This window comes from Mycobacterium sp. 20KCMC460 (assembly GCF_022179425.1).
Classification (GTDB): Bacteria; Actinomycetota; Actinomycetes; order Mycobacteriales; family Mycobacteriaceae; genus Mycobacterium; species Mycobacterium kiyosense.
On the sequence record NZ_AP025524.1, the window covers coordinates 5,433,413 to 5,491,083 of the forward strand.

Here is a 57,671-nt window from a genome sequence, read left to right on the forward strand (position 1 = left end):
CGATGGCCCCGCCGGCCTGCCCACCGCTTCATCGCGGTTTAGCACGGCCGTTCCGCCCGGAAGTGCGCCGGGGCCGTTCCGCCTTGCCCCTCCCCCCGCGCCGCCAACACCCCGCCTCTGGCGCGCGGATGGCCGAAGCCCCACAAGCACAACGACTTTGGCCACACCTGGCCGCTCGTCACACGATGCCCAGCAAATTCCGCCGTATTTGCGGCAAGCGACCCCCGCCGGCGTCCGGCAGCCGAACATTTGAGAAATATATGAACACCGTGACAAGCGCATTTGTGGTTGAAAGAATGCGGGAATATGACGTCAATGACGAGTTACGCGCGCAGTCAACGTCCACGCCAGGCGATTTTGGTGCAACTGCCCCGGATCAACCGTGCCGACGGCTCGCCCATCCGAGTGTTGCTGGTCGACGACGAACCGGCCCTGACCAACCTGGTCAAGATGGCGTTGCACTACGAGGGATGGGACGTCGAGATCGCCCACAACGGGCGCGAGGCGATCGCCAAATTCGACCGGATCAATCCCGACGTGCTGGTCCTGGACATCATGCTGCCCGACGTCGACGGTCTGCAGATCCTGCAACGGGTCCGCGAATCCGACTCCTACACCCCCACCCTGTTCCTCACCGCGCGCGACTCGGTGATGGACCGGGTCACCGGCCTGACCGCCGGCGCCGACGACTACATGACCAAGCCGTTCAGCCTCGAGGAGCTGGTCGCCCGGCTGCGCGGGTTGCTGCGCCGCTCCAGCCATCTGGCCCCGCCGGCCGACGAGTCGCTGAAGGTCGGTGACCTGAAGCTGGACGCCGCCAGTCGAGAGGTCACCCGGGGCGGCACCCCGATATCGCTGTCGTCGACCGAATTCGAACTGCTCCGGTTCCTGATGCGCAACCCGCGTCGCGCCCTGAGCCGCACCGAGATCCTCGACCGGGTGTGGAACTACGACTTCGCCGGTCGCACCAGCATCGTTGATCTGTACATTTCGTATCTGAGGAAGAAGATCGACGCCGACCGGGAACCGATGATCCACACGGTCCGCGGAATTGGGTACATGCTCCGACCACCGGAATGAGTTTCTAATGACGGGGGAACGCTACACCCCGCGCTGGTTTCCCCGTTCCCTTCGCCGTCAGCTGCTGTTGGGCGTCCTCGCCGTCGTGTCCGTCGTCCTGGTGGCGGTCGGCGTCGTCTCGGTGCTGACCCTGCGCGGTTACGTCACGTCGATGAACGACGCCGAAGTCGCCGAGTCGATGCACGCGTTCAGCCACGCCTATGCCCGGTACCGCAACGGCGAACACACCTCGGTGCACCGCGGGATTCCGCCGGTATCCCAAGCGGTGCTGGAGTTCACCGGACAAACCCCGGGCAACCTCATCGCGGTGCTTCGCGACGGCAAGGTGATCGCATCGGCCGTGTTCTCCGAGGACGAACCCCGTCCCGCCCCACCCGACGTCGTCCGCGCCATCGAGGCGCAATCGTGGACCGACGGCCCGTCCCGGGTCGAGACGCTGGGCAGCCTGGGCCCCCACCAGGTCGACAGCCGCGCAGCGGGAACCGACCGCCTGGTGGTCGGGGTGTCGCTGAGCATGGCCGAGGCGATCATCGCCCGCAAACAGCTCACCACCACCGCGCTGGTTGCGACGGCGCTGCTGGTCACGGCCGCCCTGACGGCGTGGGTGGTGGGCTATGCGCTGCGGCCGCTGAGCCGGGTCGCCGCGACCGCCGCCGAGGTGGCAGCGATGCCGCTGGCCGACGAAGACCACCAGATCCGGGTGCGGGTCCGGCCCGAAGACACCGACCCCGACAACGAGGTCGGCATCGTCGGACACACCCTGAACAAGTTGCTCGACAACGTGGAGAGCGCACTGGCCCACCGCGTCGAATCCGACATGCGGATGCGGCAGTTCATCACCGACGCCAGCCACGAGCTGCGCACCCCGCTGGCGGCCATCCAGGGCTACGCCGAGCTGACCCGTCAGGACAGTTCGAATCTGCCCCCGACCACCGAGTACGCGCTGGCCCGCATCGAGTCCGAAGCGCGCCGAATGGCGTCGCTGGTCGACGAGCTGCTGCTGCTGTCGCGCCTGGGTGAAGGCCAGGACCTGCAGACCGAAGAACTCGACTTCGCCGACCTGGTGATCAACGCGGTCAACGACGCCGCGGTGGCGGCGCCGACGCACAATTGGGCCACGAATCTGCCCGACGAGCCGGTGTGGGTCAACGGCGACCACGCCCGGCTGCACCAACTGCTCGCCAACCTACTCACCAACGCCTGGGTGCATACTCCGCCGGACGTCACGGTGACCACCGCGATCACCCGCCATCCGGCGTCGGCGCAGGGGCTCGACGTCCCCTACGCCGAGTTGACCGTCACCGACAACGGACCGGACATCGATCCTGAAGTCCTTCCCCATCTTTTCGAACGGTTCGTCCGCGCAGACAAGTCACGCTCCAACGGATCCGGTCACGGGCTGGGGCTGGCCATCGTCAACTCGATCGTCAAGGCGCACGGCGGCACGGTGGCCGCCGAGTCGGCCAACGGCATCACCGTCTTTCGGGTGCGGCTGCCGATGATCGACACTCCCGGTCCGCGAAATGAGTTGGGGGCGGATCATTCTGGTGAGCGCGCTGCCAGCTTGGGTGACAGCGGGCCCTGAACTCAGCTTCAGACGCAGATGCTGCCCAGCCGCGCATAGGCATCCGACCAGGTGGCCCGGTGCTCGGCCGCCGTCAACGCACCGGACGCCAGGAGTGGCGCCGTTTTTCAGGTTTTTAAAGCACTGTGTCATGCGTCACCGGGGCCGTTAAGGAACCGTAAATGTGCCGGGTGGGGGCGTTAGGAAAGCGTCAATCGAACTTCGGGCTCACCCCGCCGGATCTAGCTTTCAAGCTGGCCTTTGAGGTGTGCGCAACCTCGACGAGAATGCTTGCTGAAGCGGACTACGCACGGAACGGAGATGAGATGGGCGTGTTGGCATACATCGCGCTGACAGTGGCGGTGTTCGCGCTGCTCGGCCTGACCCAGAAGTTGGTCGAGCGGCTGTGAGCTACCAGAACATAATCGGCTTGGCGCTGTCGGTCGTCATCGCGCTGTATCTCGCTGGCGCCCTTCTGTTTCCGGAGAAATTCTAGTGAGCACCACTACCGCGGGGATCATCTACCTCGTCGTTCTGGTCGTTGCGCTGGCCGTGGTGCATGTGCCCCTCGGCGACTACATGTACCGGGTCTACTCCTCGAAGAAGGATCTGCGCGTCGAGTCGTGGGTGTACCGGCTCATCGGGGTCGATTCCCGGGCGGAACAGACGTGGGGCGCCTACGCCCGCAGCGTGCTGGCGTTCTCGTCGGTCAGCATCCTGTTCCTGTTCGGCTTGCAGCTCGTCCAGGGCAAGCTCCCGCTGCACCTGCACGATCCCGCCACCCCGATGAGCCCCGCGCTGGCGTGGAACACCGCGATCAGCTTCGTCACCAACACCAACTGGCAGGCCTACTCCGGCGAATCAACGCAGGGTCACCTGGTGCAGATGGCCGGCCTGGCGGTGCAGAACTTCGTCTCGGCCGCCGTGGGCATGGCGGTAGCGGTGGCGCTGGTACGTGGATTCGTGCGCAAGCGCACCGGCGATCTGGGCAACTTCTGGGTAGATCTGGTGCGCGGCACGCTTCGCATCCTGCTGCCGCTATCGGTGCTGGCGGCCGTTCTGCTGGTAGCAGGAGGCGCGATCCAGAACTTCCACCTGCACGATCAGGTGGTCACCGCCCTCAACGGCACCCAGCAGACGGTCACCGGCGGCCCGGTGGCCAGCCAGGAGGCCATCAAGGAACTCGGCACCAACGGCGGCGGGTTCTACAACGCCAACTCCGCCCACCCGTTCGAGAACCCGGTTGCGTGGACCAACTGGCTGGAGACGTTCCTGCTGCTGGTGATCAGCTTCTCGCTGCCCCGCACGTTCGGTCGGATGGTGGGCAACAACAAGCAGGGCTACGCCATCGCGTCCGTCATGGCGTCGCTGTACGCCATCAGCGTGTCGCTCACGTTGTGGTTCCAGTTGCAGCACCACGGCACGGTGCCCGCCGCAATCGGCGGTGCGATGGAAGGCGTCGAGCAGCGGTTCGGTGTGCCGAATTCCGCGGTGTTCGCCGCCTCGACGACCCTCACGTCCACCGGTGCCGTCGACTCGTTCCACGACTCCTACACCAGCCTCGGCGGGATGATGACGATGTTCAACATGCAACTCGGTGAAGTCGCGCCCGGCGGCACCGGCTCGGGTCTGTACGGCATGCTGATCCTGGCGGTCATCACCGTCTTCGTCGCCGGTTTGATGGTCGGCCGCACGCCCGAATACCTCGGCAAGAAGATCACCCCGCGCGAAATCAAGTTGGCCGCAGGGTATTTCCTCGTCACTCCGCTGATCGTGCTGACCGGTACCGCGGTCGCGATGGCGCTGCCGGGTGAGCGCGCCGGCATGCTCAACACCGGGCCGCACGGGCTCTCGGAGGTGCTCTACGCATTCACCTCCGCGGCCAACAACAACGGCTCGGCGTTCGCCGGCATCACCGTCAACACCACCTGGTACAACACCGCCCTGGGTCTGGCCATGGTGTTCGGCAGGTTCCTGCCGATCGTGCTCGTGCTGGCCCTGGCCGGCTCGCTGGCCAAACAGGGCTCCACCCCGGCGTCGGTGGGAACGCTGCCCACTCACCGCCCGCAATTCGTCGGGATGGTTGCCGGCGTCACGTTGATTCTCGTTGCCCTGACCTTCCTGCCCATGCTCGCGCTCGGGCCCCTCGCTGAAGGAATACATTGATGACAGCCACCACCAAACCCAAAGCCAACTCGGTGGTTTCGGCGCACCAGGAGACCGCGCATGCCGCCAACACCAAACGCGTGCAAGGCGGCTTGCTGGACCCGCGGATACTGTGGAAGTCGGTGCCCAGTGCGCTGCACAAACTGAATCCCCAGACGCTGTGGCGCAATCCGGTGATGTTCATCGTCGAACTCGGCGCCGTGTGGGCCACCGTGCTGGCGATCATCGACCCCACCTGGTTCGCGTGGCTCATCGTGGTCTGGCTCTGGCTGACCGTGCTGTTCGCCAATCTGGCCGAGGCGGTAGCCGAGGGTCGCGGCAAGGCGCAGGCCGAAACGCTGCGCCGGGCCAAAACCCAGACCTTGGCCCGGCGACTCAAGAACTGGGAACCCGGCAGTGCGGCGGTGGAGGAACAGGTTGCGGCGCCCCTGCTGCAGCAGGGCGACATCGTCGTGGTCGAGGCCGGCGAGGTGATCCCGGGCGACGGCGACGTGGTGGAGGGCATCGCCTCGGTGGACGAGTCAGCGATCACCGGTGAGTCGGCGCCGGTGATCCGCGAATCCGGCGGTGACCGTTCGGCGGTCACCGGCGGCACCACGGTGCTCAGCGACCGGATCGTGGTGAAAGTGACCCAGAAGCCCGGCGAAAGCTTCATCGACCGGATGATCGCGCTCGTCGAGGGCGCCAACCGGCAGAAAACACCGAACGAGATCGCGCTGAACATTCTGCTGGCCGCGTTGACGATCATTTTCGTCTTCGCCGTGGCGACGCTGCAGCCGTTGGCGGTCTACTCCAAGGTGAACAATCCCGGTGTGGCAGACACCCAGGCGCTCAACGTAAACGGCGTATCCGGCATCGTCATGGTGTCGCTGCTGGTGTGCCTGATCCCCACCACGATCGGTGCGCTGCTGTCGGCCATCGGCATCGCCGGCATGGACCGGCTGGTGCAGCGCAACGTGCTTGCGATGTCGGGGCGCGCGGTCGAGGCCGCGGGCGACGTGAACACCCTGCTGCTCGACAAGACGGGCACGATCACCCTGGGCAACCGGCAGGCCGGTGCCTTCATCCCGCTGGACGGCGTCTCCCCGGACGAACTGGCCGACGCCGCGCAGTTGTCCAGCCTGTCCGACGAGACCCCGGAAGGGCGCTCGATCGTCGTCTTCGCCAAACGCAACTTCGGGCTGCGTGCCCGCACGCCCGGCGAACTCGCGCAGGCCCAGTGGGTGGCGTTCTCCGCCTCGACCCGGATGTCCGGCGTCGATCTGGAGGGGCACCTGCTGCGCAAGGGGGCGGCCAACTCGGTCGCGGAATGGGTACGCGCACAAGGTGGTACGGTGCCCCACCAGCTCGGCGATGTCGTCGACGGCATCGCGGCCGGCGGCGGCACCCCCCTGGTGGTCGGCGAGAGCCGCGACGGCAAGGCCGCGGTGCTGGGCGTCATCCATCTCAAAGACGTTGTCAAGCAAGGCATGCGGGAGCGTTTCGACGAGATGCGCCGGATGGGCATCCGCACGGTGATGATCACCGGCGACAACCCGTTGACCGCCAAGGCAATTGCCGACGAGGCCGGTGTCGACGACTTCCTCGCCGAGGCCACACCCGAAGACAAGCTCGCCCTGATCAAGCGCGAACAACAAGGCGGCAAGCTGGTGGCGATGACCGGCGACGGCACCAACGACGCGCCCGCACTGGCCCAGGCCGACGTCGGGGTCGCGATGAACACCGGCACCTCGGCGGCCAAAGAGGCCGGCAACATGGTGGATCTGGACTCCGACCCCACCAAACTCATCGAGATCGTCGAGATCGGCAAGCAGCTGCTGATCACCCGCGGAGCCCTGACGACCTTCTCCATCGCCAACGACATCGCGAAGTATTTCGCGATCATCCCGGCGATGTTCGTCATCCTGTTTCCGGGCCTGGACGTGCTCAACGTGATGCGGTTGCACAGCCCGCAATCCGCGATCCTGTCGGCGGTGATCTTCAACGCGCTCGTCATCATCCTGCTGATCCCGCTGTCGCTGCGCGGTGTGCGCTACACGCCGAGCAGCGCCTCAAAGCTGTTGAGCCGCAACCTTTACGTGTACGGCCTCGGCGGCATCGTCGCGCCGTTCATCGGGATCAAGCTGATCGACCTGATTATCCAATTCGTCCCCGGGATGTCCTGACATGAAACTCGCCAATTTCGTCCGCCTGCACTGGGCCGCGTTACGCGCGCTGCTGGTGCTGACCGTGATCACCGGCCTGGGCTACCCGCTGTTCGTCTGGCTGGTCGCTCTGCTGCCGGGACTGCACGACAACGCCGAGGGTTCGATCCTGCGCGCCCACGGCACACCGGTCGGCAGCGAGCTGATCGGCCAGCAGTTCACCGACAAGGACGGCAACCCGCTGCCGCAGTACCTGCAGAGCCGCCCCTCTGCCGCGGGCGCCGGATATGATCCGCTCTCCTCGGGTGCAAGCAACCTGGGACCGGAGAGCATCGTCGACACACCCGCGGACCCCGCGCTGCTGGCGGCCGGAAAATCCGCATCCGACGCCGGGTTCAAACCCAGCCTGCTGACCCAGGTGTGCACGCGCAGTGCCGCGATAGGCCGGCTGGAAGGCGTGGACGGCTCCCGTCCGTTCTGCACCGGTGGCGGGGTGGGCGCGGTGCTGTCGGTGCTCGGTCCCCGCGACCAACGTGGCAACGTCGTGCATCCCACTCACGTCGTCAGCATCAACGAACCGTGCCAGACCACGACGGCGCCGTTTCAAACCATGTTCGAAGGTGTGCGGGTCGAGTGCGCCAAATACGGCGAGGACTACTCCACCGGCCAGATCGTTCCGATCCGCGGCGCCGCAGCCGCCAACCCGGCGGTACCCGCAGACGCGGTGACTGCCAGCGGCAGCGGCCTGGACCCGCACATCTCTCTGGCCTACGCAGACCTGCAGGCCGCACGGGTCGCCAAGGCACGCGGTATCAGCGCCGAACAGGTGCGTGCCGTGATCCGCGACAACCAGGAGGGCCGGGAACTCGGATTCCTGGGCGAGCCGGCGGTAAACGTCCTGCGAGTCAACCTCGAGCTGGACCGCAAGTACCCGGTAAGCCACTAGCCCGCCGACTCGGGCAATGACACCGTTGGTGAAGGTCTTGGTGGTCGACGTCGAACCACACCTGCTGCGGTCCCTGCGCAACGCGTTGGCCGGGCAGGGCTACCAGGTGGTCACCGCCGATTCCGGCGCCGCCGGTCTGCGTGCCGCGGTCACACACGACCCGGCCGTCGCGGTGCTGGATTTCGCGCTACCGGATATGCCCGGCGTGCAGATGCTGCGAAAGCTGCGGCGACGCACCACCGCACCGGTGCTGGTGTTGTCGGACCGCTCCAGACCAAGCGACAAAGTGCAGGCATTGGATGCCGGCGCAGACGATTACGTGACCAAACCCTTTGACATGGAAGAGTTTCTGGCCAGGTTGCGGGCCGCCATCCGACGCGCCAAGGTGGCCGATGCCGCCGAGCAGGTGGTCGAGACGGCCTCGTTCACCGTCGACCTGCGGGCCAAGAAGGTGTCCAGGGACGGAGCCGACATACACCTGACGCCCACCGAGTGGAACATCCTTGAGCTGTTGGCGCGCAACCGCGGCAGGCTTGTGCAGCGCGAGATGCTGCTGGACGCGGTTCGCGGACCTACCCACCCGACCGGAACCACCTACCTGCGGGTCTACCTCGCCCAGCTGCGGCGCAAGCTCGAACCCGACCCATCCCACCCCATCCACCTGGTCACCGAGGCGGGCATGGGATACCGCTTCGAGCAGCGATGACCCCGTCGCCGGTGCGAACCCGACGGCGGTTTCGCGGTCCGAACCAGCCCCGCGGGAGGGATGATGGTTGACGTGAGCGCCAGCGACCCCCGGGCCAAACGCGGCGAGCTGCGCATCTATCTCGGCGCGGCACCGGGGGTCGGCAAGACCTTCGCGATGCTCGGCGAGGCGCACCGGCGCCTGGAACGCGGCACCGACGTGGTGGCCGCCGTGGTCGAGACACACGGCCGGGCGAAAACCGCCGAAATGCTGCGCGGTATCGAGGTCATCCCGCCGCGCTACATCGAATACCGCGGTACCAGCTTCCCGGAACTGGATGTTCCCGCGGTGCTCGCCCGCCGTCCGCAGGTGGTCCTGGTCGACGAACTCGCGCACACCAACACCCCCGGTAGCAAGAACCCCAAGCGCTGGCAGGACGTCGAAGAGTTGCTCGACGCCGGCATCGCCGTGATCTCCACGGTCAACATTCAGCACCTGGAAAGCCTGAACGACGTTGTCGCCGAGATCACCGGCATCGAGCAGAAGGAAACCATCCCGGACTCCATCGTGCGCCAGGCCGCGCAGGTCGAGCTGATCGATATCACGCCGGAAGCCCTGCGGCGCAGGTTGTCCCACGGAAATGTGTACACGTCCGAACGCATCGACGCCGCGCTGTCCAACTATTTCCGCCGCGGAAACCTCACCGCCCTAAGGGAATTGGCGTTGCTATGGCTGGCCGACCAGGTCGACACCGCGTTGGCGAAATACCGGGCGGAGAACAAGATCACCGACATCTGGGAGGCGCGCGAGCGCGTCGTGGTGGCGGTTACGGGCGGTCCCGAGTCCGAGACGTTGGTGCGGCGCGCGTCGCGGATCGCCTCCAAGTCCAGCGCCGAATTGATGGTGGTGCATGTGCTGCGCGGCGACGGTCTGGTCGGCCTCTCCGAAGGCCGGATGGGCAAACTGCGCGAGCTGGCCAACAGTCTGGACGCCTCGCTGCATACCGTGCTCGGTGACGACGTGCCCTCGGCGCTGCTCGATTTCGCCCGACAGATCAACGCAACTCAGTTGGTGATCGGAACCTCGAGACGTCCCCGCTGGGCACGCATCTTCGACGAGGGCATCGGCCCATCCATCGTGGAGCACTCCGGCAAGATCGATGTGCATCTCGTCACGCACGAGGAGTCCCGGCGCGGGGTGCGCACCGCACCGATCGCACCGCCGACCCGGCGCGTCGCGTCCTGGCTGGCCGCCGTTGTCATCCCGTCGATGATCTGTGTGGTCACCGTCAGCGAACTGGACCGGTTCCTGAACAACGGCGGCGAGAGCGCCCTGTTCTTCATCGGGGTGCTGCTGGTAGGTCTGCTGGGAGGTGTTGCGCCGGCGATACTTTCGGCGGTCCTGTCCGGGTTGCTGCTGAATTACTTTCTCATCGCACCCCGGCACAGCTTCACCATCTCCGAACCCAACAGCGCGATCACCGAACTGGTGCTGCTGATGATCGCGGTGGCGGTGGCCGTTCTGGTCGACGGCGCGGCCAAACGCGCCCGCGAGGCCCGGCTGGCCTCGCAGGAAGCCGAGTTGTTGACGCTGTTCGCCGGTTCGGTGCTGCGCGGTGCGGATCCTCAGACGTTATTGGAGCGGGTGCGTGAGACATATGCGCAGCGCGCGGTCGCCATGTTGCGCGAGCAGGGCGGCCAGAGCCGGGTCGTCGCGGCGGTCGGTGAGAATCCCTGTACCACAGTCGATTCCGCCGACACCGCGATCGAGGTGGGCGACGACGAATTCTGGATGCTGCTGGCCGGCCGCAAACTCTCGGTGCGAGATCGGCGGGTGCTCGGTGCGGTCGCCAAACAGGCCGCCGGCCTGGTCCGGCAGCGCGAACTCACCGAAGAGGCCAGCCGCGCCGAGGCCATCGTGCGCGCCGACGACCTCAGGCGATCCCTGCTGTCGGCCGTGAGCCACGATCTGCGCACCCCCCTGGCGGCGGCCAAGGTCGCGGTGTCCAGCCTGCGCGCCGGTGATGTCGCCTTCTCCCCCGAGGACACCGCCGAATTGCTGGCCACCATCGAGGAATCCATCGACCAGCTCACCGCCCTGGTGGGCAACCTGCTCGACTCGTCGCGACTGGCCGCCGGCGTGGTGCGCCCCGACCTGAACCGCGTGTATCTGGAAGAGGTGGTACAGCGTGCGCTGGTCAGCATCAGCAGGGGCGCAACCGGATTCGTCCGATCCGCGATCGACCGCGTCAAGGTCGACGTCGGCGACGCGGTGGTGCTGGCCGACGCCGGGTTGCTGGAGCGCGTGCTGGCCAACCTGATCGACAACGCGCTGCGCTACGCGCCGGGCTCCGTGGTCCGGGTCAACGCCGGTCGGGTCGGGGATCGAGTGCTCATCAACGTCATCGACGAGGGCCCGGGCATCCCGCCGGGCACCGAAGAGGAGATCTTCGGCGCCTTTCAGCGCCTCGGCGATCACGACAACAGCACCGGGGTGGGCCTGGGCATGTCGGTGGCACGCGGCTTCGTCGAGGCCATGGGCGGCGTGATCGCTGCCGGCGACACCCCGGGCGGCGGGCTGACGGTGACGGTGGATCTACCTGCGCCGCCGAAGGACGTCCGTTGACTCGCGTACTGGTGATCGACGACGAACCGCACATCCTGCGTGCGCTGCGGATCAACCTGTCGGTGCGCGGCTACGAGGTGGTGACCGCGTCGACCGGCGCCGGAGCGTTGCGCGCCGCCGCCGAACATCCCCCGGACGTGGTGATCCTGGACCTCGGCTTGCCCGACATCTCAGGCATCGAAGTGCTGGGCGGGTTGCGCGGCTGGCTCAGCGCACCTGTCATCGTGCTGTCGGCGCGCACCGACGCGTCGGACAAGGTGCAGGCTCTGGACGCCGGAGCCGACGACTACGTCACCAAACCCTTCGGGATGGACGAATTCCTGGCCCGGCTTCGGGCGGCGGTGCGCCGCAGCACCACCGCGTTGGAGGTGGAGCAGCCGGTCGTCGAAACGGATTCGTTCACAGTGGATCTGGCCGCCAAGAAGGTGACCAAGAACGGCGCCGAGGTGCATCTCACGCCCACCGAGTGGGGCATGCTCGACGTGCTGGTGCGCAATCGGGGCAAGCTGGTGGGCCGCGAGGAGTTGCTCAAGGAGGTGTGGGGTCCGGCGTATGCGACCGAAACCCATTATCTGCGTGTGTATTTGGCGCAGCTGCGGCGCAAGCTCGAGGACGATCCGTCCCATCCCAAGCATCTGCTGACCGAGTCCGGGATGGGCTACCGGTTCGAGGCGTGAGCCGCCCGCATCGTCACACGCCGGAAAGGCTGAGCGGATCCCTGCGATCAGCCGCCGTGCGACGCCCGAGTTCGACGCCGCCATGGTCCGGCAAACTCCTGCCGCAAAATGCTGGCCGCAAGCTGGCCCGACTGCTATGGTCTGCACGCAAGTTAATCCTGGTTCCACCTGGTCGGGGGGAGGTGACTTGACCGCTGCCGTCGATCCGCCCGCGCGAGCTGTCGAGCGTTCGGCCATCGGCGAAGTCATCGACTGGTTTCGCCGCTATGTGCGCAATCACCCGCTCTTATCGCTGAACACAGTCGGTAAGCAGTTCGTGCTGGGGGTGCGGGCCATCCAGTACCTGTTCGTCGGCCTGGTGACCCGTAAGTTCATGTTCGGGGAGTTCATCGAGCAGACCTGGTTCATGACCAGCACGGCGTTCACCCCCACCGTTTTGGTGACCATCCCGATCGGCGTCACCTTGTCCATCCAGTTCAGTTTGCTGGCCGGACAGGTCGGCGCCGCCTCGCTGTCCGGCGCCGCCGATGGGCTGGTGATCATCCGGCAGGGGGCGCCGCTGGTGGCGGCGCTGATCATGGCGGCGGCGGTGGGCTCGGCGGTCTGCGCGGACCTGGGCGCCCGGACAATGCGCGAGGAAATCGCGGCGATGGAGGTGATGGGAGTCTCCCCGCTGCAGCGCATGGTGGTTCCCCGACTGGCGGCGGTCATCCTGATCGGGATTGCGTTGACGGGTACGACGATGTTTGTCGGCTACCTCGCGGGCTACGTGTTCAACGTTTATATGCAGAACGGCGCTCCGGGATCGTTCATCGCCACGTTCTCCTCGTTCGCCACCGTCGACGACCTGGTGTTGGCAATGTTGAAAGCGGTGGTCTACGGCGTGATCGTGGCGATCGTGGCCTGTGAGAAGGGCCTCGATACGCGCGGCGGCCCCGCCGGCGTGGCGAACTCGGTGAACGCAGCGGTGGTCGAATCCGTGCTGCTGCTGATGATCGTCAACGTGCTGATGAGCCAAATGTGGCTGCTCATCTTCCCGCGGCAGACCATCTAACATGGCTGCCCCCGCGGCGTTCAAAAATCCGAGCCGTGTTCAGCTGATCAAGGCTGCCGGCGCCATGGGCCATGGGGTGGGCCGGGCCGGCCACATGGTTTATTTCTTCGGCAAGATCGTCGCCTCGATCCCGGGCATGCTGCGCGACTTCCGGCGGGAAATGCTGCGACTGCTGGCCGACATCTCCTGGGGGAACGGATCGATCGTCGTCGGCGGCGGCACCGTCAACGTCGCAGCGGTACTGGGGATCACGGCCGGCGCGCTGGTGGCCGTCGAGGGCTACAACGCGCTGAATCTGCTGGGCCTCGGCCCGGCGACGGGCCTGATCTCGTCGTTCGCCACGACGCGCGAACTGGCGCCGGTGATGATCGCGATGGCGTTCATCGCCCAGGCGGGATGCCGGTTCACCGCGCAACTGGGCGCGATGCGAATCAACGACGAAATCGACGCACTCGAGGTGCTCGGCATCAATTCCGTGGCCTACCTGGTGGTCACCCGGGTCACGGCGTCCGTCATCGCGGTCATCCCGTTATTCCTGACCGCCCTGGGTTTGACCTACTTGACCAGCCAGCTGGTCAGCATGGCCAACGGTCAGGCCCCCGGGTCGTATCTGCATTATTTCTCCGTGGGCCTCAGCGGCCGCGATGTGGTGTACGCGACCATCAAGGCCGTAATTTTCGTCTTCATCTCCTCGACGATGCAGTGCTATTACGGCTTTTTCGCCAGCGGCGGTCCCGCCGGGGTCGGGATAGCCGCGGGGCGGGCCATGCGATCGAGTCTGACCGTCGTGATCATCGCGAACATGCTGCTGACCATGGCGCTGTGGGGTGTTGAGTCCGGGGCGAGGTTCGGCGGGTAGCGATGCCGAATTCATACGATTTCGACCCCCGCAGCCCGTCCAACCGGAGCCTTGTCTTCGTGGGCGTGTGTTTGACGATTGTCACGCTCCTGATCGCGGCGGCCATGGTCGCCAAATCGAAAGGCACATTCGACAAACTGGTGCGCGTCAACATCGAGTTGGTCAATATCGGCGACGGTCTGCCGGAGCGTTCGGATGTGAAGTTCCGCGGGGTGCTGGTCGGGATGGTGTCCAGCATTTCCCCGTCCCGCAACGGACAGCCCAATATCGTCCATGTCGACCTGAAGCCCGGATACGCCGCCGGGATCCCCAACACCGTCACCGCACGGGTGGTGCCGGCCAACCTGTTCGCGGTGTCGGCGGTGCAATTGATCGACAACGGGAAGGGCTCGGCATCGCTGCGCAACGGCTCGGTGGTGCGCGAGGACAAGTCACTGCCCACGGTGTTGTTCCAGAACGTCTTGGCAAAACTCCACGACCTGCTGTTCGACGTCGCGCGCGATCGCAACGACCACACCATCGGGGTTCTGGAAGCACTCAGTGAGGCGACCCGCGGCCGCGGCCAGCAGCTGACCGACGCCGGACGCGACCTGAACCAGATTCTGGCGGAGCTGAACACGGTGGTCAGCGCCGATGCCAGCGGGCCGTCCACGCTGTCGGCGCTGACCGCGGCCGCGGCAGGCCTGCGCCGTGCCTCGCCCGAACTCTTCGACGCGCTGGACAGCTCGATTCGGCCGATGCGGACCTTCGCCGAGAAGCGGGTGCAATTGACCGATTTCCTGTCCGGGGGTCTGGGCACCGTCGGCACACTGGGCGATTCCTTCGATCATCAGACCGACCGGCTGATCACCATCAGCACCGAGCTGACACCTGCCCTCGGTGTGCTCGGCGAGCACGCCCGCGACTTCCACGGCATAGCCACCCGGATGAAGGTGTTCGCGAACAAGCTGTACGACGAAGGCTGGGATCCGGACGGCAACCGGCTGACCATCAAGGCCGTCGTCGCGCTCACCCCGAGCCGGCGCTACGTCCGCGCCGACTGCCCCCGTTACGGGGCGCTGGCCGGCCCCAGCTGCCAGACCGCGCCGGAAGTCCCGACGGCTCCGGACCTGTCTCCGGCGTTGGGGTCGCAGGGCGTTACTCTCCCGCCCGGGGTGACCGAGAACCGCCCCAACGTGACCCCGCCGCGACACTCCATGCCGGACGATCCGCAAGGGCCGGTGCCACCTGCACCGGGACCCCGTCAGTTACCGCCCTTCCCACCCGGTTCCGCACAGTTGGGCGGCGGTCCCGGGTCGCCGGCCACCGAAGCCCCGGCCGCCCCAGCCGCCCCCGGCGTCCCGGCCGCCCCGGCGCCGGGATTTCCCGCGGAAGGGGCGATGCTGCCGGGCGCGGTCATCGGCGGCAATGTCGGTCCGGTCGGCAGCCACGAAGAGAAGGATCAACTCGGCCGCATCGTGGGCGGCGGACCGGCGAATTCGACCGTCGTGCTGTTGTTGGGCCCGGTGGCGCGCGACTCGACCGTCCACATCACGTCGGATCTGCGAGGCGGCCAATGAGTTACCGCAAGCCATTCATCGGAACCGTGATCTTCCTGATCTTCGCCGTGACCGTCACCTGGATGGTGTTCGGCACCATGCGGCGCGAGGTCTCCGGTGAAACGAACACCTACTCGGCGATTTTCACCGATGTCTCCGGACTGAAAGTCGGCGATGACGTCCGGGTGGCCGGGGTCCGGGTCGGCCGAGTGGACAAGCTCGACCTGCTGGACGGCAACCTGGCCAAGGTCACCTTCCGGGTGCAGCGCAACCAGGTCCTGTATTCCGACACGATCGCGTCGGTGACTTACCAGAACATCATCGGACAGCGCTACCTGGGGCTGTCGCCCGGTCCGGGCAGTAACCACCTGCCGCTGAAGGACGGCGGCCAGATACCCCGGGAGCGCACCAACCCGTCGCTCAACATCACCTACGTGCTCAACGGGTTCGAGCCGCTGTTCACCCAGTTGGATCCTCAGCAGGTGGACAACCTGACCAACGCCATCATCCAAGCGTTCCAGGGGGATTCCAGCTCGATTCTGGTGTTGACCACCCAGACCTCGACGCTGGCCGAAACACTGGCCGGACCCGATGAGGTCCTCGGTGATCTGATCGGCAACCTCAACACTCTCACGGACAGTCTGGCCGCACAGAACACCAACCTGCAGACGATGATCCGCGAATCCCGCGGTGTGATGGCGGAATTGGCGGCCCGCCGCCAGGAACTGGTCGTATCAGTGGGATCGGTCAATTTCACGGTTGGCCGGCTGGCGACGATCGTCAACAACATCACCCCCGACTTGCAGCAATTCGTCAGCCGCGAACCCGGTCTACTCGATTACGGCCTGCACGAAGGGCATCAGCGGTTGTCCTACATGGCAGCCAACATCCCTGCCATGCTCAAGGCGCTCGCCCGCGGCACCCAGGCGGGCAGCTACATCAACGGCTACGCGTGCGACATCGACTTCAGCCTGTGGCGCGGCCTGTTCCACTGGTTCCGCGCGTTCGTAGCGTCGGCCACCCCGGGCGATGGCGTCACCCCGGGTTACCTCAACAAGATCAAGCACTCACCGGTATGCAGGTAACCGCGATGTTCAACCGACCTCAGCTGCGCAAGCTACTCAAACGACTCAAGCGACCCATCGAGTCCTACAACAAGACCTGGCTGGGAATGATCGGGCTAACCGTCATCGCTCTGCTGCTGGGCGGGGTGGTGTTGTTCGGCAGCCTCAATGTGGGCACGACCCGCTACCAAGGTGAGTTCGCCCAGTCCGCTCAGATCAACAAGGGCAACCAGGTCACCATCGCAGGTATCCAGGTCGGCACCGTCGAGGGCGTCAAACTCGCCGGCGACCACGTGGTGGTCACGTTCAACGTCAAAAACGGCACACATCTGGGTGCCGACACGCAGGCCAGCATCAATATGACCACCATCCTGGGGTCGCGCTACCTCGCCCTGACCCCGGCCGGCAGCGGCGAGCTGAAGGACCGAACCATCAGGTTGGCCAACACCGAAGTTCCCTTCGATCTGCAACGGACCCTCGCCGGCGCCACCAGCACCTTCGAAGCCGTGGACGCCGACCGCGTCGTCGAATCGGTGCGATCGCTCACCCAGAACCTGCAGGGACTGCCCGACGCCCTACCGGAGGCGCTGGAAAACCTGCAGTCGCTGGCCACCGTCATCTCCGATCGGCGCGATCAACTGGGCACCCTGCTGTCCAACACCGAGACGCTGACGACGATGCTGCGAAACCAAAAGGCCGATCTCGGGGTGCTGGTGCTGCAGGGCCGTGACCTGCTGGCCGAAATCGCCACGCGGCGTGCGGCCGTGCAGCGACTGTTCGCCAGCGCCACCACACTCGTCGACCGGGCAAAGACGATCCTGGCCGACGAACCGGAACTCAACAAGCTGCTCGCCAATGCGCGGGAGTTCACCGCGATGATCAACAGCCACGACGCCCTGGTCCGCAACATCTTGCAGTCGATGCCGATCACCGTCCGCAACCTGGCCAACACCACCGGCAACGGCAACTACCTCGACCTCAATCTCCCAGCCGGTGTGCTCGTCGACTCCTGGATGTGCGCGATCAGCGGGCGGGCGAGACAGTTCAACCTGGTCGAGTACTTCAAGGACTGCCAATGAGCCGCCGGGTCAAGATCATCGTCGCCGCCACGGTGGCTGCCGTGGTGCTCGTCGGCGCCCTGGCGATCGCTGTGATTCCGCGCCTGACGCACCCGAAGATGAAGGTGACCGCACACTTCGAAGACACCGTCGGGTTATACGTCGGCAACGACGTCTCGGTCTTGGGTATGGCGGTGGGCAAGGTGACCGGCATCGCGGCCAAGGACAGCTACGTGCAGGTCGAGCTGGAGATCGATCCGAGCATTGACATTCCGGCCGACGTGCAGGCTGTGACGCTGTCGAACTCGCTGCTGACCGACCGCCATGTCGAGCTCACGCCGCCCTACCGGGGCGGGCCGAAGCTGAAGAACGGCGACGTGCTGGGTCTGGGGCGCACCCGAACCCCGGTCGAAATCGACCGGACACTCGCGATGATCGACAAACTGGGCAAGGCGCTGCGCGCTGATGACAACGGTCAGGGTGCGCTCGGGGACCTGGTCAACCTCGGATCCCAGATCACCTCCGGCAACGGGGCCAACATCAAAGCCACCCTCGCGAAGTTGTCACAGGCGCTGCGGGTGGGCAGCGACAAGGGTGCGCACAGCAAGAAAGACATTCAGGCGATCGTCAACAGCATTTCCGACTTGGCTCAAGCGGCGGCCAAGAACGATGCCGCAATTCGCGAATTCGGATCCAACCTGCACCAACTCAGCTCGATTCTGGCCGACGAGAGCCTCGGCTCGGGCACCACCGGGGCGAAGCTCAACGAGATCCTCGCCGAAGCCGCCCGACTGCTCGAGGGACACCGCGAAGAGCTCACGCACACGTTCGCCGACCTGCGGGCCATCACCGGGACGATCGACGATAACCAGCGGGAGCTGGCGGAAACCCTCGATGTCGCGCCGCTGACCGTCGACAACCTCTACAACATCCTCGACCCCGTCGCCGGCAGCGCCCGCGTGCACGTGCTGGCCGACAAGCTGGTACTCAACGGTCAGTTCGGTAAAGAGCTCTGCAACCTGCTGGGGCTCAAACAGCTGGGCTGCGCCACCGGAACGCTGCGAGATTACGCACCGGATTTCGGCCTGGGCAAAATGCTCGACCTGATGGGCGACGGGATCAGTGGTACGCCATGAAATACGCACTGGGAGTTCGCCGCGGCTGCCGATTTGGCCTACTTTTCGTGCTGGTCACGCTGTTGGCCGGGTGCGGCCTCGATCTGTCTGCACTGCCATTGCCCGCCCCGACGGGTCGCGGCAGCAGCTATCGACTGACGGTGGTCTTCTCCAACGCGCTGAACTTGCCGGCCAAGGCGAAGGTGCGGCTGTTGGGGGCCGATGTCGGCGAAGTCGAATCAATCGACGCCCAGGACTTCACCGCGCGGGTGCGCGCGCGAATCCACGCCGACGTCCCCCTGTATGTCGGCGCCACCGCCGAACTGCGCCAGGCCACCCCGCTCGGCGACGTGTTCCTGCAGATCAGGCCCGGCCCGGACCAGGGGGCAACCGCCGCCCGGCTACGCGACGGCGACACCATCGGACTGACGTCCACCAGCGCCGCCCCGACGGTGGAAGACCTGCTCACTTCGATGGCGCTGCTGGTCAACGGGGGCTCGGCCCGGCACCTGATGGCGATCGCCAACGGCGCGGGCAGGGCCGTGGGCGGCCGCGGCGAGAAGGTCCGCCTGCTGCTGGACGAGAGCAAGACGCTGCTGTCCCGGCTGACGGCACGCTCGGCTCAGCTGGATACCGCGCTACGCCGGACATCCGAGCTGGCGGCCACCGTGTCAGCGCGCCGGCCGACCATCGACGCGTCGCTGGTCGCCGGTGCGCCGGCGCTGGCCGTCATCGCCGACAACACCACGCGGATAGCCGACCTGGCCGACGGCATGGCACGCATCACCCGCCAGCTGTCCCGGTTCCCGTCCATCCAGGGCACTGACACGCGCAGCACGGTCGCCGACCTGAACGCCCTGGCAGGCTCCTTCAACGACATCGCCATCGACCCGAATCTGTCGTTGTATCCATTCAACCGGCTGATCGGGGTGTTGATGCACTCCTTCAACTCGCCTGCGCTACACGTCGACGCCCAGATCGCGAAGCTGGCGTTGGCGCCTTGGCCCGATCTGAACTATCCCGGTGATCCCGGCTTCCATTGGTCCGACGGCACCGACTGGCACCTGATGATCGGCAGCATTCGGTACGAGTGGAACCTGTTGTTGGACAAGATCTATGGGTCGCAGCGATGACCGCGTCGCCCAACCCGGTGGAATGGTCCGCTCGACACGGGGTCGACCTGATCAAAGCGGTGGCCAACCGCCGCATCGTGATGTCCGTCATCGGTCTCGCGGTGATCACCGTGATCGCCCTTGCCTACATCACGCTAGGCAGCTTGGGGGTCAACCCGGTCAGCAGGAAGATGTCTGTGCGGGTGTCGCTGCGGGAGTCCGGCGGTCTGCTCGTCAACCAGGACGTCACCCTGCGCGGCATCCCGATCGGCCGCGTAACCGCGATCAACCTCACCGAACACGGGGTGGAGGCGGTGGTGTCCCTCGACCGCGCCACCCGAATCCCGCGGGATACCCGGGTGCGGGTATCGGGCCTGTCGGCCGCAGGTGAGCAATACCTGGACTTCCGCCCCGAACACGGTGGCGGACCGTATCTGACCGACGGCACGTTGATCGGCGAAGGGCAGACCACGATCCCGGTGTCGCTGCCGCACATCATCGACGACAGCCGCGGCGCGCTGGCCCAACTGAACACCACGCAGCTCCGGGCTCTCTTCGGCGAACTGCGGGTCAGCCCCGACGGGCCGAAGAAGCTGGCGGCGATCTTCGACGGCTCCATCTTCTTGTCGTCCACCCTCGGCGGCGTGCTCCCGCAGACCGTCAGCCTGTTACGCAACACCCAGACGGTGTTCGGCACCTTCGGCGACGTTTCGCCGGGTCTGCGGGGAACGTCGGTCGACCTGCAAAACGTCCTGGGCGGCGTGAACAAGATGGATGGCGGGTTCCGGACGCTCGTCGACCGGGGAGCATCCCAACTGGCCGACGTCGACAACCTGATCGGCGACAACCGCCAGAACGTAGTTCAGTTGCTGGGCAACCTGACCACTCTTTCGCAGTTGCTCTACGTCCGAGTCCCCGCGCTGCAGGATCTGTGGCGCCCCGACCACGAGTCCCTGCTCGAGCGGCTCACCAGCGTTGCGCACGACAACGGGCTCTGGCTGATCGGGGACATCTACCCCAAGTACAGCTGCGACTACAACCTGCCCGCCGGGGTGCTGTCGCTACCCGACTTCCCCGAACCGTACCGCTACACGTACTGCAACAACCCCGACCCGTCGGTGCTGGTCCGGGGCGCCCGCAACGCGCCCCGCCCGCCCGGTGACGACACCGCCGGGCCGCCGCCGGGATACGACCCGAACGCAACGACCGACGCCACACCCGTGTACCCGCCGTACACCTTGCCCACCACATTCGGGGGGCCGGCCATGCCGCCCTGGATACCGAACTAGAGCCCACCTGGAGCCGCGGTGCGTAAGCAAACCTCAACCAAAAGCGTTTTCCACCAGCTCGCCGAGCTGGACGATCCGGCCGGGCCGGTCGATCTCGCTGAGCCGGACGATCGGGACGATCCGGACAGCACATCACCCGCCGTAGCGGCCGCCGCGGACGCTGACGCCGCTGACGACGCTGAGGCCACCGAGGACGTTGCCGACGCCGACGACGCCCAGGCGTGCGAAGCCGACGGCGCCGAGGAAACCGAGGAAACCGACGGCGCCGACAAAGCCGAGGAAGCCGATCAGACCGGCGAAACCGCCGGCACCAAGCCGCCCGGACGTCGGCGCCGGCGCGTCGTCGCCGTCATGGTCGGCGCCCTGCTGGTCGCGGCCCTGGGGTGCGCGGGATATCTGGGCTGGCGGGTCAAGCAGATCGACGAGACCACCGCGGCCGGTCAGGCGGCGATGGAGGCCGCGCGCAACTACGCCGTCATCTTGACCACTCTCGACTCGAAAGACATCGACAAGAACTACCGACAGGCACTCGACGGGGCCACCGGGGAATTCAAGGACCAATACAGCCAGGGGTCCGCGCAGCTGCGTCAGATCCTGATCGACAACGGCGCGGCGGGCAAAGGCATCGTCGTCGACTCGGCGATCAAGTCGGCGACCAAGACCAAAGTCGAGGTGCTGCTTTTCGTCGACCAATCGGTCACCAACGCCGTGCGTCCCAGCCCGCGCATCGACCGCAACCGGGTCATGATGACCATGCAGCTCGTTGACGGTCGCTGGCTGGCCAGCAAAGTCGAAATCATCTAGCAAACAGCGAAGGTATGAGATCTGTGGAAATTACGGTGCAGACCGGCGTTGCCGAACTGGGCGACGAAGAATCGGCCCAGGAACCCTCGTCCGGACCCTCGGCCGACGCCGACGCCGACGACGACGAAGAGCAGGACGACGAGAACGACCAGTCCCAAGGTCCCGGCGGTGAGCAGGAAAAGGCAAGTAAGCGCCGCCCATGGCGGCGCGCCGCCGCGGCCCTGGCCACTCCGCGGCGCTGGATCAGATCAGCGATTCGATGGGTTGCCGCGGTGCTGTTGGGGGCCGTCCTGGCCGCGGCCGGCTACGCGGGCTGGCTGCTGTATCAGCAACACCAAACCGACATCGACGCCAGGCAGGCCCTCGACGCGGCAAAGCAGTACGCCGTCACACTCACCAGCACCGACCCCAACGCGGTCGACACGAATTTCAACGACATCCTCAACGGCGCAACCGGAGAGTTCAAAGATCAATACACCAAGGCCGGTTCGCTGCTGCGCAAGGCGATGATCGACAACAAGGTTGCTACGCACGGCACCGTGTTGGACTCGGCGGTCAAATCCGCGAGTCCGCACCGGGTTGAGGTGCTGCTATTCGTCGAGCAGTCGGTCACCAACTCCTCGACCCCCCAACCGGGAGTCGAGGTGAACGCCATCGCGATCACCATGGAGAAGGTGGGCGGCCGCTGGCTGGCCAGCAAGGTCGTCTTACCGGGACAACGCCGGTGAGCGGCATGAAGCTGGTGATGGCGGGCCTGGGAGCCCTGGCGGCGGTGGCGTCGGTGGCGACCCTGGTGACCGCGCCTGCGGCAACGGCGGCCGCCGACCAGTTCTGCTCCGAGCTAGCTGCGACCTGGGACGGGGCACGGTGTACGACCGTGGTCACCTCGCAACTCAAAGCCGAGCGGTTGATCTCCTTCGACTTGCCGGAGCCGATGCTGGACAACCCCACCTCAGGTCCGGCCGTCCGGGGCTTCTACCACAAACTCATGGACGGTTGGCGTCACAGCGGTGCGGAAGCACCGCGGGACAGCCGCGCGAGCGCCGATTACCAGCTTTACGCCGGGCCGGGGGCGGTGCAGTCGTTGATCGTTCACGAGGTGTTGGAGCCGTTCGGACTTCAGGCCAACAACGCCTACCGGTCGTTCGTGTTCGATATGGCCCAGGGACGCCGGCTCATGATTGCCGACCTGTTCAAGCCGGGCGTCGACCCGTTGAGCGCGATACCGCCGGCCACCGAAGCGATCCTGCCGGGGGCGCTGGACGCCGCCGCGCCCCCGCACCCGCCCAATAACTATCCGTTCACCGTTGCCGAATGGACACCGGGGCCCAACGGCCTCGGGTTCACCGGTGGGTATCAGGCCTTTGCGCTCACGCCGGACAGTCTGATTCTGTACATGCCCGACGCGCCGATGCAGCAGGGAAACCCCCGCCCCGGCCGATCGTCAACGCTGAACCCGGCGTGGTCGATGGACGGCGGAACCGTCACGATCCAGGTGCCGCTGTCCGCGCTCGCCGGCTCGCTGCGCCCGGAATTCGGTGGCGCGTAGGCGAATTCGGACCGAAGCCGGCAAGCGTGCGCGTCGGCTCGGCGCTCACCCGGTTGTGTAGACGGACCATGTGCAGTACCGGCGCGCCGCCAGCAAATGACTCCTCGCCGCATTGAGGTCAGCCGTCAACCAGAGTTCGTCCGAGCCTTCCTGCAGGTAGCGCCGATCGTGATCGAGCTTGGCGGCCAAGATGTCCGACCAGTTCCGCAGGTCCACCGCGGTCACGCCGGACACCTGGTACAAGGGCTGCGCGGCCTGGCGGATCTGACTTCCTACGCCCGGCGGCGTATACCCTTGCGGTTCAACCTGATCGAAGGCCGCTTCGAGCTGATCGCCCGCCGCCATGATGGTGTCGCATTCCGGATCGTGCGCGGTGGCCACCGGCGCGGTCAGCAAGCAGACCACCATTGCGGCGATGGCCTGAGTCAAGAGCAGAATTCGTCCAGTCCTGCTGAACATGACCATGACTCTAGGGCAGCCCGCTTAGTTGGTGAAGAGGTTTGGGATCACCGACCGCGCAGCGGGTCCGGCGCCTACCCATCGCCCGCCATGGACAGCACAATGCCGTCCAGGATGTCGTGTTCGCTGACCACCAACTCGCCGATACCGGCCCGCTGGTGCAGTTCGCGGGCCAGCTCCTGCACCACGATCGCCCCGCCGCCGATCACGTCCACGCGGCCTTCGTGCATGGGCCCCAGCGCGGCACGCTGCGCACGGGTCATGCCGAGCAGCCCGTCGCACACGTCCAGCAACGAATCGAGCGGCACCCGCGAAAGATGAATGACCGCAGGGTCATAGGAGGTCATGTGGTGCGCCAACGCCGACAGCGTGGTCATGGTCCCGGCCAACCCCACCCAGGTTCGGGCGGCTTCGACCGGCACCGCGCGCAGCGCAACGTCGAGCCGTTCCCGCACCACTTTCCGCGCTGCGGACACCTCGGCGGCGGTCGGCGGGTCGGCGTGCAGGCAGCGTTCGGTCAGCCTGACGCAGCCGATGTCTGCGGAGTAACTGGCGGCGACCTCGCCGCTGCGGTCCCCGGCCTGGCCGAGCACGATCTCGGTCGACCCGCCACCCAGGTCGACAACCACGAAAGGTGCTCCGGCGCCGTCTAACTCACCAACCGCGCCGCGGAACGAGAGTTCGGCCTCCTGCGCGCCGCTGATCACCTCGGCTCGCGACCCGACGATCACCGAGCCCAGCACTTCGGCGGTCATCGCAAAGAAGACGTCGCGGTTGGCGGCATCGCGGGTGGCCGAGGTGGCCACCATCCGTACCCGCTGCACGTGGTGTTCCGCGAGCAGCGCGGCGTAGTCGGTCAGCGCCGCCCGGGTGCGCGCGATCGCCTCCGGCGCGAACTCGCCCGTCGCATCCACCCCTTGACCCAGCCGCACGATCCGCATCTCGCGATGGACATCGCGCAGCCGCCCGTCTCTGAAGTCCGCGATCAACAGGCGAATCGAATTGGTACCGCAGTCGATTCCGGCGAGCCGAGTCAAAGCCACTGTCCCCCAACCAAAGCCGCCGTGGCCGGCTCGGCGACCAACAGCACCAGCGCTTCGTCCCCGAACGGATTGACACCCGGGCCTTTGGCCAGCGAGTGCGCGATCAACACGTGCAGGCATTTGACCCGATCGGGCATGCCGCCGCCGGAAAACGTGGTGCCCAGCTCTTCGATCGCGTCCCGCTCGGCCAGGTACGACTCGTGGGCCCGCCGGTAGGCGGCGGCCAGATCGGGGTCGTGGTGCAGTCGTTCGGTCATCTCGCGCATCAGTCCGGTGGTCTCCAGTCTGCTCGCCGCCGCCGTCAGCACCGGGTGCGTCAAGTAGTACAGCGTCGGAAACGGAGTTCCGTCAGGCAGTTTCGGGGCGGTCTTCACCACGCCGGGGGAACCGTCGCGGCATCGGAAGGCGACCTCCAGCACCCCGCGCGGCTCACGGCCGAGTTGGCGGGCCACCGCGTCCAGGTCGGCAGGCTCAACCACCGGGCGTCGTCGGGTTCGGCGGCACCGGAGCGGGTTCGGGGGCCGGGTTGGCGCCGGGCGGTAGGTGCGGGGCGTCGGCGATGGTGTGCCACAACGCCGTGTACCAGGGCTCGTTTTTGGCGTGACCGCTCGCCTCGGTGCCGGGCTGCTGCGGGGTCGCCGCGCCCGGCGGCAGCTGCACCTGGAACGGGATGTCGCCGGGCTTGACGAACCCGAGGCGCTCGCGCGCCTGCGCCGCAATGTACGCCGGATCGGCCAACTGGCCCTTGCGCTGTTCGAGTTCGGCGATCTGGCGGCGCAGCGCGGCCTCGGACGCCGACAACTGCTCCATCTCGGTGCGCTGCGCGAAATAGGTGCGCACCGGTCCGGCGATGGTCAGGGTCAGCACGCACATCACCGCGGCCAGGATCGCCGCGCGGCGTGCGGTGAAACCCAGCCGCTGATCCGAACGCTGGTCCACCGATTCGGTGAACGACCGTTTGATCGGCTCGACGACGTGCTCCTGCAGCGAGCGGGTCGCGGCGCGGCTCTCGTCGGGCGCGGTCTGGGTGGGCTTTGACGACGGCCGCGCGACCGGCTTGGCCGCGGGTTTGGAGTAGGAGTTCGCCGAGCGCCGGCCCCGACCCGAATCGCCGGCCTTCCCCGGGCGCGATGCCGGGGAACGACGTCTCGGATCGGACTTGGCGGCCAAGCTGCGTTACTTCGCGTCCATCGCGAAGCGCGGGAACGCCAGATCACCGGCGTACCGGGCGGCATCGCCCAGCGCCTCCTCGATCCGCAGCAACTGGTTGTACTTGGCCACCCGCTCACTGCGCGCCGGCGCACCGGTCTTGATCTGACCGCTACCCACGGCCACCGCCAGGTCGGCGATGGTGGTGTCCTCCGTCTCGCCGCTGCGATGGCTCATCATCGTGCGGTATCCGCTGTGGTGCGCCAGCGCCACCGCATCAAGGGTCTCGGTCAGCGTCCCGATCTGATTCACCTTGACCAGCAACGCATTTGCCACACCCCGCTCGATACCTTCTTCGAGGCGTTCGGGATTGGTGACGAACAGGTCGTCACCGACGATCTGCACCCGGTCGCCGATACCGGCCGTCAACGCGGCCCAGCCGTCCCAATCGTCTTCGGACAGCGGGTCTTCGATGGACACCAGCGGATAGGAGCCGAGCAGCCCGGCATAGAACTCCGTCATCTGCTCGGCGGTGCGGGTCGACCCCTCGAAGCTGTAGCCGGTGCCTTCGGTGTGAAACTCGGTGGCGGCCACGTCGAGGGCCAGTGCGACGTCCACGCCGAGTTGGAAGCCGGCGGACTCGATGGCCCGGCTGATCAGGTCCAGGGCCGCGGTGGTGCCGGACACGTCCGGCGCGAAGCCACCCTCGTCGCCCAGCCCGGTGGACAGCCCCTCTTTCTTCAGAACCGACTTGAGTGAGTGGTAGACCTCCGCGCCCCAGCGCAAAGCCTCGCTGAAACTCGGCGCGCCGATGGGCGCCACCATGAACTCCTGGACGTCGACGCCGGTGTCGGCGTGCGCGCCGCCGTTAACGATGTTCATCATCGGCACCGGCAGGATGTGCGCGTTGGGACCGCCCAGGTACCGAAACAACGGCAGGGCGGCGCTGTCGGCGGCCGCCTTGGCCACCGCCAGCGACACGCCCAGGATGGCGTTGGCGCCCAGCCGGGATTTGTCCGGGGTGCCGTCGAGGTCCACCAACGCCTGGTCGACCAGCCGCTGGTCGTCGGCGTTGAGCCCGATCACCGCGGGCCCGATCTCGTCCAGCACGGCCTGGACGGCGTTTTTCACGCCCTTGCCGCCGTAGCGGTCGCCACCGTCACGCAATTCGACGGCCTCGTGCTCGCCGGTCGAAGCGCCCGAAGGCACCGCAGCCCGTGCGAAGGTCCCGTCGATCAGCGCGACTTCGACCTCCACGGTCGGGTTGCCGCGGGAGTCGAGAATCTCACGCGCTCCGACCTGCTCGATAATCGGCACTGGGCTCTCCTTTGCGTGCGGGTGCGTCAAACGTCAGCGATCATCTTTCTACAGCGGATGGCCGGCCGCATAGGCGGTCGCCCAGTCGCGAACCGCCCGCGCGTACACACCGGAGTTGTTGTAGGCGCGCAGCGCGGTGATCCATCCCCGAGGTGTCCCGAGATCCTTTCCGCGCCAGCACAAGTAACCTGCGGCCGACAACGCGGCGTCGTCGATGTTGTCGACGTTGGGCTTGGCGTGTTCTTTCGCCGAAACCCCGTAGAGTCGCCAGGTTTCGGCGATGAACTGCATGGGACCCATGGCGCGCTGCACCCCGTCGTCGTCAGACGCGCCGCTCGAGGCGGCCGTGTCGTCGTCGACGATCCGCAGATTGCCGCCGGTGCCGTCCAGGCGGACACCGCGAATGGGCGGCGTCACATCCCCGTTGGGCGCGATCGTCGCACCCCGATAGGTGCCGTTGTGGCTTTCCACCTGCCCGATGCCGGCCAGCGTCGTCCAGGCGATATGACACTTGGGGTTTTCCACCTCGGCCACCCGGGCGGCGTACGCATAGGCCTCCAAGGCGGTGACGGGCATCTCCAGGGCCGGCGCGCGTTGCTGCGCCCAGTCCCGCAACTGGTCGGCCGGCCTGCCGGGGGCGTGGGTGTCCACCGGCGGCACCGGGTCCCCCGCCGGCGGCGGCACGCCCTCGGGGATGAACAGGCTCAGTTGCCAGGTACAACTTGACGCCAACAGCATCGCGGTCGCCCCTATCACGGCGACCGCGCGCAACCAACGTCTCGGCGACACAACTTCCCCTGTCGGTCTCCTTGCCGGAGCCATTCACCCGTTTTCGTCCCGCTCATCGTCCCACGGCTTGGGGGTGGGCCCCGGCTGGTGCACCACCCAGCAAACAGAATTGGTGCGCCACTTTCGTCACTATGGGATGCCGCCGCGCAAGACAGCAATCGTAGAAGACGGTCAATCAGCTGTTATTGCCAATGTTGGCAAACTTCGCTATGTCCGTTGATGTGCGAAACGCCTGAGTCCGCGCAAAGCTCGACGCTCGGCGCTTAACGGCGGCCTTTGCGCTTTTTGGCGCCACCGCGAGATTCCTTGGCGGCACTCGCTTCGGTCGCCGCCTGCTCGGGATCCAAGACGTCGACCAGGGAGTCTTCCGGGGCCTCGTCGGGCCCCGTTTGGTAGCCCGCCGCGCCCCCGCCCGTCGGCCAATGGGCTCGCCACTCCTCCTCGGTGACGAAGCCGAGCGGAGCCATGTCGAGTTCCTCGGCGATGCTGTCCCCGCGCCGGGCCGCAGCGATGGCCCGCTCGGCAGTGCGGACCGTCTCGACGAAGTCCAAAACAGCGGCCCGAAGATCGTTCTCCGCATCGACCTCGGGAGTCAGCGTGATGGTGGTGAGTTCAGCGGGGATGAACTCACCGGGCACCCCGGCCTGGGTCACCCGCTGAATCACCTTCTGCGCCAACGCCAATGCCGGCTGTCCCGTGTGCACGTCGTCCAGCACCGAGTTACGCGACTTGCGCGACCGCTCCGACGCCTTGGCCTCTTCCCACTGGGCGAGCTGGTCCTGCAACGAAATCTCTTCGCCCGCAAGCACTCCCGGCACGCGGTTGCCGAGTTTACGCATCAGTGTGTCGGCGACGTCGTCGATGCTGAACGGTAGCAGCGCCTCGTCCTCGGCGATGCGGGCGTGAAAGAGGACCTGCAGCAGCAGGTCACCGAGCTCGTCGCGGAGTGCGTCGATGTTGCCGCTCTGCACGGCGTCGAGCAGCTCGTAGGTCTCTTCCAGCAGGTACCGGCGCAGCGAATCGTGGGTCTGCTCGCTTTCCCACGGGCCGGCGGTACGCAGCTTGTCCATCATCGCGACGGCGTCGACGAGCCGTTCGCCGCGCTGCCGCTCGGGTGCCGCGATCAGCCGTGCACCGGCGGCCAGCCGGGCGGTGACGGCGGGATGCTTGGGGTCCGACGACAGCAGCACCGGCGCCTCCTCGCCGGTGTACGCCGGGTGCGCATCCGGCAGCGACCACGGCACCGCGATCGGCATCTCCTCGGTGTACTGCACCTGACCGCACAGCAGCTCGATCGCCTCCACCGGCACCAGCGCCGGGCGGCGGGGGTCGACCAGGACGACAATCATCAGCCTTGCCGCTCCTCACTCGGCGTACTCGACTGGCCGACATCCTGTTGCGGCTTGCCCGCCAGCGCGGTCACCAAGTCAGCCACCATCTGCACCAATTCGACATCACGGATGTGTCCCGCGCCAATACCGCCCGCCCGCGGAATCGGAACCTGCACCGTAGCCGTGGTGGCCCGGTACCGTCCGCCCGGGTACATCCGCGCCAGCCGCACCTGGGCGGAGTCCGGCAGCGTCAGCGGGGAGAGCCGCACCGTCGCCGCCGACACGGCGCTGACCTCGGTGATGCCGGACGCCCGGCACAGCAGCCGCAGCCGGGCCACCGCCACCAGGCGGTCGGCCGGCTCGGGCAACGGCCCGTACCGGTCTTTGAGTTCCTCGACCACCGACTCCACGGCCGCGTCGTCCTGAGCCGAGGCCAACCGCCGGTAGGCCTCCAGCCGGAGCCGGTCGCTGGCGATGTAGTCCGGCGGCAGGTGTGCGTCGACCGGCAGGTCGATCCGCACGTCCTTGGGCTCTTCCGCGGTGGTGACGGTCTCGCCGTCGGCCGCGGCCTTGTACGCCTCCACCGCCTCGCCGACCAGCCGCACATAAAGGTCGAAGCCGACGCCGGCGACGTGTCCGGACTGCTCGACCCCCAACACGTTGCCGGCGCCGCGGATCTCCAGGTCCTTCAACGCCACCGCCATGCCCGCGCCCAGCTCGTTGTTCTGCGCGATGGTGGCCAACCGGTCGTAGGCGGTCTCGGTCAGCGGCGCGTTCGGCGGATACAGGAAGTAGGCGTAGCCCCGTTCCCGGCTGCGCCCCACCCGGCCGCGCAACTGGTGTAGCTGGGACAGGCCGAAGGTGTCGGCGCGCTCCACGATCAGGGTGTTGGCGTTGGAGATGTCCAGCCCGGTCTCGATGATCGTGGTGCACACCAGGATGTCGTAGTCGCGGTTCCAGAAGCCCTGCACGGTGCGTTCCAGCAGCTCCTCGGGCATCTGACCGTGCGCGACCACCACCCGCGCCTCGGGCACCAGCTCGCGCAGCCGCGCGGCGGCCGAGTCGATCGAGCTGACCCGGTTGTGCACGTAGAACGCCTGTCCGTCGCGCAGCAGCTCGCGCCGCAGTGCCGCGGCGATCTGCTTGTCGTCGTGCGGGCCAACGTAGGTCAGCACCGGGTAGCGCTCCTCGGGCGGGGTGAGGATCGTCGACATCTCGCGGATGCCGGCCAGGCTCATTTCCAGCGTGCGCGGGATCGGGGTGGCGCTCATGGTCAGCACGTCGACGTGGCTGCGCAGCGCCTTGATGTGCTCCTTATGCTCGACGCCGAACCGTTGCTCCTCGTCGACCACGACCAGGCCGAGATCCTTCCAGCGCACCCCGGTCTGCAGCAGCCGGTGCGTGCCGATCACCACGTCCACCGACCCGTCGGCCAGGCCGTCGATCACCGCGCGGGATTCGGCGGGATCGGTGAACCGGGAGAGGCCCTTGACGGTGACCGGGAAGCCGGCCATCCGGTCGGTGAAGGTCTGCAGATGCTGGTCGGCCAGCAGCGTGGTGGGCACCAGCACCGCGACCTGCTTGCCGTCCTGCACCGCCTTGAACGCCGCCCGCACCGCGATCTCGGTCTTGCCGTAGCCGACGTCGCCGCAGATCACCCGGTCCATCGGGATCGGCTTTTCCATGTCGGACTTGACTTCGGTGATCGCGGTGAGCTGGTCGACGGTCTCGGTGAAGCCGAACGCGTCCTCCATCTCGGCCTGCCAGGGCGTGTCCGGGGCGAACGCGTGCCCCGGGCTGGCCTGCCGCTTGGCGTACAGCGCCACCAGCTCGCCGGCGATCTCCCGCACCGCTTTGCGGGCCTTGGTTTTGGTGTTGGTCCAGTCGCTGCCGCCGAGACGGCTCAGCGCGGGCGCCTGGCCGCCGACGTAGCGGGACAGCTGATCCAGCGAGTCCATCGGGACATACAGCTTGTCCGAGCCGCCGCCCCGCTTCGCCGAGGCGTACTCCAGCACCAGGTATTCGCGACGGGCCCCGCCGACGGTGCGTTCGACCATCTCCACGAACCGGCCGATGCCGTGCTGGTCGTGCACCACCAGGTCGCCGGCGTTCAGCGCCAGCGGGTCGACGGTGTTGCGCCGCTTGGCCGCCAGCCGTTTGCCCTCGACGGCGGTGGCGCGGCTGCCGGTGAGGTCGGCTTCGGTGATCACGACGAGGTTGGCGCCCTCGACGATGACCCCGTCGTGCAGCGGGCCCTTGAGGACGCCGACCACCCCCGGTTTGGGTGTGGCGCCCGGGTCCAGCATGGCCGCGGCGATGTCGGACTCGGCCAGCCGCTCGACCATGCGGTGGGCGGTGCCGGTGCCGGGTGCGACCATCGCGGCGTACCCGCCGGTCGCCACGTGCGCGCGCAGCATGGCGAAAATTCCGTCGATATCGTGCTGGTGTCCGCGCGCCGACGGCGCCGGGCGGATCCCGAGCTCGACGGCCGCCTCGTCGGAGAGCTGGCTCAACGTCCACCAGGGATGGCCCGCGGCGGCCGCCGCCGTCTGGACCTCGTCCAGCTCGGCGAACCCGGAGCCGCCCAGCGCTTCGACGTCGACCGGCGCGTCAGTGCCCAGGGCCGCCACCGACCACGACGCCTCTAGGAACTCCCGGCCGGTCTTGATCAGGTCGCCCGCGCGGGTACGCACCTTTTCCGGGTCGCACACCAGCACCGGAGTGCCGTCGGCCAGCTGATCGGTGAGCAACGCATGATCGTCGGGGCGCAGCACCGGCAGCAGCGCCTCCATCCCGTCGGTCGGGATGCCCTCGGCCAGCTTGGCCAGCATGTCGATGATGCTGCCGGTGACGGTGTTCTCGGTGGCGGGATGTTCTTTGGCGAGTTCGCCCGCACGCGCTTTCACCTCAGGGGTGAGCAGCAATTCCCGGCAGGCGACCGCGATCAGCGTCTGCACCTCGATCTCCGGGATCGAGCGCTGGTCGGCGACCGAGAACATCCGCATCTCGGTGATCTCGTCACCCCAGAACTCGACCCGCACCGGATGTTCGGCGGTGGGCGCGAAAATGTCCAGAATCCCGCCGCGGACGGCGAATTCACCGCGGCGGCCAACCATGTCCACCCGGGTGTAGGCCAACTCGACCAACCGCTGCGCGACGTCCTCGAACGGGATCTCGTCACCGACCGTCAGCGTCAGCGGTTCCTGGCGGCCCAGCTGCGGCGCCATCGGCTGCAGCAGTGATCTGACCGCCGTCACCACCACGCGCAGCGGGGGACCCAGCCGCTCGTCGTCCGGGTGAGCCAGCCTGCGCAGCACCATCATCCGGCTGCCGACGGTGTCGATGCCGGGCGACAGTCGCTCGTGCGGCAGCGTCTCCCAGGACGGGAAGACGGCCACTGCGTCGCCGAACACCCCACGCAACTCCGCGGTCAGGTCGTCGGCCTCCCGGCCGGTGGCGGTGACCACCAGCAGCGGGCCGAGTTGGGCCAGCGCGCTGGCCACGAAAAGGCGCGCGCTGGCCGGCCCGACCAGCGGCAGTTCGGTGGGGCGATCGGAGGCACGCTCGATGAGCTGTTGGAAAGTCGGTGCGGTCAACGCCAATTCGACGAGCCCCGCGATCGGGGTGTCTGGGCTAGCAGCCCCCGGTGCGGTCATGATGTCGCCATTCTAGGGGCGTTCGAGGTCGTCAATTTTCGGCCCTGCGCCGTCAAGGATCCGTAAGCAAAGCGGAATCCGCCCGGATCGAGGCGCACGTTTAGTTCATGACACTGCTGGATTTGCTGCCCACCATGGGCAAAGCCGCACCTCGTCGGCTGGACCCGGCGCTCTGGCCGACGACGGCGTCGTGTGACGAAGGAGGCCGGATCTGTGTCGGTGGGGTACCGCTCACAGACGTCGCCGACGAATTCGACACCCCCGCCTATGTGATCGACGAAGCCGACTTCCGGCAGCGGGCCCGCCGCTGCCGCAAGGTGCTGCGGGACGTCGAGCTGGTCTACCCGGGAAAGGCGCTGCCGGCCACCGCGGCGGCGTGCTGGGCACGCGAGGAGGGGCTCGGCATCGACGTCAGCTCACCGGGTGAACTGGCGGTGGCCCTGGCCGGTGGCGTGGACCCGGCGCGGATCGTCATGCACGGCAACGCCAAGTCCCCCGCCGAGCTGCGCCAGGCCGTCGCGGTGAGCGTCGGGCGCATCGTGCTGGACTCCGACATCGAGATCGCCTACCTGGCCGGCCTGGCCCGGCGACGCCAAAAGGTGCTCATCCGGGTCACACCGGACCTCGACGTGCACGGACAACGCAGCTGGGCCGCAATCAGCGCCGAGTTCGGGTTCGCCCTGGACCGGGGCCAGGCCGTCGACGCAGTGGGCCGGGTGCTGGCGCATCCCATCCTCGACCTGGTCGGGCTGCATTGCCACTTGCCCAGCCGGGGCTCGCACGCCGCCGACGCCGCGTGGTTCGGCGAGGCGATCCACCGGATGATCGCGGCGATGGCCGACATCCGCGCCCGTCACGGCGTCATCCTCACCGAGCTGCACATCGGCGGCGGGCTGCCGCAGCGCCGTGGTTTCGATCTCGGCGAGTTGGCTGCCGTCGTTGAGGACGCGCTGGACGAAGGCTGCGCGGCCGAGCACTTTCCGCGGCCCACCGTGGTGGTGGAGCCCGGCCCGGCGATCATCGCGCAAGCCGGTGTGGCGCTCTACCGGGTGTGCTCGGTGCAGAACCGACCCAGCGGGCGCGTCGTCGTCACGGTCGACGGCAGCATCGGCGATCCGGTTTCGGTCGCGTTGGCAAACCGGCATCCCCTGGTGAACCGCCAAGTCGTCACCGTGGCTGATCGGCACTGCGTGGCCGGCGAGGAGATCGTCCGCGACGTCGAGCTACCGGCCGACGTGCGGCCGGGCGACCTGCTGGCGGTCGCGGGCATTCCGGCTCACCATGGCGTGGCATCCAACTTGGTCGGCCGTCCGCCGCTGCTGGCGCTGAACCGTGGGCGGGTGCGCGAGCTGGTGCGCCGCGAGACGGTCAACGACCTGCTGTCCCGCGACTGTCTCGCCGTCGAGCGTGGAGCCTGATCTCTATTCGTCCTGCAGATGCGGGTCGGCCTCCAGGTGAGTCAGGCCGTTCCACATCAGGTTGACCAGGTGCGCGGCCACCACTTCCTTCTTGGGTTCGCGGGTGTCCAGCCACCACTGCGCGGTCATCGACACCGAGCCCACCAGCGCCTGGGCGTACAGGGGCGCCAAGTCGGGGTCCAGGCCGCGACGGGCGAAGTCGCCGGCCAGAATCGAGCTGACCTGGCTGACGGCATCGTTGAGCAAACTCGAATAAGTGCCCGAGCTGATCGCGGCGGGCGAGTCGCGGATCATGATCCGGAAACCGTCAGTGCGTTCTTCGACGTAAGTGAGCAGCGCCAGTGCCACCCGCTCGACGCGTACCCGGGACCGGTTGTTGGTCAGCGACGAGGTGATGCCGTCCAGCAGCGCCGACATCTCCCGGTCCACCACCACGGCGTAGAGGCCCTCCTTGCCGCCGAAGTGCTCGTAGACGACGGGTTTGGACACATTGGCGCGCTGGGCGATCTCCTCGATCGAGGTTCCTTCGTAGCCGCGTTCGGCGAACAGCGAACGCGCGATGCCGATCAACTGATGTCGGCGCTCGCTGCCGGTCATCCGGGCGCGCGGCGTGCGGGCTGGGGCCGAGGGTGCCGGGGATTCCCGATTGGGATTGGGCGCTTTGTCCGGTTCCGCCACGGGGATCAGCGTATCGGGCGGTCAAGCGTGCTGGTGGCCGCTTGGCGGGTGAACTGGTGGCGTTGAGTGTGCAGTGGCGGCGTCGAGTGTGTATTGAAGGCGTTGAGTGTGCATTGGAGGCGTCGAGTGTGCAGCCAGGGCGGGAAAATCGCGAAAATCCCGCCCTCAGTTCACACTCGACGCCGCCAGCTCACACTGGACGCACCAGCTCGCCCTGGATGCGAGCTCCGGGCGCAAGCGCCCGGCATCGTCGGCAGACTCAAGCCGGACTGTCGGCCTCCTCCTCCGGCCGCAAGCGCCCGGCATCGTCGGCAGACTCAAGCCGGACTGTCGGCCTCCTCCTCCGGCCGCAAGCGCCCGGCATCGTCGGCAGACTCAAACCGGATTGTCGGCCTCCTCCTCCGGCCGCAAGCGCCCGGCATCGTCGGCAGACTAAAGTCTCTGGGGCGGCGGCACGCACACCGCCAACACCCAATCCGTCGTGGTGTAATCGGCAGCACCTCTGATTTTGGTTCAGATAGTTCAGGTTCGAGTCCTGGCGACGGAGCTTCCGGCGGAGCGCCTTTTGCCCCGAGCGTCCCCAAAATGTCACCCTTAGCGGCGTATCCGCGTGCATTTGCGGACGCTCGGCCGAAACGTGAGGAGAGTTGATGACGTTTCGTGGTGACACCGACACCGCGGTCCTGGTGCTGGCCGCCGGGCCCGGCACCCGGATGCGCTCGGACACCCCCAAGGTGCTGCACACGCTCGGCGGCCGCAGCATGCTGTCGCACTCGCTGCACACAATGACCAAGCTGGCGCCTCAGCATCTGGTCGTGGTCCTAGGCCACGACCACCAGCGGATCTCCCCGCTGGTGGCCGAGCTGGCCGACACCCTCGGCCGCACCATCGACGTCGCGCTGCAGGACAAACCACAGGGCACCGGACACGCGGTGTTGTGCGGGCTGTCCGCACTGCCCGACGACTACGCGGGCACCGTGGTCGTCACCGCGGGCGACACCCCACTGCTGGACGCCGACACGCTGGCCGACCTGATCGCCGCCCACAACGCCGCCCAACCAACCGGCAAGGCCGCGGTCACCGTGCTGACCACCACGCTCGACGACCCGCACGGCTACGGCCGCATCCTGCGCACCCAGGACAATGAGGTGATGGCGATCGTCGAGCAGACCGACGCCACCCCGTCGCAGCGCGGCATCCGCGAGGTCAACACCGGCGTCTACGCCTTCGACATCGCCGCGCTGCGCTCGGCGCTGACCCGGCTGAGCTCCAACAACGCCCAGCAGGAGCTCTACCTCACCGACGTCGTCGCCATCCTGCGCCGCGATGGTTACACCGTCAGCGCCCGCCACATCGACGACAGCGCCGTGGTGGCCGGCGTCAACAACCGTGTGCAGCTCGCCGAACTGGGCGCCGAACTCAACCGCCGGATCGTGGCCGCCCACCAGCTGGCCGGCGTCACCGTCATCGACCCTGCGAGCACCTGGATCGACGTCGACGTGACGATCGGGCGCGACACCGTCATCCACCCGGGCACCCAACTGCACGGACGCACCCAGATCGCCGACCACGCCGTCATCGGCCCGGACACCACGTTGACCGACGTCTGCGTGGGCGCCGGCGCCTCGGTGATCCGCACCCACGGCTCGGAGTCGACCATCGGCGACGGCGCCACCGTCGGCCCGTTCACCTTCCTGCGGCCCGGATCGGTGCTCGGCGCCGACGGGAAGCTGGGCGCTTTCGTCGAGGTGAAAAACGCCACCATCGGCACCGGGACCAAGGTGCCGCACCTCACCTACGTCGGTGACGCCGACATCGGCGAGCACAGCAACATCGGCGCGTCCAGCGTGTTCGTCAACTACGACGGCACCACCAAGAGCCGCACCACGATCGGCTCCCACGTGCGCACCGGCTCGGACACCATGTTCGTCGCGCCGGTCACCGTCGGCGACGGCGCGTACACGGGCGCCGGGACGGTGATCCGCGAGGATGTGCCGCCGGGTGCGCTGGCGGTGTCGGCGGGTCCGCAACGCATCATCGAGAACTGGGTGCAGCGCAAACGGCCCGGGACCGCCGCCGCTAAAGCCGCCGAAGAAGCCAACCGCAAACCCGACGCCGGCCCGACATCGTGATTTCAATTTCCGGCAACCCGGCTACGATGGGGCGTTCTTGTTTTGATTCTGTTCCGATCCCGACATAAGGCAGCCCGGTGAGCCACGACTGGACCGATAACCGCAAAAATCTGATGCTGTTCAGCGGCCGCGCCCACCCGGAGCTGGCCGAACAGGTGGCCAAGGAACTCGACGTCCACGTCACCGCGCAGACGGCGCGCGACTTCGCCAACGGCGAGATCTTCGTGCGCTTCAACGAGTCGGTGCGCGGGTGCGACGCCTTCGTGCTGCAGTCCAACCCGGTGCCGGTCAACACCTGGCTGATGGAACAGCTGATCATGATCGACGCGTTGAAGCGGGGCAGCGCCAAACGGATCACCGCGGTGTTGCCGTTCTACCCCTACGCCCGGCAGGACAAGAAGCACCGCGGCCGCGAGCCGATCTCGGCGCGACTGGTGGCCGATCTGCTCAAGACCGCGGGCGCCGACCGGATCGTGACCGTGGACCTGCACACCGACCAGATCCAGGGCTTTTTCGACGGCCCGGTGGACCACATGCGCGGGCAGAACCTGCTGACCGGCTACATCCGCGACAACTACCCCGACAGCAACATGGTCGTGGTCTCCCCGGACTCCGGCCGGGTGCGCATCGCCGAGAAATGGGCCGACGCATTAGGTGGCGTTCCACTTGCCTTTATCCACAAGACCCGCGACCCCCGGGTGCCCAACCAGGTGGTGTCCAACCGCGTGGTCGGTGAGGTGGCCGGACGCACCTGCGTGCTGATCGACGACATGATCGACACCGGCGGCACCATCGCCGGCGCGGTCAAGTTGTTGCGCGACGACGGCGCCAAGGATGTGATCATCGCGGCCACCCACGGGGTGCTGTCCGACCCGGCCGCCGAGCGCCTGGCCGGCTGCGGAGCCCGCGAGGTGATCGTGACAAATACGCTGCCGATCAACGAGGAGAAGCGTTTCCCCCAACTCACCGTGCTGTCCATCGCACCGCTGTTGGCCAGCACCATCCGCGCGGTCTTCGAAAATGGCTCGGTAACAGGACTTTTCGACGGAGACGCATAGATGGGCTCGGGTCACACCGTCATCTACCACAACCCCAAGTGCAGCACCTCCCGCAAGACACTGGATTTGTTGCGCGACAACGGATTCGAGCCGGAAATCGTGCATTATCTGAAGACGCCCCCGTCCCGGGACGAATTGGTGCGGATGATCCGCGATGCCGGCATCGAGGTGCGTGCCGCGGTGCGCAAGCGGGAGGCGCTGTATACCGAACTCGGGCTGGCCGACGCCGATGACGAGAAATTGCTCGACGCGATGGCCGAGCACCCGATCCTGATCGAACGACCGTTCGTCGTCACACCGAAAGGCACCCGGCTGGCCCGTCCTATCGACGCGGTACGCGAGATTCTGTGACGTTTCGGGCAATTCAGGCACGCGCGGCAGTAATCCTCTGCCTGGCCATGACACTGGTGGCGTGTGGACCGAAAAGCCCCGACTACCAGTCGATCTGGACGACCAGTTCGACCACCAGCAGCGTCTCGGCCGCCCCGACGACACCGATCGTGCCGCTGTCGAAGTACCTCGACAGCGAGGGCGTCACCGGCATTCCGGTCTCACCGGGTGAGCTGACCGACCTGACGGTCTCGATGCCCACCCCACCGGCCTGGGGACCACGGGAGCCCGACGCGAAGACCGCGCCCAAGGCCGTGGTGATCTCCAAGGGGAACAACTATCCGGCTGCCATTCTGATCGTGCTTCGGCTGCGCGGCGACTTCAACCCAACCGAGGCGATCAAGCACGCCAATGCCGATCTGCCGCAAGGCTTTCGCCGGCTCGACGGCTCCGAGGCCGACTTCAACGGCTTTCCCTCGTCGATGGTGCAGGGCACTTATGAACTCAAGGGTGCGCGGATGCGCAGCTGGCAACGGGTGGTGCTGGCCACCGGTTCCGGCCCGGACAACCAGCGGTATCTGGTTCAGCTGAACATCACCAGCTTCGACGGGCAGGCGGTGGCGGAGTCCAACGACGTCGAGGCGATCATCCGCGGGTTCGTGGTCGCCAAGAAATAGCGCCCTAGTGGCGACCCGCTTCTTGGACCAGCTGCACCCGGGAGGCCAGGCCCAGTTTGGCGTAGACGTGGGTGAGGTGGGTCTGCACGGTGCGGGGTGAGACGAACAGCCGCGCGCCGATCTCCTTGTTGCCCAAGCCTTCTGCCACCAGCCGCACCACATCGAGTTCCATCGGCGTCAGCGACCCCCAGCCGGTGGCAGGGCGCTTGCGTTGACCGCGGCCGCGCTGCGCATAGGCGATGGCCTCCTCCGTGGACAGCGCGGCGCCCTCGGCCCAGGCGGAGTCAAAAACATCCTGCCCCAATGACTCTCGCACCGACGCTACCGTCACCTCATAATCGGGCTGATGCATGGGAAGGCGGGGATGTTCCATGCGTCGCCGGATGGCATCGGCGGCGCCGAGCAGACGCGCCGCGTACCCGGTGCTCTCCTCGCCGGCCGCAAGGCGAGCAAGGCATTCCAGTGTGTCGTCGACCCGCAGATAGGCTTGAGCGCTGGTGGCGACAGCGAGGGCTTCATGGGCGTCGCGCTCCGCCTGCCCCGGATCACCTTGGGCCAACGCGATATACGCTCGAGACAGGAGCGCCTCCGCCCGGTACCAGCCCGGTACTAGCGCGACCGCTTCGTCCGCCCAGCGACGCGCGGCGACCAGGTCACCACGAGCCAACGCCGCTTCGGGCGCCATAGTGATACTCCTCGTTAACAATTCGCGCATCGGATTCGTATTGCGAAACGCCATCTCGACTGCGGTCATCGCCGCCGTGGCATCGCCTTCGGCAAGAGCGGCATAGACGAGCACCCCGTAGACCGCGTCGGCGAGGTAGCCACCTATCGCGTTCGCGGTGTTCAGGGCCGACTGCGCTGCGGCCCGCGCAGCAGCTGATTGACCCTGCGCCGAAAGCGATACGCTGAGGCTCACGTAACCGAACACCGTCAGGATGTGGTTGCCGGCCTCCCCGGCTTCCTCGGCCGCGGACCGGGCAACTTTAGCGCCGGCGGCCGGATTGCCATGCAGTGTCAACGAAATTCCCAGCCAGGCGCGGCAGTTTCTTGAGAAGAACCGGTCACCGATCGCGTCGGCGAGGTCAAGTCCTTGTTCGGCGGCGGCTATCGCCGCGAACGGCTCTCCGGCCATAGCCGCTGCAACCGCCTGGTAACTGAAGATTTGGCACAGGTTCCACCGATCACCGGTCGCGACGGCCAGCTCGACTGCCTCGGCGAAGTAGGGCTCGGAGAGTCCGGGCGCGTAGACGCACACCATTCCGCAGGCGATGAGCGCCTGGGTAATCAGCACAGGGTCACCGATTTCACGCGCGGTCGCCAGCGCATCCTGCGGTCGGGCCCACCCCAAAGGAATGCCGACCCACGACGCGAGGATGCTGTAATAAGCCACCGCGCCCGCCCACACCGCCGGTGTTATTCCCGAATGATCATCGTCGGCCAGGATGTAGGAAAGACCGGTCAGCGCCTCCTCGGCTCGGCCCGTGTGTAACCACAGCGGCCGCAACGACGATATGAGCTGAAGTGCTGTCTCCAGTTCGGATTTCTCGCAGCTCCACGCGAAGGCCGCCCGCAGATTGTCGATCTCGGTCTGTGCCCAACGGACCAATTCGTCATCGGCGGAGTGGCCGCGCGAGGCGAACTCGGCGGCCGCGGCGGTGTAGTAGTCGCGGTGACGCGTTCGCACCTGGTCGGCCTCGCCGGATTCACCGAGCTTCTCCTGCGCGTACTGGCGCACGGTCTCAAGTAGCCGGTAACGCATCCCGGTGTCCGATTCATCAGCCACCACAAGAGATTTGTCGACCAGCAGGCCAAGCTGGTCCATCAGCTGATAGCCCTCGACCTCGCTGCCGGCACCCACCGGCTGGGCGGCGTCGAGATCGAACCCGCCGGCGAACACCGCCAACCGGCGCAACAGCACCCGCTCAGGTTCGGTGAGCAACGCATGCGACCAATCCACCGAGGCCCGCAGCGTCTGCTGACGGCGCACCGCGGTGCGCGCACCGCCGGTCAACAATCGAAACCGGTCGTGCAGGCTGTCGACGATCTGCTGGAGCGACAGCGCCCGAATACGTGCCGCGGCAAGCTCGATGGCCAACGGCATGCCGTCCAGACGTTCGCAAATCTCACCCACCAACGCGCGGTTGTTCTCGCCGACAACGAAATCCGCGCGAGCCCGGCGGGCGCGGTCGGCGAACAACTCGACGGCCTCGTCGTCAAGCGCTAGCGACGGCACCCGCCAGGCGATTTCACCGGGCACCGCCAGTGGCTCGCGGCTGGTAGTCAGAATCGCCAAGTACGGGCAACTTCCAAGCAATTCAACGACAATCGATCCACACACGTCAAGCAGGTGCTCGCAGTTGTCGAGCACCAGCAGCACTGTCTTCTCGCCGATGAACCGCTTCACCGTGTCCATGGTGGACAGCCCCGGCTGATCGGGTAACCCGAAGGTGCGCGCGACGGTAATCACAGCCATAGCGGGATTGGTCAGCGGCGCCAGGTCGACATACCAGATCCCGTCGCCGAAGTCGGCGGTCAGTTGGGCACTGACCTCGACCGCCAACCGCGTCTTGCCCACTCCGCCGGCACCGGTCAACGTCACCAACCGATTGCCGGTGATGATCGAGCCCAGCTCGGCGATCTGTGCCTGGCGACCAACGAAACTCGTAAGTTGCGCCGGAAGGTTGTGTGACGCTGTAGCGCTACGCACCCGCAGCAGCGGGAACTCGTTACGCAAAGCCGGATGACACAACTGCACCACCCGCTCCGGACGCGGCACACCTTTCAGCGGATAGCTACCCAGATCGGTCAGCCACACCCCGTCGGGCAGACGGTCGGCCACCAACTCCGCGGTAACCCCCGACAACACCGTCTGCCCACCATGCGCCAGATCCCTTACCCGCGCCGCCCGGTTGATCGTCGGCCCAGCGTAGTTGCCCTCGTCACGCAACTGAATCTCACCGGCGTGCAACCCAATCCGGATCCGGATCGGCGCCAGCGGGGCACGCTGCAACGCCAGCGCGCAGGCTACGGCGTCAGATGCGCAGGCAAAAGCAGCCACGAAACTGTCGCCCTCGCCCTGCTCCACCGGTCGCACCCCGCCATGCCCGGCGACGGCCTCGTCGACGGCGCGATTCAGCAAGCCCAACGCGGCCGTCATCTGCTCGGGCTGGGTCTCCCACAGCCGCGTCGAGCCCTCGACGTCGGCCAGCAGCAACGTCACCGTCCCGGTCGGCAGCAACTCACTCAAGCTCCAGCTCAGCGTTGGTATCTCCGTGTGTTGGCTCATGGTAGCCAGCATCACGCCCGCAACGCGGGCAATACATCCGCCTAAGCGCGCATATACGCGCACCGGCGCCGGCAAACTACGCGCTGCGGCGGATATTTTCGGCTCTCAAACGCCGGATAGTCGCTGCCATGACTACCACCACCGCACTCGACTGCCCCACCATCGCCTACCACCACCTCACCGATCCAGCGGACGCACACCGGGTCATCGCCGCGGCCCGCGCCCAGTCCCCGATCGCCATCGGGCCGTACGGGCCCGAGGTGCTGACCTATGAACTGGTCCGCACCGTATTGCGGGACGACCGGTTCGTCACCGCCGACGGCCTGGGATTGGGCACCTTCGGCATCACCTCCGGCCCGTTGTGGGAGCGGGCGGTGCGCAACATCCTGGGCATGGACGGGGTGGAGCACCACCGGTTGCGCCGCTTGGTGTCCAAAGCGTTCTCTCCCCGCGCCGCCGAGCGGCTGCGCTCCCTGTCCGTCGAGATCGTCACCGGGCTAATCGACGACATCGAGGACGGGCATTGCGACGTCGTCGCCGATATCGCCCGGCCCTACCCCACCCCGATCATCAGCGCGCTACTGGGCGCCCCGCCCGAAGACTGGCAGCTGTTCTCCGCCTGGACCGAAGACATCAAGAAGGTGTTCGAGCCCACCGTCGCCGAGGACGCGCCGCGGATCCTCGCCGCGTGGAACGCGTTGGACGCCTACCTCAAGGACCTGATCGCAACGCGGCGCAATTCGCTGACCGACGACCTGGTCTCCGATCTGATCCGCGCCGAAGACGACGGCGACCGCCTCACCCGCGACGAACTGCTGATGCTGTGCGGCACACTGCTCGGTGCGGGCACCGACACCACCCGCAACCAGCTCGCCGCGGCGGTACAAACGCTGGCCGCCCATCCGGATCAGTGGGCGATGGTGGCCCGCCAACCCGAATCCGCTGCCGACGCCGTCCATGAGCTGATTCGTTACAGCCCAATCATTTTCGGGGTCATCCGGCAAGCCGCCGAGGACATCGAGCTGGGCGGCTTGCCGATTCCGGCCGGCACGCTGGTGGTGGCCAACACCGCCTCCGCCAACCGCGACCCCGCAGCCCACCACGATCCCGACGAACTCGACATCACTCGCCGCAACCCGGCGGCCATCCTCAGTTTCGGCGGTGGCGTGCACTACTGCCTGGGCGCGCACCTGGCCCGACTGGAGCTGACCGAGGCGCTGCGAGTGATCACCGCACGCATGCCCAACCCGCGCCTGGCCGGTTCGGGCCGGTGGCCGGGGATGGCCGGGATCACCGGACCCCTGAGCCTGCCGCTCGAGTTCGACCGCTGCATACAGTGGGGACATGACTTGGACCGCAGCTGATCTTCCCTCCTTCGCCGGACGCACCGTCATCATCACCGGAGCCAACAGTGGCCTGGGCGCGATCACGGCCCGCGAGCTGGCCCGGGTCGGCGCAACGATCGTGATGGCCGTCCGCAACACCGAGAAGGGCGAGAAGGCGGCAGCAGGAATCGCCGGCGACGTGCAAGTGCGTGCGCTGGACCTGCAGGACCTGTCGTCGGTGCGGGCGTTCGCCGAGGGCGTCGACGCCGCCGACATCCTGATCAACAACGCCGGCATCATGGCCGCGCCGTTCACGCTGACCAAGGACGGTTTCGAAAGCCAGATCGGCACCAACCACCTGGGCCATTTCGCGCTGACCAACCTGCTGTTGCCCAAGCTGACCGACCGGGTCGTCACGGTGTCGTCGATGGCGCACTACCCCGGCCGGATCAACCTCGACGACCTCAACTGGCAGCACCGCCGGTATTCGCCGTGGCTGGCCTACAGCCAGTCCAAGCTGGCCAACCTGCTGTTCACCAGCGAACTGCAGCGCCGGCTCGACGCGGCCGGCTCCAAACTGCGCGCGCTGGCGGCCCATCCCGGTTACTCGCACACCAACCTGCAGGGCGCCTCCGGACGCAAGCTCGGGGACGCCGTCGTCTCGGCGGCGACGAGACTGATCGCCACCGAAGCGGACTTCGGCGCCCGGCAGACCCTGTATGCGGCCTCCCAGGACTTGCCCGGCGACACCTTCATCGGTCCCCGATTCGGCCAGTGGGGCCGCACCCAAGCGGTCGGCCGCAGCCGGGCGGCGAAAGATGGCCAGACCGCCACCGCGCTGTGGGAGCTGTCCGAGCAACTCACCGACACGAAATTCCCGCTCTGAGCCCGTGCCGAGCAAACCCAAAGGTGCCTCGAATCGCCTGCTCGAAGGGGCTTTTGCGTCTGCTCGCGCTGCTGGGGTAACCTGACCGGGCGTCACGGCGAGGGTGCACCGGCTAGACCAGCACCGTTATCGACGGAGACCGACAGATTCGTCGCGATCCTGGCCGTGCCCTACACACAGGAGCGACTTTTATGGCTAAAGCCACCGTCAACCAGCTTCCCGCCACGGTGCGTACCGAGACCGGCAAGGGCGCCTCGCGCCGCGCCCGTCGCGAAGGCAAGATTCCCGCCGTGCTGTACGGCCACGGCGCCGACCCCCAGCACCTCGAGCTGCCTGGCCACGACTTCGCGGCCGTGCTGCGGCACTCCGGCACCAACGCCGTGCTGACCCTGAGCATCGACGGCAAGGAGCAGCTGGCGCTGACCAAGGCCCTCGACATCCACCCGATCAAGCGCAGCATCCAGCACGCCGACCTGCTGGTGGTGCGGCGCGGCGAGAAGGTCAACGTCGAGGTGAACGTCATCGTCGAAGGTGAGGCCGGGCCGGACACCCTGGTCACCCAGGACGCCAACGCCATCGAGATCGAGGCCGAGGCGCTGTCGATTCCCGAGCAGTTGACCATCTCGGTCGAGGGTGCCGCGGCCGGCACCCAGTTCACCGCCGGCCAGATCCAGCTGCCCGACGGCGTCTCGCTGGTCTCCGACCCCGAGCTGCTGGTGGTCAACGTGGTGCAGGCGCCGACGGCCGAGGATCTGGCCGAAGAGGGCGCCGGCGAGGAAGGCGCGGCGGCCGGGGCAGCGGCCGGCGAAGAGGCCGAAGGCGAGCCTGCTGCCGAGGCCGAAGCCGAGTCCGAGTAGCGCGACGTGGCCGAACCGCTGCTGGTGGTCGGCCTGGGCAACCCGGGCGAGAACTACGCCCGAACCCGGCACAACGTCGGGTTCATGGTCGCCGATGTGCTCGCGGCCCGGCTGGGCGCAAAGTTCAAGGCGCACAAGCGCTCTGGTGCCGAGGTGAGCACCGGCCGGCTGGGCGGACGCGCGGTGGTGCTGGCCAAGCCACGCTGCTACATGAACGAATCCGGGCGACAGGTGGGGCCGCTGGCGAAGTTCTATTCGGTGCCGCCCGCCGACGTCGTCGTCATTCATGACGACCTCGACCTGGATTTCGGCCGCATCCGGCTGAAGCTGGGCGGCGGTGAAGGCGGCCACAATGGGCTGCGTTCGCTGGCTGCCGCGTTGGGCAGCAAGAACTTTCAGCGGGTGCGTATCGGAATCGGCCGTCCGCCCGGACGCAAGGATCCGGCGGCGTTCGTGCTGGAGCCGTTCAACGCCACCGAGCGCCCGGAGATCCCGACCATCTGCGAGCAGGCTGCCGATGCCACCGAGCTGCTGATCGAACTGGGCCTCGAACCCGCGCAGAACCGCGTGCACGCCTGGGGTTGAATCGACGCCACAACAGCCGGCTACGCGTTCAGACGCGTGAATCCTGGGCGAAACCAGGCGTCAGAACCGCCCTGTGTTCACGCGACGCGAGCGCCCAGCCGCCGGGGCCCGCTGCAGCCTAGGTGACCAGCGTGACCGAGTTCGCCCGGCGCAGCTTGCCCGACGGCGTCTTCGGGATGGTCCCGGGCCCGAGCACCACGACGTTGCGGGGCCGCACGTCGACCTCCTTGACGACCTCGTGGGCCACATCGTGCTCGATGCGCCGCACCTCGGCCGGGTCCTCGAACGCATTCGATTCGACCGCGACGGCGAACGACTCCCGCGAATGCCCGGCGTCCAGACGTACCGCCACCGCACAACCCGGACGGACACCGTCAACGCGGCCGGCGGCCCGCTCGATGTCGGTCGGATAGATGTTGCGGCCGGCCATGATGATGACGTCCTTCACCCGGCCGCACACCACCACATGCCCTTCGTCGGTGAGGTAGCCCAGGTCGCCGGTGTCGTACCAGCCGTGTTCGTCCTGGGCCGGCATGAAGCCGCCCATCGTGATGTAGCCGGGGGTGACGCACTCGCCGCGCAACTCGATGACACCGACGCCCCGCGCCGGCACCACGTTGCCGTCCTCGTCGACGATCCGTGCTTCCAGATCCTGCAGCAGCGGCCCCAGCGTGGCCAGCCGGCGGGTGTTGCCCTTGGTGGCGGGCACGGCCCGGCGCAGCGCGACCAGCAGGTCGTTGTCGACCTCGTCGACCACCAGCCCGGAATTGCACTTCGAGAACGACACCGCCAGCGTCGTCTCGGCCATGCCGTAGGCCGGCAGAATCGCCGAGGGCCGCAGACCGAACGGCTTGCCCGCGTCCAGCAGGTCTTCGACGTCGGCCGGCTCGACAGGCTCGGCGCCGGACAGCGCGAACCGCAGCGTGGACAGGTCGAACTGGCCCGGCTTGGCCTGCCGGCGCAGCCGCTTGGCCAGCAGTGCGTAGGCGAAGTTGGGCGCCGCGGTCATGGTGCCCTTGTACTTGTCGATCAGCTTGGCCCACAGCAGGGTGTCCCGCAGGAAGTCCATCGGGGTGACCTTGACCAGCTCGGCGCCGAAGAACATCGGGATAGTCAGGAACCCGACCATGCCCATGTCGTGGAAGCAGGGCAGCCAGCTGACCATCACGTCTTTGTCGACGTCGTACTCGGCCCCGATGAACATCGCCTCGGCGTTGGAGTAGATGTTGCGGTGGGTGATCTGGACCGCTTTGGGAGAACCGGTGGAACCGGACGTCAGCTGCATCAGCGCCAGGTCGTCCTCGCCGACCTCGATCGGGTCGATCGGCTGCCACGCCAGCAGGTCGGCGACGGTGAGGACCTTGATGCCCTTCTGCTCGAGCACCGGGATCGCGACGGTGAAAGGCTCCGAGACCACCACGGCTTTGGCCTCGATCATGCCGATGACGGTCATCGTGTCTTCGGCCCACACGGCCAGGTCGGTCCGCGGCGTGGGCTGGTGCAGCATGGTCAGGCTGGCCCCGCGCATCCACAGGCCCTGCGCGGTCGGGGCGATTTCGACCGGGAAGCCGGCGAGCACGCCGACGGCGTCGCCGAGGCCGATACCGGCGGCGGCCAGCCCACCGGCGATGCGGCGTGCGCGCTCGTGCACCTCGCCCCAGGTGTGCCGGACGGGTTCGTGGGGTTCACCGGTCACCATGCCCGTCGTCGCCGTGCGGGCATTGTGGAACATCTTCTCGGTAAACCTGCTCACGCAAACCTCCTCGGTCCAACGCTTCCCCAAGGTCCGGGTTTTCATGTTCCACCTGCCACATCTCGCTTCGAGGCAGGCACGCATACATATTGGGAAGCGTTTAGGTCTCGATTTGGTGATGAGCTCTCAGTCGTGGCTACTCGTCACCGCGGCTCATCTTAAGCAACTCTTAAGTAACTGCCAAACGTAGACACGATTTGAGTGACATGTCACAGCTAGGTAAACGGCGTCACACGTCGTTGGCGGGTGCCGGCACCACCCGGGCACCCGGCGCCGGACCGGTGGCAACCCGAACGGTGCGGCAGACGCCCGCACCCGACAGCTGAGTGCCGACGTCGACGGCGGCGTCGGCGGAATCGCAGAGGAAGGCACAGGTGGGCCCGGAGCCGGACACGATCCCGGCCAGCGCGCCCGCCTCGACCCCGGCGCGCAGGGCGCGTCGCAGCGCCGGATCCAGGCTCACCGCGGCGGCCTGCATCTCGTTGCCCAACAGCGGGGCCAGCTGCCGCGGGTCGCCGGCGGCCAGGGCGGCCAGCACCGGGCCGGGCTCGTCCAGCCGCGGCGGGTCCCCGACTTCGCGGAGCCGGTCCAGCTCGTTATACACCTGTGGCGTCAGCAGCCCGCTGTCGGCGAACGCCAGCACCCAGTGGAACGTGTTGCGCGACAACACCGTCGCCAGCTCTTCGCCGCGCCCGGTCCCCAGCGCGGTGCCGCCATGCAGCGCGAACGGCACGTCGCTGCCCAACTGGGAGGCCATCAGGCGCAGGTCGCGGCGGGGCAGATTGAGTTCCCACAGGGCGTTCATGGCCACCAGCACCGCGGCCGCGTCGGCGCTGCCGCCCGCCATGCCCCCGGCCACCGGGATCGACTTGTCGATGAAGATCGACACGTCCGGGGCGCGGCCCACGTGGTCGGCCAGCAGTTCGGCGGCCCGCCACGCCAGGTTGCCGTCGTCGGTGGGCAGCGTGTCGGCGCCCTCGCCGACCACCTCGAGTGAGAGCACGTCGGCGTTGCGGACCGTCACCTCGTCGAACAACGAGATGGCGTGGAACACCGTCGTCAGCTCGTGGTATCCGTCGTCGCGCCGGTCACCGACCGCCAAATAGAGGTTGACTTTCCCCGGTACCCGAACGGTGACGGATCCAGTCGGCACCCATAACTCGGCGGTGTTCCCCTCAGTCCCAGCCACCGCAGCAGACTATCCCCGCACCGCGTGCACCACACGCGGTGGCACCGTCCAGGCGGCCCGACGACGCCCGTCCGGGCCGGGTCAGCCTGCCGAAATCTGCGCCGGATCCTGGTCCGGCCCCGCGTCGGCGCCCGGTGAGTCGTCGAGGTCACCCGAGCGCTGCAGCAGCCGCACGAAATCCTCGATCGACAACGTCTCGCCCCGGCGGGCGGGGTCGATGCTGGCCGCCAGCAGCCGGCTCGCCGACTCGTTCCCCGACCCGGCCCACTGCACGAATGCGTTGCGAGATGTCTTGCGGCGCTGCGCAAAAGCGATATCGACCAGCTCGAAGACCCGCTTGCGGAACGCCTCGTCGGTCGGCCACGGCGAAACTTCGTAGCGGTCGATGCGCACCAGCCCCGAGTAGACGCGCGGAATGGGCCAGAACACCGTGGGAGACACCGTGCCGCAGCGCCGGACTCGCCCGTAGAAGTTCACCTTGACACCGGGCACGCCGTATTCCTTGCCGCCGGGCTCGGCCGCGAGCCGCTCGGCGACTTCGGCCTGCACCATCACCGTTACCGTGCGGATGGACGGGAACTCGGCGAGCAGATGCAACAGCGCCGGAACGGCGACGTTGTAGGGCAGGTTGGCCACCACCGCGGTCGGCGCCTCCGGGAGGTCGTCGCGGTGTAAGCCCAGTACGTCCCGGTTGACCACGCTGAATCGCTGGACTTCGCTGTTGGAGTGCTCGGCGATGGTCTGCGGCAGCCGGGCCGCCAGCACCGGGTCGATCTCCACGGCGATCACTGTCGCGCCCCGGTCGAGCAGCGCCAGCGTCAGCGACCCCAGGCCGGGGCCGACCTCTAGGACGACGTCGGATTTGCCGACACCGGAGGACGCGACCACCCGTCGCACCGTGTTGGCGTCGTGGACGAAGTTCTGCCCGAGCGACTTCCGTGGCCGGAAATCAAGCTCTTTGGCCAACCGCCGGATCTCGGTGCGCCCGAGCAACCGGATCGTCAGCGCGCACCCACTCGTCCACTGCACACGGGCCAGGCGCCCCAGCCCTGACGCTGCCGGGTCACTTCGGCGATGGCGATCTGTTCTTCGCGGGTGGCCAGGTCGGCGCGCGGCGCGTAGCGCAGCCCCCCGTTGGCCACCCAGGTGCCCTGGTCGAACTGGACGCCACCGTAGAAGCCGTTGCCGGTGTTGATCGCCCAGTTCCCGCCGGCCTCGCAGCCGGCCAGGGAGTCCCAGATGCCGCCGTCGCTGACGGGGGGAACCTCGGTGCCCGGCTTGGTGCCGACCCGGACCACCGCTTCGCGGGCCGGTGTGACGACCGAGTTGGAGATCGGCAACCGTCCGGTCTCGACGCCGTTGACCTCGGCGACCGCGAAGGTCACGTCCTGGGTGCCCGGGGCGCCCGGGTCTTCGACGACCTCGCGGCTCATGTTGAGTTCCGGGTCTTCGATGCGGCGCGCCGGGGGCGGCAGCGGGACCCGCTCGGTGACCCGCTCGATGCGGTTACGGGTGACCTGGATCTGCATGCCGTCGGTGATCGGAGTATTGGCCGCCGGCACCACCTGGTCGCTGTCCTGCAGCGGGGCGCCGGCCGCGGCCAGCAGCCCGGCGACATTGGGCGCCGGCAGGTGCACCGTGCGGACCACCGGGCCGTCGGCGATCTCGACGGTCTTGGCGCTCACCACCGGCAGCGTCATTCCCGCCAGCGGGACGCGGCTGGCGCGCGACGCGGCGGCGGGGGCGGTGTCGGTCATGGCCAGCTGCGCCAGCGCCTCGTCGACCGTGGACGCGGTGGTCCACACCTGCCGCGAGTTCTGGCCGTCCAGCGTGATCTGCAGCGGCCGGCTGCGACGCAGCACGATGGTGGCGGCGTTCGGCACGGTGACGTCGCCGGCCGGGTAGAGGTCGTCCCGGTCGCCGACGGAGAACCCGTTCTCCTGCACGATGTCGATCACTCGGGACTTCATCGTGCTCACTCGCGTGGAGGTTCCGTCGACCGTCAAGGTCACGGTCTTGGAGGAGGAGACGGCAAAGCCGCCGGCGAATATCAGTGCCACGAGCAGCGCGCCAACCAACAGGCGCAACATCGGTGATTCAGTTTGATGAAGTTTAGTAAGCAAACTCAATGTCTATATCCCAGTCTGTCCCGACCCACTGCAAACGTCAGCGTCAACTCTTCGATGAGCTCTCGACCATATTCAGCTGAAATGACGAAATGGGCCCGCAGGCCCACCCGTTCGATCACAAGACGGTAACGAACCGTCCAATGCGGGGCAACTCGACCCCCTTCGTGTCGGGGTCGCGGCAGGCGATCGGCGACCGCTCATCCACCCTCGGCGCCCAGCTCATAGGCGCGGCGGGCATTGCTGGTGGTGATTTCGGCCACTTCCTCGGGTGCGCGCTGGAGCAGCTCAGCCAGCGCCCGAACGGTGTAGGGCAAGCAGTACGGTTCGTTCGCTGCGCCGCGGTAGGGGTGCGGAGTCAGAAACGGCGCGTCGGTTTCCACCAGAAGCTGCTCCATCGGTATCAGCGGAACGGCTTCCCGCAACTGGCGGGCATTTCGGAAGCTCACTGTCCCGGACAGGCTCAGTAACCATCCGGCGGCCACGCATTCGCGCGCCATTGCACTGTCCGAGGAGAAGCAATGGAAGATGACGGTGTCCGGCGCACCCTCGGCGCGCAGCACGTCGAGCACCTGCCGGTCGGCGTCGCGGTTGTGGATCATCAGCGGCTTACCTAGCCGCTTGGCCAGGTCGATGTGCCAGGCGAACGCGTCGCGCTGCACCTCCGGCTGCGCACAGCCGTCGAGCTTGCCCGGCCAATACAGGTCCAGGCCCGTCTCTCCGACGGCGACAATCCGCGGCTGGGCGGCCAGCTGTTCGATCTCGGCGCGGGTGGCCTCAGTAAGCGCGTCGGCGCGGGTTGGGTGCAGCGCCACCGCGCCGTACACCCGCGCATCCCACTGTGCGGCCGCTGCGACCCAGCGCGCCGATTCCATGTCGTCGGCGATGGTGACCACCGCGCCCACCCCGACCGCGGCCGCGCGATCGACGATGGCGCGCACTCCGTCGCGGTCGGCGGCGCCACATGCGTCCAGATGGGTGTGTGCGTCGATCAGCGGCGCCAACGGCTCCGGCGCCGGCGGCGCCTCTCGCTTACCAGATCGGTTGGAACCCACGCGCACACAATAGGGTGAGTCTCGATGAAGCCCTACTACGTCACCACCGCGATCGCCTACCCGAACGGCGCGCCGCACATGGGACACGCCTACGAGTACATCGCCACCGACGCGATCGCCCGGTTCAAGCGGCTCGACGGCTTCGACGTCCGATTCCTCACCGGAACCGACGAGCACGGCCTCAAGGTGGCGCAGGCCGCCGCGGCCGCCGGCATCCCGACCTTGCAGCTGGCCCGGAGCAACTCCGACGTCTTCCAGCGCATGCAGGAGAAGCTCAACATCTCCTTCGACCGGTTCATCCGCACCACCGACGCCGATCATCATGCGGCGTCCGAGGAGATCTGGCGGCGGATGGAGGCAAACGGCGACATCTACCTCGACAACTACGCCGGGTGGTATTCGGTGCGCGACGAACGGTTCTTCGTCGAGTCCGAGACCCAGCTGCTCGAGGACGGCAGCCGGATCGCGGTGGAGACGGGGACCCCGGTGACCTGGACCGAGGAGCAGACCTATTTCTTCCGGCTGTCGGCGTACGCCGACAGGCTGCTGGCTCACTATCGGGCGAACCCCGGCTTCATCGCGCCGGAGACGCGGCGTAACGAGGTGGTCAGCTTCGTCTCGGGCGGCCTGGACGACCTCTCGATATCCCGGACCTCCTTCGACTGGGGTGTGCAGGTTCCCGGGCACCCGGACCACATCATGTACGTGTGGGTCGACGCGCTGACCAACTATTTGACCGGAGCCGGCTTCCCCGACACCAATTCAGCGCTCTACCAACGCTTTTGGCCGGCCGATCTGCACATGATCGGTAAGGACATCATCCGGTTCCACGCGGTGTACTGGCCGGCGTTTCTGATGTCGGCCGGAATCGATTTGCCGCGACGGGTTTTCGCGCACGGATTCCTGCACAACCGGGGCGAGAAGATGAGCAAGTCGGTGGGCAACATCGTCGACCCGGTTGCTCTGGTCGACACGTTCGGAGTCGATCAGGTCCGCTATTTCTTGTTGCGGGAGATTCCGTTCGGCCAGGACGGCAGCTACAGCGACGAGTCGATCGTCACCCGGATCAACACCGACCTGGCCAACGAGTTGGGCAATCTGGCGCAGCGGTCGTTGTCGATGGTGGCCAAGAACCTGGACGGGGTGGTCCCTGAACCCGGGGCGTTCACCGACGCCGACTCCGAACTGCTGGCGACGGCCGACGGCCTGCTGGATCGGGTGCGCGGACACTTCGACGCCCAGGCGATGCATCAGGCGCTGGAGGCGATCTGGCTGATGCTGGGCGATGCGAACAAGTACTTTTCGGCACAACAGCCTTGGGTGTTGCGCAAGAGCGTGTCCGAGGCCGACCAGGACCGGTTTCGGACCACCCTCTACGTCACCTGCGAGGTGGTCCGCATCGCGGCGCTGCTGGTCATCCCGGTGATGCCGGACTCGGCCGCCAAGCTGCTCGAGTTACTCGGCCAGCCTGCAGACCTGCGGACGTTCACCGCGATCGGCCGGCGGCTGACACCCGGGACCGCATTGCCGCCGCCGAGTGGCGTGTTCCCCCGCTATCAACCGCCCGAGTGAACCGTGGCGGCAAAGTATTTCGGTGAAGTCGCGTGAACTTAACTTCTGCCATAGGCCATAATCGCCGTGTGGAGCGAAGACGGAATCGGCCAGTCAGCCAATCGCCGATAACCACGCTGAAGGAGTTGCCGGCGCTGGTGGTGCTCGAACGCATCCCGGTTCCGGTGCTCGCCATCGCCGAAGACGGCAGCATCCTGTTCACCAACACCGCGTTCGCCCAGATGGTCGGCTGCGAGCCCGAAGAGGTGCTCAAGCTGAGGTTTCACGAGATCTTCTACCAGGCGCCGGACACCGAGTCCTCGTTGCTGTCGTTTGTACACGCGCTGGCGAACATGGTGGTCGAACTGGCGCACAAGGACGGTTCGGTGGTGCGGGCGCTGATGAGCAGGTCGGCGGTGATGCGCGCCGACGACAAGTTCGCGCTCGCGGCGTTCCAGGATCTGACCGAGCAGCTGTGGGAAGAAGAGCGCTGACGACGCCCGCTAGACCCTAGACATACCATCAGTCTCCGTCTAGGCGTTTGTTGATACTTGTAGTATTTTATTGCGGATGATCCAGACTCGCACCGACTTGGAGTCCTATCTGGCCGCGGATCTGCGTGCCCAAGGCCTGGAGCGGTGGCGGCACCGGTACCGGATCATTCATCGCGCCCCCTACTTTCAGCGCATGCTGCGCAAGACCGAGTACTGGACGAACACCGCCCGCACCCCCGGCGGTCGCCTGGTGGCCGCTTACCTGCGCCTGCGGCTGAAGTTCCTCGGCGAAAGGCTCGGGTTCGGCATCCCGCTGAATGCGTTCGGGCCCGGCCTGTCGGTCGCCCACGTCGGCTGGGTGCACGTGCACCATCGCGCCAGGATCGGCGCCAACTGCCGGATCCACCAAGGAGTCACGCTGGGCGAGGGGCGGCCGGGCGAATACCCCAGGATCGGCGATGACGTGTTCATCTCGCCCGGCGCCATGGTGCTCGGCGCCACGGTCGGCAGCCGAGTCGGGATCTACGCCGGAGCGGTGGTGAACCAGGCGGTGCCCGACGATGTCGACGTCGCCGGTGTCCCGGCCCGGATCGTCCGTGACCGTCGGCCGGTGTCGAGCACCCGGCGTTAGCCGCCGTCCGGTACCGCCACCGGACCGCTGACCGGAGCGGTTTCCACAGCACGGTGCTGGCGCATCACTTCGCGAGCCAGGTACTGACGGAAATACGGCAAGGACGCCTCGGCCGCGACGCCGGGCAGCAACAGCATCCAGATCTGGCTGAGTTGGGCGTTCAGTTCCTTGGCCAGGCCCTCGCCGGCGCGACCGCAGGTCATCGCGATCGCCAACATCCGGGTTCCGAACATCGCCCCGACGACCGCCTCGCTGAGCGCCTGCGCATCGACGTCCTCGCGCAGATCGCCCTCGGCTATCGCCCGTTTCGCCTGCGTCGTCATCGCCGCGACCCAGGACGTGCAGCACCGTCCCGCCGCCTCGTTGAACCCGCTCAAGGCGCCGACCAACTGCTCGGCCGCCCGCGCCGTCTTGTCCGAGCCGAGTACGTGGGTGATCGCGAAGGTGCCGTGGATCATGTTCTCCAGCGCGGGCGACGCCGATCCACAGACGTTCTCGAAGGCGGCGAGTAGCACCGCACTACCCTCGTCGATGATGTCGGACGCGAGCGCTTCCTTCGAGTCGAAGTGGTGGTAGAGAGCGCCCTTGGTCATGCCGGTGCGGTCGATGATGGTGCCCCACCCGGCGGCTGCGTAACCTACCTCGCTGAACACGTCGATCGCGGCGTCGAGAATCCTTCGCCGGGTTAACTCGGACCGAACCTGGCGCGCCATTGCCGTGCCCTTTCCAATGTCGGTCCCGTTATCACCCGGACCTTTTGCATGCCATTTATCCTGGTCAGCCGGTCAAGCGTAGCAGCCGTCAACGCCGTATTCTCGGGCGCACGTCCCAGAACCGCCGGTGTCGCATCACTCGGGGCGCGTCGCCGCGGTGGCTGACGAAATGGCCAGCGCGGTACGGCGCCTGATGAACTGCTTGAAGTAGTCGAATCGGTCGGGTTCCAGGATCCCCGCCAGGACGAGCAGGCAGTTTCTTTCCAGATCAAGCAGATAGCGCTGCGGATCGTCGAGGTCGCTGGCCTGACGCAGCCCCATGTACATCGACACGATCAGGCGCGCGACGTCGCGGGGCTCCCATTCCCCGGAGACGTCGCCCTCGGCGATCGCCCGCTCGACGACGCCGGCCAGCATGGTGATCCACCCGCCGAGCAACTGTGCCTGCAGGCCTTCAGTACGGCCGACCGATTCGATCAGATGCGATGCGGCCCTGGCTACGTCCTTGGACATGTCCTGGACCGCCGCCAAGTAGCAGAAGTCGATCAGCGTTTCGAGGCCGGACAGCTGCCGGGCCAGCAGTTCGTCTACCGCGACCCGACCGTCGGCCGTGTGCTGATCGATGATCGCCACCGCCAGAGCGTGCTTGGAGCGGAAGTGAAAGTACATGGCGCCCTTGGTCAACTCGGCTTCGGCGAGGATGTCGTCGAGGCCGACGTCGTGGTACGGGCGGCGGGCGAACTGGTGAGCTGCGGCCCGCAGAATCTGTTGCCGAGTGGTGTCTGCTCGTCCGTCAGCCGGTTCAGTCGACATTGGACCCGTGCGACTTGCCCGGCGATCCCGGATAGCCGGGCGCGTTACGTGCGCGGACCGGGGTAGCGCGGTCAGCGCCGTTGCTCGTCCCCGTCACCATTCCTGTGCCTTCCTCAAGCAGAGCGACCGGCCCCCCTGCTGGAGCACCGGCACATGTTCTCCGGCGGTGCCCCCGGGCACCACTTGCGAGGTTATCAGCCGGGCACCGTCCCGACGTGTTCTACGCCACAAATGACTGCAAAGATGCTGTGTAGGTACTTTAAGTTGGTTTTAGGCGCCCAAAGTGTTCCAAAAGTATGTATATTGGGCAATCTACGGGGTGGAGGTCTAGTTGAGACGGCCCTCGCCCGCGGCTCATGCCCGATTGGTTAGGAGAGACACATGTCGTTCGTGACCACGCAGCCCGAAGCCCTGGCGGCTTCGGCCGGCACCCTGCAGGACATCGGCTGCGCCTTCAGTTCGGGAAGCGCCGCTGCAGCCGGTCCGACGACCGCCCTCGCGCCGGCGGCCGCCGACGAGGTGTCGGCGCTGACCGCGATGCAGTTCGCCGCGCACGGCCAGCTGTACCAGGCGGTGAGCGCGCAGGCGGCCGCGATCCACCAGTTGTTCGTGCAGGCCATGCAGGTCAGCGCCGGTTCTTACGCCGCCACCGAGGCCGCCAACGCGGCCGCCACGGGTTGATCCGCGGGGGACTGACAGCAATGGACTATGGCGCACTGCCCCCGGAGTTCAACTCCGCCCGGATGTACGCCGGCGCGGGCGCGGGGCCGCTACTGACGGCAGCCGTCGGCTGGGACAACCTGGCGACCGAACTACAGGCGGCGGCTTCGTCGTACTCGGCAGTCATCGCGGGGCTGACCAGCGGACCCTGGCTCGGTCCGGCGGCGATATCGGCCGCGGCGGCCGCCACCCCGTACGCCGTCTGGATGGGCGCCACCGCGGCTCAGGCCGAGGAAGCCGCCGGCCAGGCCAGAGCGGCCGTCGGCGCCTACGAAGCCGCCTACGCGATGACGGTCCCGCCCACGGTGGTCGCGGCCA

General features: G+C 67.2%; 51 protein-coding genes and 1 tRNA gene (1 of these 52 cut by a window edge). 35 read left to right on the forward strand and 17 right to left on the reverse strand.

Annotated elements, in window-relative coordinates; all coding sequences use genetic code 11:
- Positions 1 to 306 precede the first annotated feature (306 nt).
- The 20 genes from MKCMC460_RS24970 to MKCMC460_RS25065 all read left to right on the forward strand — a co-directional run bounded on the left by MKCMC460_RS24970 (position 307) and on the right by MKCMC460_RS25065 (position 23,329).
- Entirely contained in the window at positions 307 to 1,080 is a 774-nt protein-coding gene (locus MKCMC460_RS24970) for a response regulator transcription factor (RefSeq protein ID WP_236977726.1), read from the forward strand.
- Positions 1,081 to 1,087: 7 nt separating this feature from the next.
- On the forward strand, positions 1,088 to 2,665 hold the full coding sequence (locus tag MKCMC460_RS24975) for a cell wall metabolism sensor histidine kinase WalK (protein WP_236977728.1): 1,578 nt from the start codon (positions 1,088 to 1,090) through the stop codon (positions 2,663 to 2,665).
- Positions 2,666 to 2,826: 161 nt separating this feature from the next.
- Entirely contained in the window at positions 2,827 to 3,054 is a 228-nt protein-coding gene (locus tag MKCMC460_RS24980; protein ID WP_238304985.1) for a hypothetical protein, read from the forward strand.
- Positions 3,055 to 3,139: 85 nt separating this feature from the next.
- On the forward strand, positions 3,140 to 4,810 hold the full coding sequence (gene kdpA, locus MKCMC460_RS24985) for a potassium-transporting ATPase subunit KdpA (protein WP_238304986.1): 1,671 nt from the start codon (positions 3,140 to 3,142) through the stop codon (positions 4,808 to 4,810).
- Positions 4,810 to 6,975 (forward strand): potassium-transporting ATPase subunit KdpB, encoded by a 2,166-nt coding sequence (kdpB, locus tag MKCMC460_RS24990; protein ID WP_236977734.1) that lies wholly within the window; start codon positions 4,810 to 4,812, stop codon positions 6,973 to 6,975. Before kdpA ends, kdpB begins: the two co-directional genes overlap by 1 nt.
- Before the next feature lies 1 nt (position 6,976).
- The gene (locus tag MKCMC460_RS24995) at positions 6,977 to 7,900 is read left to right on the forward strand and encodes a potassium-transporting ATPase subunit C (RefSeq protein ID WP_236977736.1); all 924 of its coding nucleotides are present in this window, start codon (positions 6,977 to 6,979) and stop codon (positions 7,898 to 7,900) included.
- Between the two features lie 25 nt (positions 7,901 to 7,925).
- On the forward strand, positions 7,926 to 8,606 hold the full coding sequence (locus MKCMC460_RS25000) for a response regulator (RefSeq protein WP_236984397.1): 681 nt from the start codon (positions 7,926 to 7,928) through the stop codon (positions 8,604 to 8,606).
- Positions 8,607 to 8,666: 60 nt separating this feature from the next.
- Entirely contained in the window at positions 8,667 to 11,210 is a 2,544-nt protein-coding gene (locus MKCMC460_RS25005; protein WP_238304987.1) for a sensor histidine kinase KdpD, read from the forward strand.
- A complete protein-coding gene (locus MKCMC460_RS25010) occupies positions 11,207 to 11,887 on the forward strand; it encodes a response regulator (protein WP_236977738.1) in 681 nt (226 codons plus the stop codon). Before MKCMC460_RS25005 ends, MKCMC460_RS25010 begins: the two co-directional genes overlap by 4 nt.
- A 187-nt stretch (positions 11,888 to 12,074) precedes the next feature.
- Positions 12,075 to 12,941, forward strand: a complete 867-nt coding sequence (locus MKCMC460_RS25015; RefSeq protein ID WP_370653009.1) for an MlaE family ABC transporter permease — start codon at positions 12,075 to 12,077, stop codon at positions 12,939 to 12,941.
- Between the two features lies 1 nt (position 12,942).
- Entirely contained in the window at positions 12,943 to 13,800 is an 858-nt protein-coding gene (locus MKCMC460_RS25020) for an ABC transporter permease (protein WP_370653011.1), read from the forward strand.
- A 2-nt stretch (positions 13,801 to 13,802) separates the two neighbouring features.
- Complete coding sequence (locus MKCMC460_RS25025; protein WP_370653012.1) at positions 13,803 to 15,359, forward strand: MCE family protein; 1,557 nt, start codon at positions 13,803 to 13,805, stop codon at positions 15,357 to 15,359.
- On the forward strand, positions 15,356 to 16,423 hold the full coding sequence (locus MKCMC460_RS25030; protein WP_238304988.1) for an MlaD family protein: 1,068 nt from the start codon (positions 15,356 to 15,358) through the stop codon (positions 16,421 to 16,423). Before MKCMC460_RS25025 ends, MKCMC460_RS25030 begins: the two co-directional genes overlap by 4 nt.
- Positions 16,424 to 16,428: 5 nt before the next feature.
- A complete protein-coding gene (locus MKCMC460_RS25035) occupies positions 16,429 to 17,481 on the forward strand; it encodes an MCE family protein (RefSeq protein WP_238304989.1) in 1,053 nt (350 codons plus the stop codon).
- Complete coding sequence (locus MKCMC460_RS25040; protein ID WP_236977742.1) at positions 17,478 to 18,596, forward strand: MCE family protein; 1,119 nt, start codon at positions 17,478 to 17,480, stop codon at positions 18,594 to 18,596. The genes MKCMC460_RS25035 and MKCMC460_RS25040 overlap by 4 nt, the downstream gene beginning before the upstream one ends.
- Entirely contained in the window at positions 18,593 to 19,708 is a 1,116-nt protein-coding gene (locus tag MKCMC460_RS25045; protein WP_236977744.1) for an MlaD family protein, read from the forward strand. Before MKCMC460_RS25040 ends, MKCMC460_RS25045 begins: the two co-directional genes overlap by 4 nt.
- Complete coding sequence (locus MKCMC460_RS25050; RefSeq protein ID WP_238304990.1) at positions 19,705 to 20,976, forward strand: MlaD family protein; 1,272 nt, start codon at positions 19,705 to 19,707, stop codon at positions 20,974 to 20,976. Before MKCMC460_RS25045 ends, MKCMC460_RS25050 begins: the two co-directional genes overlap by 4 nt.
- A gap of 18 nt (positions 20,977 to 20,994) precedes the next feature.
- Positions 20,995 to 21,780 (forward strand): Mce protein, encoded by a 786-nt coding sequence (locus tag MKCMC460_RS25055; protein ID WP_236977746.1) that lies wholly within the window; start codon positions 20,995 to 20,997, stop codon positions 21,778 to 21,780.
- A 14-nt stretch (positions 21,781 to 21,794) separates the two neighbouring features.
- Positions 21,795 to 22,508: a tetratricopeptide repeat protein gene (locus MKCMC460_RS25060; RefSeq protein WP_236977749.1), complete on the forward strand. Its 714-nt coding sequence runs from the start codon at positions 21,795 to 21,797 to the stop codon at positions 22,506 to 22,508.
- Positions 22,509 to 22,513: 5 nt separating this feature from the next.
- Positions 22,514 to 23,329, forward strand: coding sequence for an RsiV family protein (locus MKCMC460_RS25065; RefSeq protein WP_238306045.1), 816 nt, complete (start codon positions 22,514 to 22,516; stop codon positions 23,327 to 23,329).
- 45 nt (positions 23,330 to 23,374) lie between these two features.
- On the opposite strand, the gene MKCMC460_RS25070 is transcribed toward MKCMC460_RS25065, so the two are convergent.
- The 8 genes from MKCMC460_RS25070 to mfd all read right to left on the reverse strand — a co-directional run bounded on the left by MKCMC460_RS25070 (position 23,375) and on the right by mfd (position 33,073).
- Complete coding sequence (locus MKCMC460_RS25070; RefSeq protein ID WP_236977752.1) at positions 23,375 to 23,794, reverse strand: hypothetical protein; 420 nt, start codon at positions 23,792 to 23,794, stop codon at positions 23,375 to 23,377.
- Between the two features lie 68 nt (positions 23,795 to 23,862).
- Positions 23,863 to 24,831: a Ppx/GppA phosphatase family protein gene (locus MKCMC460_RS25075; RefSeq protein ID WP_236977753.1), complete on the reverse strand. Its 969-nt coding sequence runs from the start codon at positions 24,829 to 24,831 to the stop codon at positions 23,863 to 23,865.
- Positions 24,822 to 25,310, reverse strand: a complete 489-nt coding sequence (locus MKCMC460_RS25080; RefSeq protein ID WP_236977754.1) for a DUF501 domain-containing protein — start codon at positions 25,308 to 25,310, stop codon at positions 24,822 to 24,824. The genes MKCMC460_RS25075 and MKCMC460_RS25080 overlap by 10 nt, the downstream gene beginning before the upstream one ends.
- A complete protein-coding gene (locus MKCMC460_RS25085) occupies positions 25,303 to 26,001 on the reverse strand; it encodes a septum formation initiator family protein (protein ID WP_238304991.1) in 699 nt (232 codons plus the stop codon). The genes MKCMC460_RS25080 and MKCMC460_RS25085 overlap by 8 nt, the downstream gene beginning before the upstream one ends.
- 6 nt (positions 26,002 to 26,007) lie before the next feature.
- Entirely contained in the window at positions 26,008 to 27,297 is a 1,290-nt protein-coding gene (eno, locus tag MKCMC460_RS25090; protein ID WP_236977755.1) for a phosphopyruvate hydratase, read from the reverse strand.
- Positions 27,298 to 27,345: 48 nt separating this feature from the next.
- Positions 27,346 to 28,086 carry a lytic transglycosylase domain-containing protein gene (locus MKCMC460_RS25095; RefSeq protein WP_238304992.1) on the reverse strand — a complete coding sequence of 247 codons (741 nt, stop codon included), beginning with the start codon at positions 28,084 to 28,086 and terminating at the stop codon, positions 27,346 to 27,348.
- Positions 28,087 to 28,349: 263 nt separating this feature from the next.
- Entirely contained in the window at positions 28,350 to 29,435 is a 1,086-nt protein-coding gene (locus MKCMC460_RS25100) for a nucleoside triphosphate pyrophosphohydrolase (protein WP_238304993.1), read from the reverse strand.
- Complete coding sequence (mfd, locus tag MKCMC460_RS25105) at positions 29,435 to 33,073, reverse strand: transcription-repair coupling factor (RefSeq protein WP_236977757.1); 3,639 nt, start codon at positions 33,071 to 33,073, stop codon at positions 29,435 to 29,437. The genes MKCMC460_RS25100 and mfd overlap by 1 nt, the downstream gene beginning before the upstream one ends.
- Positions 33,074 to 33,180: 107 nt before the next feature.
- Here mfd and MKCMC460_RS25110 point away from each other — a divergent pair, with 107 nt between their 5' ends.
- Positions 33,181 to 34,491: a diaminopimelate decarboxylase gene (locus MKCMC460_RS25110; protein WP_238304994.1), complete on the forward strand. Its 1,311-nt coding sequence runs from the start codon at positions 33,181 to 33,183 to the stop codon at positions 34,489 to 34,491.
- A gap of 3 nt (positions 34,492 to 34,494) precedes the next feature.
- On the opposite strand, the gene MKCMC460_RS25115 is transcribed toward MKCMC460_RS25110, so the two are convergent.
- Entirely contained in the window at positions 34,495 to 35,088 is a 594-nt protein-coding gene (locus MKCMC460_RS25115; RefSeq protein ID WP_236984405.1) for a TetR/AcrR family transcriptional regulator, read from the reverse strand.
- A 556-nt stretch (positions 35,089 to 35,644) separates the two neighbouring features.
- On the opposite strand from MKCMC460_RS25115, the gene MKCMC460_RS25120 reads away from it, so the two are divergent.
- From MKCMC460_RS25120 to MKCMC460_RS25140, 5 genes are all read left to right on the forward strand, one after another.
- Positions 35,645 to 35,716, forward strand: a tRNA-Gln gene (locus MKCMC460_RS25120).
- Between the two features lie 103 nt (positions 35,717 to 35,819).
- Complete coding sequence (glmU, locus tag MKCMC460_RS25125) at positions 35,820 to 37,301, forward strand: bifunctional UDP-N-acetylglucosamine diphosphorylase/glucosamine-1-phosphate N-acetyltransferase GlmU (protein WP_236977758.1); 1,482 nt, start codon at positions 35,820 to 35,822, stop codon at positions 37,299 to 37,301.
- 77 nt (positions 37,302 to 37,378) lie between these two features.
- Positions 37,379 to 38,359 carry a ribose-phosphate diphosphokinase gene (locus MKCMC460_RS25130; RefSeq protein ID WP_236977759.1) on the forward strand — a complete coding sequence of 327 codons (981 nt, stop codon included), beginning with the start codon at positions 37,379 to 37,381 and terminating at the stop codon, positions 38,357 to 38,359.
- Complete coding sequence (gene arsC / locus MKCMC460_RS25135) at positions 38,360 to 38,710, forward strand: arsenate reductase (glutaredoxin) (protein WP_236977760.1); 351 nt, start codon at positions 38,360 to 38,362, stop codon at positions 38,708 to 38,710. It abuts the gene before it with no gap.
- A gap of 47 nt (positions 38,711 to 38,757) precedes the next feature.
- Positions 38,758 to 39,366, forward strand: coding sequence for an LpqN/LpqT family lipoprotein (locus MKCMC460_RS25140; protein WP_236984407.1), 609 nt, complete (start codon positions 38,758 to 38,760; stop codon positions 39,364 to 39,366).
- A 4-nt stretch (positions 39,367 to 39,370) separates the two neighbouring features.
- Here MKCMC460_RS25140 and MKCMC460_RS25145 read toward each other — a convergent pair whose 3' ends face one another.
- Positions 39,371 to 42,655 carry a LuxR family transcriptional regulator gene (locus tag MKCMC460_RS25145; RefSeq protein ID WP_238304995.1) on the reverse strand — a complete coding sequence of 1,095 codons (3,285 nt, stop codon included), beginning with the start codon at positions 42,653 to 42,655 and terminating at the stop codon, positions 39,371 to 39,373.
- A 128-nt stretch (positions 42,656 to 42,783) separates the two neighbouring features.
- Here MKCMC460_RS25145 and MKCMC460_RS25150 point away from each other — a divergent pair, with 128 nt between their 5' ends.
- The 4 genes from MKCMC460_RS25150 to pth all read left to right on the forward strand — a co-directional run bounded on the left by MKCMC460_RS25150 (position 42,784) and on the right by pth (position 46,308).
- A complete protein-coding gene (locus MKCMC460_RS25150; protein ID WP_238304997.1) occupies positions 42,784 to 44,019 on the forward strand; it encodes a cytochrome P450 in 1,236 nt (411 codons plus the stop codon).
- Complete coding sequence (locus tag MKCMC460_RS25155) at positions 44,000 to 44,866, forward strand: oxidoreductase (protein ID WP_236977761.1); 867 nt, start codon at positions 44,000 to 44,002, stop codon at positions 44,864 to 44,866. Before MKCMC460_RS25150 ends, MKCMC460_RS25155 begins: the two co-directional genes overlap by 20 nt.
- A 191-nt stretch (positions 44,867 to 45,057) precedes the next feature.
- Positions 45,058 to 45,723: a 50S ribosomal protein L25/general stress protein Ctc gene (locus MKCMC460_RS25160; protein WP_236977763.1), complete on the forward strand. Its 666-nt coding sequence runs from the start codon at positions 45,058 to 45,060 to the stop codon at positions 45,721 to 45,723.
- A gap of 6 nt (positions 45,724 to 45,729) precedes the next feature.
- Positions 45,730 to 46,308 (forward strand): aminoacyl-tRNA hydrolase, encoded by a 579-nt coding sequence (pth, locus tag MKCMC460_RS25165; RefSeq protein WP_238304999.1) that lies wholly within the window; start codon positions 45,730 to 45,732, stop codon positions 46,306 to 46,308.
- A gap of 118 nt (positions 46,309 to 46,426) precedes the next feature.
- Here the strand turns inward: pth and MKCMC460_RS25170 are convergent, their stop codons facing one another.
- From MKCMC460_RS25170 to MKCMC460_RS25190, 5 genes are all read right to left on the reverse strand, one after another.
- Positions 46,427 to 48,061 carry a fatty acyl-AMP ligase gene (locus MKCMC460_RS25170; protein ID WP_236977765.1) on the reverse strand — a complete coding sequence of 545 codons (1,635 nt, stop codon included), beginning with the start codon at positions 48,059 to 48,061 and terminating at the stop codon, positions 46,427 to 46,429.
- 229 nt (positions 48,062 to 48,290) lie between these two features.
- On the reverse strand, positions 48,291 to 49,250 hold the full coding sequence (locus MKCMC460_RS25175) for a 4-(cytidine 5'-diphospho)-2-C-methyl-D-erythritol kinase (protein WP_236977766.1): 960 nt from the start codon (positions 49,248 to 49,250) through the stop codon (positions 48,291 to 48,293).
- Between the two features lie 81 nt (positions 49,251 to 49,331).
- Positions 49,332 to 50,288: a 16S rRNA (adenine(1518)-N(6)/adenine(1519)-N(6))-dimethyltransferase RsmA gene (gene rsmA, locus MKCMC460_RS25180; protein WP_370653200.1), complete on the reverse strand. Its 957-nt coding sequence runs from the start codon at positions 50,286 to 50,288 to the stop codon at positions 49,332 to 49,334.
- Positions 50,252 to 51,340, reverse strand: a complete 1,089-nt coding sequence (locus MKCMC460_RS25185) for a transglycosylase family protein (RefSeq protein ID WP_370653015.1) — start codon at positions 51,338 to 51,340, stop codon at positions 50,252 to 50,254. Before MKCMC460_RS25185 ends, rsmA begins: the two co-directional genes overlap by 37 nt.
- 236 nt (positions 51,341 to 51,576) lie before the next feature.
- Complete coding sequence (locus tag MKCMC460_RS25190) at positions 51,577 to 52,437, reverse strand: TatD family hydrolase (RefSeq protein ID WP_238305001.1); 861 nt, start codon at positions 52,435 to 52,437, stop codon at positions 51,577 to 51,579.
- Positions 52,438 to 52,455: 18 nt separating this feature from the next.
- On the opposite strand from MKCMC460_RS25190, the gene metG reads away from it, so the two are divergent.
- The 3 genes from metG (at position 52,456) to MKCMC460_RS25205 (ending at position 55,107) form a co-directional block, all read left to right on the forward strand.
- Entirely contained in the window at positions 52,456 to 54,003 is a 1,548-nt protein-coding gene (gene metG / locus MKCMC460_RS25195) for a methionine--tRNA ligase (protein WP_236977769.1), read from the forward strand.
- A gap of 107 nt (positions 54,004 to 54,110) precedes the next feature.
- Positions 54,111 to 54,476 carry a PAS domain S-box protein gene (locus tag MKCMC460_RS25200; RefSeq protein ID WP_236984410.1) on the forward strand — a complete coding sequence of 122 codons (366 nt, stop codon included), beginning with the start codon at positions 54,111 to 54,113 and terminating at the stop codon, positions 54,474 to 54,476.
- A 76-nt stretch (positions 54,477 to 54,552) separates the two neighbouring features.
- The gene (locus MKCMC460_RS25205) at positions 54,553 to 55,107 is read left to right on the forward strand and encodes a serine acetyltransferase (protein ID WP_236977770.1); all 555 of its coding nucleotides are present in this window, start codon (positions 54,553 to 54,555) and stop codon (positions 55,105 to 55,107) included.
- Here MKCMC460_RS25205 and MKCMC460_RS25210 read toward each other — a convergent pair.
- Entirely contained in the window at positions 55,104 to 55,820 is a 717-nt protein-coding gene (locus MKCMC460_RS25210; protein ID WP_236977771.1) for a TetR/AcrR family transcriptional regulator, read from the reverse strand. The genes MKCMC460_RS25205 and MKCMC460_RS25210 overlap by 4 nt on opposite strands.
- A gap of 135 nt (positions 55,821 to 55,955) precedes the next feature.
- Positions 55,956 to 56,633 (reverse strand): TetR/AcrR family transcriptional regulator, encoded by a 678-nt coding sequence (locus tag MKCMC460_RS25215; protein WP_236977772.1) that lies wholly within the window; start codon positions 56,631 to 56,633, stop codon positions 55,956 to 55,958.
- Between the two features lie 381 nt (positions 56,634 to 57,014).
- Here MKCMC460_RS25215 and MKCMC460_RS25220 point away from each other — a divergent pair, with 381 nt between their 5' ends.
- Both MKCMC460_RS25220 and MKCMC460_RS25225 read left to right on the forward strand, forming a co-directional pair.
- Entirely contained in the window at positions 57,015 to 57,314 is a 300-nt protein-coding gene (locus MKCMC460_RS25220) for a PE family protein (RefSeq protein WP_238305002.1), read from the forward strand.
- A gap of 20 nt (positions 57,315 to 57,334) precedes the next feature.
- On the forward strand, positions 57,335 to 57,671 hold the beginning of the coding sequence (locus MKCMC460_RS25225) for a PPE family protein (protein WP_238305003.1). 836 nt of this gene lie beyond the right edge of the window; only the first 337 of its 1,173 coding nucleotides appear in the window; its start codon is at positions 57,335 to 57,337; the stop codon falls past the right edge of the window.

Coding starts and splice junctions, on each gene's coding strand:
- MKCMC460_RS24970 (WP_236977726.1), top strand. CDS start 307: ATGACGTCAATGACGAGTTACGCGCGCAGTCAACGTCCACGCCAGGCG.
- MKCMC460_RS24975 (WP_236977728.1), top strand. CDS start 1,088: ATGACGGGGGAACGCTACACCCCGCGCTGGTTTCCCCGTTCCCTTCGC.
- MKCMC460_RS24980 (WP_238304985.1), top strand. CDS start 2,827: ATGTGCCGGGTGGGGGCGTTAGGAAAGCGTCAATCGAACTTCGGGCTC.
- kdpB (WP_236977734.1), top strand. CDS start 4,810: ATGACAGCCACCACCAAACCCAAAGCCAACTCGGTGGTTTCGGCGCAC.
- MKCMC460_RS24995 (WP_236977736.1), top strand. CDS start 6,977: ATGAAACTCGCCAATTTCGTCCGCCTGCACTGGGCCGCGTTACGCGCG.
- MKCMC460_RS25005 (WP_238304987.1), top strand. CDS start 8,667: ATGATGGTTGACGTGAGCGCCAGCGACCCCCGGGCCAAACGCGGCGAG.
- MKCMC460_RS25020 (WP_370653011.1), top strand. CDS start 12,943: ATGGCTGCCCCCGCGGCGTTCAAAAATCCGAGCCGTGTTCAGCTGATC.
- MKCMC460_RS25025 (WP_370653012.1), top strand. CDS start 13,803: ATGCCGAATTCATACGATTTCGACCCCCGCAGCCCGTCCAACCGGAGC.
- MKCMC460_RS25030 (WP_238304988.1), top strand. CDS start 15,356: ATGAGTTACCGCAAGCCATTCATCGGAACCGTGATCTTCCTGATCTTC.
- MKCMC460_RS25035 (WP_238304989.1), top strand. CDS start 16,429: ATGTTCAACCGACCTCAGCTGCGCAAGCTACTCAAACGACTCAAGCGA.
- MKCMC460_RS25040 (WP_236977742.1), top strand. CDS start 17,478: ATGAGCCGCCGGGTCAAGATCATCGTCGCCGCCACGGTGGCTGCCGTG.
- MKCMC460_RS25045 (WP_236977744.1), top strand. CDS start 18,593: ATGAAATACGCACTGGGAGTTCGCCGCGGCTGCCGATTTGGCCTACTT.
- MKCMC460_RS25050 (WP_238304990.1), top strand. CDS start 19,705: ATGACCGCGTCGCCCAACCCGGTGGAATGGTCCGCTCGACACGGGGTC.
- MKCMC460_RS25060 (WP_236977749.1), top strand. CDS start 21,795: ATGAGATCTGTGGAAATTACGGTGCAGACCGGCGTTGCCGAACTGGGC.
- MKCMC460_RS25065 (WP_238306045.1), top strand. CDS start 22,514: ATGAAGCTGGTGATGGCGGGCCTGGGAGCCCTGGCGGCGGTGGCGTCG.
- MKCMC460_RS25070 (WP_236977752.1), bottom strand. CDS start 23,794: ATGGTCATGTTCAGCAGGACTGGACGAATTCTGCTCTTGACTCAGGCC.
- MKCMC460_RS25100 (WP_238304993.1), bottom strand. CDS start 29,435: ATGATTGTCGTCCTGGTCGACCCCCGCCGCCCGGCGCTGGTGCCGGTG.
- mfd (WP_236977757.1), bottom strand. CDS start 33,073: ATGACCGCACCGGGGGCTGCTAGCCCAGACACCCCGATCGCGGGGCTC.
- MKCMC460_RS25110 (WP_238304994.1), top strand. CDS start 33,181: ATGACACTGCTGGATTTGCTGCCCACCATGGGCAAAGCCGCACCTCGT.
- MKCMC460_RS25115 (WP_236984405.1), bottom strand. CDS start 35,088: ATGACCGGCAGCGAGCGCCGACATCAGTTGATCGGCATCGCGCGTTCG.
- glmU (WP_236977758.1), top strand. CDS start 35,820: ATGACGTTTCGTGGTGACACCGACACCGCGGTCCTGGTGCTGGCCGCC.
- arsC (WP_236977760.1), top strand. CDS start 38,360: ATGGGCTCGGGTCACACCGTCATCTACCACAACCCCAAGTGCAGCACC.
- MKCMC460_RS25140 (WP_236984407.1), top strand. CDS start 38,758: ATGACACTGGTGGCGTGTGGACCGAAAAGCCCCGACTACCAGTCGATC.
- MKCMC460_RS25145 (WP_238304995.1), bottom strand. CDS start 42,655: ATGAGCCAACACACGGAGATACCAACGCTGAGCTGGAGCTTGAGTGAG.
- MKCMC460_RS25150 (WP_238304997.1), top strand. CDS start 42,784: ATGACTACCACCACCGCACTCGACTGCCCCACCATCGCCTACCACCAC.
- MKCMC460_RS25155 (WP_236977761.1), top strand. CDS start 44,000: ATGACTTGGACCGCAGCTGATCTTCCCTCCTTCGCCGGACGCACCGTC.
- MKCMC460_RS25160 (WP_236977763.1), top strand. CDS start 45,058: ATGGCTAAAGCCACCGTCAACCAGCTTCCCGCCACGGTGCGTACCGAG.
- MKCMC460_RS25185 (WP_370653015.1), bottom strand. CDS start 51,340: ATGTTGCGCCTGTTGGTTGGCGCGCTGCTCGTGGCACTGATATTCGCC.
- metG (WP_236977769.1), top strand. CDS start 52,456: ATGAAGCCCTACTACGTCACCACCGCGATCGCCTACCCGAACGGCGCG.
- MKCMC460_RS25205 (WP_236977770.1), top strand. CDS start 54,553: ATGATCCAGACTCGCACCGACTTGGAGTCCTATCTGGCCGCGGATCTG.
- MKCMC460_RS25210 (WP_236977771.1), bottom strand. CDS start 55,820: ATGGCGCGCCAGGTTCGGTCCGAGTTAACCCGGCGAAGGATTCTCGAC.
- MKCMC460_RS25215 (WP_236977772.1), bottom strand. CDS start 56,633: ATGTCGACTGAACCGGCTGACGGACGAGCAGACACCACTCGGCAACAG.
- MKCMC460_RS25220 (WP_238305002.1), top strand. CDS start 57,015: ATGTCGTTCGTGACCACGCAGCCCGAAGCCCTGGCGGCTTCGGCCGGC.